General features: G+C 66.2%; 47 protein-coding genes (1 of these 47 running past the window's edge). 29 read left to right on the top strand and 18 right to left on the bottom strand.

The window, feature by feature from the left end; translation table 11 throughout:
* The first annotated feature begins 44 nt into the window (after positions 1-44).
* The 5 genes from AC5O77_RS05830 to AC5O77_RS05810 all read left to right on the top strand — a co-directional run bounded on the left by AC5O77_RS05830 (position 45) and on the right by AC5O77_RS05810 (position 8,593).
* On the top strand, positions 45-1,136 hold the full coding sequence (locus AC5O77_RS05830) for a PA0069 family radical SAM protein (protein ID WP_414577308.1): 1,092 nt from the start codon (positions 45-47) through the stop codon (positions 1,134-1,136).
* A gap of 192 nt (positions 1,137-1,328) precedes the next feature.
* Positions 1,329-4,547 carry a DUF6531 domain-containing protein gene (locus AC5O77_RS05825; RefSeq protein ID WP_478057847.1) on the top strand — a complete coding sequence of 1,073 codons (3,219 nt, stop codon included), beginning with the start codon at positions 1,329-1,331 and terminating at the stop codon, positions 4,545-4,547.
* Positions 4,548-4,563: 16 nt separating this feature from the next.
* Positions 4,564-6,795: an RHS repeat-associated core domain-containing protein gene (locus tag AC5O77_RS05820; RefSeq protein ID WP_478057846.1), complete on the top strand. Its 2,232-nt coding sequence runs from the start codon at positions 4,564-4,566 to the stop codon at positions 6,793-6,795.
* Positions 6,796-7,835: 1,040 nt separating this feature from the next.
* A complete protein-coding gene (locus AC5O77_RS05815) occupies positions 7,836-8,126 on the top strand; it encodes a hypothetical protein (protein ID WP_478057845.1) in 291 nt (96 codons plus the stop codon).
* Positions 8,123-8,593, top strand: coding sequence for a hypothetical protein (locus AC5O77_RS05810; protein ID WP_478057844.1), 471 nt, complete (start codon positions 8,123-8,125; stop codon positions 8,591-8,593). Before AC5O77_RS05815 ends, AC5O77_RS05810 begins: the two co-directional genes overlap by 4 nt.
* Before the next feature lie 62 nt (positions 8,594-8,655).
* On the opposite strand, the gene AC5O77_RS05805 is transcribed toward AC5O77_RS05810, so the two are convergent.
* From AC5O77_RS05805 to AC5O77_RS05795, 3 genes are all read right to left on the bottom strand, one after another.
* Complete coding sequence (locus AC5O77_RS05805) at positions 8,656-9,366, bottom strand: 2OG-Fe(II) oxygenase (RefSeq protein ID WP_478057843.1); 711 nt, start codon at positions 9,364-9,366, stop codon at positions 8,656-8,658.
* A 108-nt stretch (positions 9,367-9,474) separates the two neighbouring features.
* Entirely contained in the window at positions 9,475-10,491 is a 1,017-nt protein-coding gene (locus tag AC5O77_RS05800) for a class 1 fructose-bisphosphatase (protein ID WP_014035428.1), read from the bottom strand.
* Between the two features lie 425 nt (positions 10,492-10,916).
* Positions 10,917-12,119, bottom strand: coding sequence for an amino acid aminotransferase (locus AC5O77_RS05795; protein WP_088022996.1), 1,203 nt, complete (start codon positions 12,117-12,119; stop codon positions 10,917-10,919).
* A 171-nt stretch (positions 12,120-12,290) separates the two neighbouring features.
* Here AC5O77_RS05795 and AC5O77_RS05790 point away from each other — a divergent pair, with 171 nt between their 5' ends.
* Positions 12,291-14,381, top strand: a complete 2,091-nt coding sequence (locus tag AC5O77_RS05790; protein ID WP_494506563.1) for a TonB-dependent receptor family protein — start codon at positions 12,291-12,293, stop codon at positions 14,379-14,381.
* 78 nt (positions 14,382-14,459) lie between these two features.
* Here AC5O77_RS05790 and AC5O77_RS05785 read toward each other — a convergent pair whose 3' ends face one another.
* Positions 14,460-14,804 carry a hypothetical protein gene (locus AC5O77_RS05785; protein WP_494506562.1) on the bottom strand — a complete coding sequence of 115 codons (345 nt, stop codon included), beginning with the start codon at positions 14,802-14,804 and terminating at the stop codon, positions 14,460-14,462.
* 146 nt (positions 14,805-14,950) lie between these two features.
* Between AC5O77_RS05785 and AC5O77_RS05780 the strand changes: the two genes are divergently transcribed.
* The 3 genes from AC5O77_RS05780 to ligD all read left to right on the top strand — a co-directional run bounded on the left by AC5O77_RS05780 (position 14,951) and on the right by ligD (position 18,909).
* Positions 14,951-15,349 carry a hypothetical protein gene (locus AC5O77_RS05780; protein WP_010487387.1) on the top strand — a complete coding sequence of 133 codons (399 nt, stop codon included), beginning with the start codon at positions 14,951-14,953 and terminating at the stop codon, positions 15,347-15,349.
* A gap of 164 nt (positions 15,350-15,513) precedes the next feature.
* Positions 15,514-16,419, top strand: a complete 906-nt coding sequence (gene ku / locus AC5O77_RS05775; RefSeq protein WP_049422360.1) for a non-homologous end joining protein Ku — start codon at positions 15,514-15,516, stop codon at positions 16,417-16,419.
* A gap of 3 nt (positions 16,420-16,422) precedes the next feature.
* Positions 16,423-18,909: a DNA ligase D gene (gene ligD, locus AC5O77_RS05770; protein WP_494506561.1), complete on the top strand. Its 2,487-nt coding sequence runs from the start codon at positions 16,423-16,425 to the stop codon at positions 18,907-18,909.
* 71 nt (positions 18,910-18,980) lie between these two features.
* Here the strand turns inward: ligD and AC5O77_RS05765 are convergent, their stop codons facing one another.
* The 4 genes from AC5O77_RS05765 to AC5O77_RS05750 all read right to left on the bottom strand — a co-directional run bounded on the left by AC5O77_RS05765 (position 18,981) and on the right by AC5O77_RS05750 (position 21,971).
* Positions 18,981-19,373, bottom strand: a complete 393-nt coding sequence (locus AC5O77_RS05765) for a hypothetical protein (protein WP_494506565.1) — start codon at positions 19,371-19,373, stop codon at positions 18,981-18,983.
* A 127-nt stretch (positions 19,374-19,500) separates the two neighbouring features.
* Entirely contained in the window at positions 19,501-20,529 is a 1,029-nt protein-coding gene (adhP, locus tag AC5O77_RS05760; RefSeq protein ID WP_197587404.1) for an alcohol dehydrogenase AdhP, read from the bottom strand.
* A gap of 96 nt (positions 20,530-20,625) precedes the next feature.
* The gene (gene eda, locus AC5O77_RS05755; protein ID WP_180837733.1) at positions 20,626-21,264 is read right to left on the bottom strand and encodes a bifunctional 4-hydroxy-2-oxoglutarate aldolase/2-dehydro-3-deoxy-phosphogluconate aldolase; all 639 of its coding nucleotides are present in this window, start codon (positions 21,262-21,264) and stop codon (positions 20,626-20,628) included.
* A 116-nt stretch (positions 21,265-21,380) separates the two neighbouring features.
* A complete protein-coding gene (locus AC5O77_RS05750; RefSeq protein ID WP_049399007.1) occupies positions 21,381-21,971 on the bottom strand; it encodes a cysteine dioxygenase family protein in 591 nt (196 codons plus the stop codon).
* Positions 21,972-22,210: 239 nt separating this feature from the next.
* Between AC5O77_RS05750 and AC5O77_RS05745 the strand changes: the two genes are divergently transcribed.
* Positions 22,211-23,266: a LacI family DNA-binding transcriptional regulator gene (locus AC5O77_RS05745; protein ID WP_494506560.1), complete on the top strand. Its 1,056-nt coding sequence runs from the start codon at positions 22,211-22,213 to the stop codon at positions 23,264-23,266.
* Between the two features lie 105 nt (positions 23,267-23,371).
* Here AC5O77_RS05745 and phhA read toward each other — a convergent pair whose 3' ends face one another.
* Positions 23,372-24,265 (bottom strand): phenylalanine 4-monooxygenase, encoded by an 894-nt coding sequence (gene phhA, locus AC5O77_RS05740; protein ID WP_032129265.1) that lies wholly within the window; start codon positions 24,263-24,265, stop codon positions 23,372-23,374.
* A gap of 125 nt (positions 24,266-24,390) precedes the next feature.
* On the opposite strand from phhA, the gene AC5O77_RS05735 reads away from it, so the two are divergent.
* Both AC5O77_RS05735 and AC5O77_RS05730 read left to right on the top strand, forming a co-directional pair.
* Entirely contained in the window at positions 24,391-24,873 is a 483-nt protein-coding gene (locus AC5O77_RS05735) for an Lrp/AsnC family transcriptional regulator (protein ID WP_004153377.1), read from the top strand.
* An 87-nt stretch (positions 24,874-24,960) separates the two neighbouring features.
* Complete coding sequence (locus tag AC5O77_RS05730) at positions 24,961-26,961, top strand: hypothetical protein (RefSeq protein WP_494506559.1); 2,001 nt, start codon at positions 24,961-24,963, stop codon at positions 26,959-26,961.
* Positions 26,962-27,000: 39 nt separating this feature from the next.
* Here AC5O77_RS05730 and AC5O77_RS05725 read toward each other — a convergent pair whose 3' ends face one another.
* Both AC5O77_RS05725 and AC5O77_RS05720 read right to left on the bottom strand, forming a co-directional pair.
* Positions 27,001-27,993 (bottom strand): patatin-like phospholipase family protein, encoded by a 993-nt coding sequence (locus AC5O77_RS05725; protein ID WP_049399033.1) that lies wholly within the window; start codon positions 27,991-27,993, stop codon positions 27,001-27,003.
* 184 nt (positions 27,994-28,177) lie between these two features.
* Complete coding sequence (locus AC5O77_RS05720) at positions 28,178-29,194, bottom strand: TIGR00266 family protein (RefSeq protein WP_032129262.1); 1,017 nt, start codon at positions 29,192-29,194, stop codon at positions 28,178-28,180.
* 159 nt (positions 29,195-29,353) lie between these two features.
* Between AC5O77_RS05720 and AC5O77_RS05715 the strand changes: the two genes are divergently transcribed.
* Positions 29,354-31,627: a TonB-dependent receptor gene (locus AC5O77_RS05715; protein WP_478057834.1), complete on the top strand. Its 2,274-nt coding sequence runs from the start codon at positions 29,354-29,356 to the stop codon at positions 31,625-31,627.
* Positions 31,628-31,739: 112 nt separating this feature from the next.
* On the opposite strand, the gene AC5O77_RS05710 is transcribed toward AC5O77_RS05715, so the two are convergent.
* Positions 31,740-32,579: an acid phosphatase gene (locus AC5O77_RS05710; RefSeq protein ID WP_049399001.1), complete on the bottom strand. Its 840-nt coding sequence runs from the start codon at positions 32,577-32,579 to the stop codon at positions 31,740-31,742.
* A gap of 262 nt (positions 32,580-32,841) precedes the next feature.
* Between AC5O77_RS05710 and AC5O77_RS05705 the strand changes: the two genes are divergently transcribed.
* Together AC5O77_RS05705 and AC5O77_RS05700 are read left to right on the top strand one after the other, a co-directional pair.
* Entirely contained in the window at positions 32,842-33,720 is an 879-nt protein-coding gene (locus tag AC5O77_RS05705; protein WP_032128674.1) for a hypothetical protein, read from the top strand.
* An 11-nt stretch (positions 33,721-33,731) separates the two neighbouring features.
* Positions 33,732-34,934, top strand: a complete 1,203-nt coding sequence (locus tag AC5O77_RS05700; RefSeq protein WP_478057833.1) for a DUF4785 domain-containing protein — start codon at positions 33,732-33,734, stop codon at positions 34,932-34,934.
* A gap of 143 nt (positions 34,935-35,077) precedes the next feature.
* Here the strand turns inward: AC5O77_RS05700 and AC5O77_RS05695 are convergent, their stop codons facing one another.
* The gene (locus AC5O77_RS05695) at positions 35,078-35,929 is read right to left on the bottom strand and encodes an ABC transporter ATP-binding protein (protein ID WP_478057832.1); all 852 of its coding nucleotides are present in this window, start codon (positions 35,927-35,929) and stop codon (positions 35,078-35,080) included.
* 121 nt (positions 35,930-36,050) lie between these two features.
* Here AC5O77_RS05695 and AC5O77_RS05690 point away from each other — a divergent pair, with 121 nt between their 5' ends.
* From AC5O77_RS05690 to AC5O77_RS05675, 4 genes are all read left to right on the top strand, one after another.
* Positions 36,051-37,253 carry a DesA family fatty acid desaturase gene (locus AC5O77_RS05690; RefSeq protein ID WP_478057831.1) on the top strand — a complete coding sequence of 401 codons (1,203 nt, stop codon included), beginning with the start codon at positions 36,051-36,053 and terminating at the stop codon, positions 37,251-37,253.
* On the top strand, positions 37,250-37,582 hold the full coding sequence (locus AC5O77_RS05685) for an EF-hand domain-containing protein (RefSeq protein WP_478057830.1): 333 nt from the start codon (positions 37,250-37,252) through the stop codon (positions 37,580-37,582). Before AC5O77_RS05690 ends, AC5O77_RS05685 begins: the two co-directional genes overlap by 4 nt.
* A gap of 19 nt (positions 37,583-37,601) precedes the next feature.
* Positions 37,602-38,414, top strand: a complete 813-nt coding sequence (mutM, locus tag AC5O77_RS05680; protein WP_049422377.1) for a bifunctional DNA-formamidopyrimidine glycosylase/DNA-(apurinic or apyrimidinic site) lyase — start codon at positions 37,602-37,604, stop codon at positions 38,412-38,414.
* Positions 38,415-38,519: 105 nt separating this feature from the next.
* Positions 38,520-40,124 (top strand): OpgD/OpgG family glucan biosynthesis protein, encoded by a 1,605-nt coding sequence (locus AC5O77_RS05675; protein ID WP_012509627.1) that lies wholly within the window; start codon positions 38,520-38,522, stop codon positions 40,122-40,124.
* Between the two features lie 42 nt (positions 40,125-40,166).
* On the opposite strand, the gene AC5O77_RS05670 is transcribed toward AC5O77_RS05675, so the two are convergent.
* Together AC5O77_RS05670 and AC5O77_RS05665 are read right to left on the bottom strand one after the other, a co-directional pair.
* Positions 40,167-40,871, bottom strand: coding sequence for an SEL1-like repeat protein (locus AC5O77_RS05670; protein WP_032128680.1), 705 nt, complete (start codon positions 40,869-40,871; stop codon positions 40,167-40,169).
* Positions 40,872-40,966: 95 nt separating this feature from the next.
* The gene (locus tag AC5O77_RS05665; RefSeq protein WP_478057829.1) at positions 40,967-41,587 is read right to left on the bottom strand and encodes a thymidine kinase; all 621 of its coding nucleotides are present in this window, start codon (positions 41,585-41,587) and stop codon (positions 40,967-40,969) included.
* Positions 41,588-41,688: 101 nt separating this feature from the next.
* Here AC5O77_RS05665 and AC5O77_RS05660 point away from each other — a divergent pair, with 101 nt between their 5' ends.
* Together AC5O77_RS05660 and AC5O77_RS05655 are read left to right on the top strand one after the other, a co-directional pair.
* Positions 41,689-43,665, top strand: coding sequence for a UvrD-helicase domain-containing protein (locus AC5O77_RS05660; protein WP_285303533.1), 1,977 nt, complete (start codon positions 41,689-41,691; stop codon positions 43,663-43,665).
* A 262-nt stretch (positions 43,666-43,927) separates the two neighbouring features.
* A complete protein-coding gene (locus AC5O77_RS05655; RefSeq protein ID WP_478057828.1) occupies positions 43,928-44,455 on the top strand; it encodes a GNAT family N-acetyltransferase in 528 nt (175 codons plus the stop codon).
* 98 nt (positions 44,456-44,553) lie between these two features.
* Here AC5O77_RS05655 and AC5O77_RS05650 read toward each other — a convergent pair whose 3' ends face one another.
* Positions 44,554-45,204 (bottom strand): YceH family protein, encoded by a 651-nt coding sequence (locus AC5O77_RS05650; RefSeq protein ID WP_032128686.1) that lies wholly within the window; start codon positions 45,202-45,204, stop codon positions 44,554-44,556.
* 101 nt (positions 45,205-45,305) lie between these two features.
* Between AC5O77_RS05650 and AC5O77_RS05645 the strand changes: the two genes are divergently transcribed.
* The 4 genes from AC5O77_RS05645 (at position 45,306) to plsB (ending at position 50,962) form a co-directional block, all read left to right on the top strand.
* Positions 45,306-46,226, top strand: a complete 921-nt coding sequence (locus tag AC5O77_RS05645; protein ID WP_478057827.1) for a 5'-nucleotidase, lipoprotein e(P4) family — start codon at positions 45,306-45,308, stop codon at positions 46,224-46,226.
* Positions 46,223-46,948, top strand: a complete 726-nt coding sequence (gene pyrF, locus AC5O77_RS05640) for an orotidine-5'-phosphate decarboxylase (protein WP_478057826.1) — start codon at positions 46,223-46,225, stop codon at positions 46,946-46,948. The genes AC5O77_RS05645 and pyrF overlap by 4 nt, the downstream gene beginning before the upstream one ends.
* 424 nt (positions 46,949-47,372) lie before the next feature.
* Complete coding sequence (locus AC5O77_RS05635; RefSeq protein WP_071228638.1) at positions 47,373-48,326, top strand: hypothetical protein; 954 nt, start codon at positions 47,373-47,375, stop codon at positions 48,324-48,326.
* Positions 48,326-50,962, top strand: a complete 2,637-nt coding sequence (gene plsB / locus AC5O77_RS05630; protein ID WP_032128690.1) for a glycerol-3-phosphate 1-O-acyltransferase PlsB — start codon at positions 48,326-48,328, stop codon at positions 50,960-50,962. Before AC5O77_RS05635 ends, plsB begins: the two co-directional genes overlap by 1 nt.
* 100 nt (positions 50,963-51,062) lie before the next feature.
* On the opposite strand, the gene AC5O77_RS05625 is transcribed toward plsB, so the two are convergent.
* Entirely contained in the window at positions 51,063-51,266 is a 204-nt protein-coding gene (locus AC5O77_RS05625) for a YdcH family protein (RefSeq protein ID WP_049461553.1), read from the bottom strand.
* Positions 51,267-51,357: 91 nt separating this feature from the next.
* On the opposite strand from AC5O77_RS05625, the gene ttcA reads away from it, so the two are divergent.
* The 3 genes from ttcA to AC5O77_RS05610 are packed head-to-tail and all read left to right on the top strand — an operon-like array spanning position 51,358 to position 54,059.
* On the top strand, positions 51,358-52,278 hold the full coding sequence (ttcA, locus tag AC5O77_RS05620; protein ID WP_180843176.1) for a tRNA 2-thiocytidine(32) synthetase TtcA: 921 nt from the start codon (positions 51,358-51,360) through the stop codon (positions 52,276-52,278).
* A gap of 36 nt (positions 52,279-52,314) precedes the next feature.
* On the top strand, positions 52,315-53,220 hold the full coding sequence (locus AC5O77_RS05615) for a recombination-associated protein RdgC (protein ID WP_005411825.1): 906 nt from the start codon (positions 52,315-52,317) through the stop codon (positions 53,218-53,220).
* A 59-nt stretch (positions 53,221-53,279) separates the two neighbouring features.
* Positions 53,280-54,059: a M48 family metallopeptidase gene (locus tag AC5O77_RS05610; protein WP_201117758.1), complete on the top strand. Its 780-nt coding sequence runs from the start codon at positions 53,280-53,282 to the stop codon at positions 54,057-54,059.
* A 451-nt stretch (positions 54,060-54,510) separates the two neighbouring features.
* On the opposite strand, the gene AC5O77_RS05605 is transcribed toward AC5O77_RS05610, so the two are convergent.
* The gene (locus AC5O77_RS05605) at positions 54,511-55,377 is read right to left on the bottom strand and encodes a methylglyoxal synthase (protein WP_478057825.1); all 867 of its coding nucleotides are present in this window, start codon (positions 55,375-55,377) and stop codon (positions 54,511-54,513) included.
* A 167-nt stretch (positions 55,378-55,544) separates the two neighbouring features.
* Here AC5O77_RS05605 and AC5O77_RS05600 point away from each other — a divergent pair, with 167 nt between their 5' ends.
* Positions 55,545-57,352: the 5' portion of an ATP-binding protein gene (locus AC5O77_RS05600; protein ID WP_478057862.1), read on the top strand. The gene runs 601 nt beyond the window's last position; only the first 1,808 of its 2,409 coding nucleotides appear in the window; it begins with the start codon at positions 55,545-55,547; its stop codon lies off the right edge, out of view.

The raw sequence follows: 57,352 nt of genomic DNA, 5'->3' as shown, positions 1-57,352 counted from the left end.
CGGCCGTCGCAGCCATTGAGACAACCACGACGTACCCTGCCGCAATGGGTATTGCGATCAAGGGCCGAGGTTCCACGTCCCACCTTGCCGGGCGCTTTGAAAGCACCGTCAGCGAAGCGGTGGACGACGGCTGGGCGGTCGACGAGAGCGAGGAGTTCCTTGCCCCGCGCCTGCGTACCGAGGTGCGTGCCGAAACCGCGCGCAGCATCATCACCCGCAACACCTCGCCGGACGTCGGCTTCAGCCAGTCGGTCAATCCGTATCGCGGATGCGAGCATGGATGCTCATACTGCTTTGCACGCCCCTCGCATGCCTATCTGAACCTGTCGCCGGGCCTGGATTTCGAAACCAAGCTGTTCGCCAAGACCAATGCGCCCCAGCTGCTGCGCAAGGAACTGTCGAAACCGGGCTACGTGCCGCAACCGATCGCGCTGGGCATCAACACCGACGCGTATCAGCCGATCGAGCGCAAGTTCAAACTCACCCGCCAGCTGATTGAAGTGATGCTGGAAACCAAGCATCCGTTTTCGCTGATCACCAAGAACGCGCTGGTCGAGCGCGATATCGACCTGCTTGCACCGCTGGCGGCGGAGAACCTGGTCAGCGTGCATTTCTCGGTGACCTCGCTGGACCCGCACCTCTCCGCGAAGCTGGAACCGCGCGCATCGGCGCCGCACGCACGGCTGCGCGCGATGAAGCGCCTCCATGACGCTGGCATTCCGGTGGGCGTGATGGTGGCGCCGGTGATTCCGTGGATCAACGACAGCGAACTGGAAGCGGTGCTGGAGGCCGCACACGACGCAGGTGCGAGCACCGCCGGTTATGTGCTGCTGCGCCTGCCGCTGGAAGTGGCACCGCTGTTCCGCGAGTGGCTGGACACCCATCATCCAGATCGCGCCGCACATGTGATGAGTACCATCCAGCAGCTGCGCGGCGGCAAGGACTACGACAGCCAGTTCGGCACGCGCATGCGGGGCCAGGGCGTGTATGCCGATCTGTTGAACAACCGCTTCAAGCTGGCGCGCAAACGTCTGGGCTTCAATGCGCAGAACAGCCATTGGCCGAAGCTGGATTGCAGCCGGTTCCAGAAGCCGCTGCCGCCGAAGAAGGATTCGCCGCAGGGCTCACTCTTCTGAAACGTGTACATCTGCTGGTTTATGCACCAGCGATTCGTCGCGCTGTGCTGTGCCCAGCTCATTGATGGGCAATGCACGAAAAACATTAGGTGCCTCCATTGCACCGTTACAGCGTGCTGTCATAGACTCTTTACAAAAATGAATTCCCGATGACTGAATGAGTCGGTCTCGGATGAGGAGCTAGGCAAGCGCATGACGCACGTTGCAACGCGGAACACCCTGCAGTCCCGTCTTCTTCTTCTGCCGCTGCTTTCCCTGCCGATGGCATTGGCAACCGCGGCAAACACCCTCGAAACCGTTCAGGTCACCGCCAAACGCCCTGCTGGAGGTAGCGGTGTAGGTGGTTTTGGATTTGGCGGCGGCAGTGGTGTCAACCTGTCCGAGTCTCAAATGGACAATGGCGGCGGCGGCGGTGCAATTCCGACCGAAACCGCGAAGGAGCAGCCGACCGATGACAAAGAGAAGGATTGCAACGGCCGCAAGGGCAATCCTGTCGTTCTCTACAGCGGCAACAAGGTCGAACCAGAACTTGATTTCGCCAGCCAGGGCGAAATGGGCCTGTTCCTGCAGCGCAACTACAATCACTACTGGAGCGCGACCGGGCTGTTCGGCAATCACTGGCTGAGCAACTTCGACTATTCGCTCGCATTCACCGATGCAAATCAGCTGGCGTGGGTGCAACGGCCCGACGGTCGTCGCATCAAGTACCTCAAGGATCCGGCCAGCGGTCGCTGGTATGAGGACAAGGCCCAGCCCATCGCGTACCTGTCCGCGAACGGCAATGGCACGTTTACGCTTCGAAACGAAAACAACGGTACGGAGACCTACAACGCCGAGGGCTATATCACCCGACTCAGCAATGAGCAGGGCGTGAGCTGGACGTTCTCCTATGCTGACCGTTACTTGCAGAAGGTGACGCACTCCTCTGGACGCAGCGTCAGCTTTGGCTGGGCCAACGGACAGGTCAGTCAGGTGACCGATCCGGCCGGCAACATCTATCGCTACACCTATACCCCCAATGTGTTCGGGAACGGACGTGGGCGGCTCGCCAGCACGACGCTGCCTGGCACACCTGCAACGAAGATCAGTTACCACTACGAAGATGCCCGCTTCCCGGGTGCCCTGACTGGCAAGTCTTTTAATGACGTGCGCTATTCCACGTTTGCGTACGACGCGGAGCGCCGCGCCATCAGCACAGAGCACAACGGTGGCATTGAGCGGTTCCGCTTCAGCTACGCCGTACGCAGCACCGAACCGGTGCTTCCGCCCCCCGCTCCGACTCGACCCGGCGGTATCCGTGCCGATGAAGAGCGTGGATGGTGCGAACAGCGCACCGGAGGCTCACGGATCTGCTATCAACCGCGCTCGCTGCCTGTTGACTCGCTGCCGATGGAGAGCGCTCTCGGTATGACGGCCGCCGCTGCGCCGAGCCTTACGCGGCCCGTCGATATTGATGTCACTGTGATCAACCCTCTTGGTCGTAGCACCACTTACACGTTCAAGGACGGAAAGATGGTATCGACCAAGGGTGATCCGTCGCCGAACTGCCCTGCCAGCTACAAGGAGCAGAGTTATGACGCCAACGGATATCCGGATCTGGTCCATGATTTCCAGGACAATCTGACCAACTTCGACTACAGCGCACAGGGTTACCTGCTGAAGCGGGTGGAAGCGGTCGGGAGCTCGGCCGAACGTACAACGTTGCAGGAGTGGGATACCACGCGCAACCGACTCCTCAAGACAACGGTGGTGGGTGATCTTGAAGTTGCCTATTCCTATGACGATCACGGAAACGTGGCCAGCGCAACCGAGCGCAATCTGACGGCACGTGGAGTGCCCAGCCAGACGCGAGTGACCCGAAGCACGTATACCTATCACCCAAACGGATTGAAGGCCTCGATCAAAGTCGATGGACCGCTTGCGCAGGACGACGTCATCTCCGTTTTCAACAGTCAGGGCGATCTGACCAGTGTCACCAACGCGCTTGGTCATACGATCAGCTATTCCAACTACAACGGACTGGGGCTGCCGGGGCGCATCGTCAACGCGAACGGTGGTGTGCGAGAGTTGACGTATGACGGCCGTGGCCGCGTTGTGTCCGACAGAACCAGTTCGGGAACAGGCTGGGCGACGACCGCCATTGGCTACACCGCTGCAGGTGACATCGCCTCGCTTACCCAGCCCGATGGCGTGACAGTCCGCTACGGCTACGATGCAGGGCGCCGCCTGACGCAGGAAGTCCGTTCAATGGGGGACGGCAAGTGGGCGTGGACCCGTCATAGCTACAACAACGCTTCCAATCGCACGCGCATTGAGGTTTCACAAACCGACTATCCGATGGATTCAATGGTGAGCGGCGTGATTGACGAAATCACTCATGATGCGCAGTGGAACTGGTTCGTGCGTGGCTGGGCCTGTTCCACTGGCTCGGCTGGGTCAATCCAGGTGGACGGTTACGCCGACGGCAACGTCTACCTGGGTAGCACACAAGCAAACCTTGCCAGCGAGCCAGGAGTTGCAGCGGCTTGCCAAGCATCAGGGAGTGCCTATAGGTATCAGTTGCCGATATCGCTAGCCCAGAGGCAGCAGTTCGGCGGCCGCAAGTTCTCCGTCTACGGCCAATCTCCGCAGGGCCGCGGCCAAGACCGACCGCTCGCGAACTCAGGCGTGTTTGCGATTCCAACGGCAAACATCGTTGGTGACATCGGCGGCGTGACCCAGGACGGCAACTGGAACTTCTTCATTGAAGGCTGGGCCTGCTCAGTTGGCGTGGACGCCTCGATCGACGTACACGTCTATGCCGGTGGCGCAGCTGGTGGCGGCACATTCGTCGCTTCGGGCCGCGCCAACTTGGCGACCGACGGAAACGTTGCCAATGCGTGCCAGGCACGCGGAAGTGCCTATTGGTTCAAGATCCCTCTTGACGGCAACGTAAGATCGAATCACGGGGGCAAAGCACTATACGTGCACGGTATCTCGCCTGTTGGCGGTCCGAACCTGACCATCAATCGCTCAGGTGCTTTCACCGTACCTGCTGTGGTGCGTAGCGCCGAGCTGGTTTCCGCTTCAACCTCGGCGCCTCATATCTTCAATGGCCAGTCATCCAGCGTGACATTCCAGTTCCGGAACACTGGCAATGTCATCTGGAATCCAAGCGATACCTATATGGTCCTGAGGACGTTGCGGACCACCGAGGCCATCGGGCTTTCGTCTCCGGTCGCACCAGGCGCTGTAGCCACATTCACCGTGATCGTCTCGCCCGTGAACACCGGCAGTGGGGTTGCGCAATTCGGATATATGGGCCAGTTGGCATCTGGGCCCACCGCTTGGGGGCCGCAGGCACAGGTGACGGTAAGGGCGGAAAACGACAAGGGTAGCTGCAACCCGAAATTCTGCGAAGAGCCACGCTAAGGAAGGCCCAAAAGACATGTCCGCAATTGCCTTGGCCATGATGGGGCTAAATACCATCGTCTCTTCCGTGAACTATCAGTACGACGAGTTGGGGCGTGTGATATCCGAGAGCACTGAGCAGGGAAGAAGCATAAGGTACGTCTACGACGCAGAGGGGAGAGTTACCCAAGTGACCGATTCGCAGAATCGCGTCACCCGTATGAGTTACGATCCGCGTGGACGCCTGATCAAATCAATCGACGCCGCCGGGGGCACGACCCAGATTGCCTACGATCTGGCAGATCGCCCGATCCGTGTGAGCGATCCCCGCAATCTCGTTACCACCTACGAATTCGATGGTTTCGGCCAGCTTTGGAAACAGGTAAGTCCGGACACGGGAACGACACAGCACCAGTACGATGCTGCAGGTCTGCGGACATCGACGGCGCGGGCCGATGGCGGCGTCGTCTCCTTCGGCTACGACGGTCTGGGACGAATGACTTCTGCGAGCGCAGAAGGCCGAACAATGGGTTACAGCTACGATTGGTGCGGCAATGGTAAAGGCCAACTGTGCGGCACTTCAGGGCCCGGAACCGCCACCCATTTTGCCTATACACCGAACGGTCAGCTGCAGATACGCCGCGACTTCACCGATCTGTCTGGTCAGAAGACGGACTACAGCACCACCTATGGATACGACGGCATCAATCGCCTGAGCCAGATCACCTATCCCAACGGTGACAAGGCGACCTACACATATGGCTCCCAAGGAAAACCAAGTGCGTTGATGGCGACGGTCGACGGGACTCAGCGCTCAATCATTTCCCAGGCAAACTGGAAGGTCACGGGAGCGCATGAGTGGCTGGCCTACGGCAACGGGCTTGCCCGGGGCTACAACCACGATCAGGAGGGGCGGCTGACCGCAATGTCGGTCTGGGGACCCAATGGCAGCAAGGTCAGCTATTGGGACTATCAGTACAGCGGCGATGGCGAAATCACCGCCATTGTCGACGCTGTCGACCCGAACATGACCCAGTTGATCGGCTACGACGCGTTGAGTCGTATGACCAAGCTGACCCGCTTCGGTGTCATCAACAATCTTTCCTACGATGCCGGCGGCAATCACGACCGCTACCAGGCAGGAAATCAGCTGACCCAATACAGCATCGACCCGGGGAGCAACCGGGTGCTGAACTACACCAACCAGGACGGCAGCCGTCAGTACCAGTACGACGCATTGGGAAACCGCATCAGCGAGACCGCAGGCAGCCGGATCAGCACTTACGAGTATGACGCCTTCAATCGCATGAGCCGCAGCAACATCGGTGGCATTGCGACTGACTACGTGCTCAATGCGCAGGGGCAGCGCGTTGCAAAGATCAACCAGACCACCAACAGCCGCTACTTCTACGCCGGCCAGAACCAGCTCATGACTGAGCTGAACAACGGGGTGTGGACCAATTACTTCTGGTTTGAAGGTGAACTGGTTGGGCTTGCTCGCAGCGGGCAGCACAATTACGTGCATACCGATCATTTGGGACGCCCGGAGTTCGTCACCAGCCCAAGCCAGCAGACCGTCTGGAAGGCGTACAACTACGCCTACGGACGTAGCGTCCAGAAGGATGAGATTGGCGGGTTGAACATTGGCTTCCCGGGCCAGTACTACGACGCGGAAAGCGGACTCTGGTACAACGGCTTCCGCGACTATGACGCGAGCATTGGCCGGTATGTGCAGAGTGATCCGATTGGATTGGCAGGGGGAACCAACACCTACGCATATGTTGGTGGCAATCCCATGAGCAATGTCGATCCTCTGGGGCTTATCGCATATGCATGTACCAAATCAGGAAATAATGTTGGCATCGCTTTGCCAATCAATTTCCAGAATGGAAGCAATGCTCAGGCGGCTGCGATGGCCAGTGCAATCGAAAAGGCATGGACTGGGAGATTCGGGAAATACCAGGTCACGACGGTTGTCATGCAAATGGACAAGTACGATCCTGTCAGAACCAATGCCGTGTCGATTCGCCAGGGCGATCATGAGTCTTGGGTAAATCGGGTGTGGATGAATGAGGGCGTATGGTACCTGCCTGGACAGTGGGGCGCAGCCACCTTCGCTCATGAAGCAGGGCATCTGATGGGATTGCCTGACTACGGAACCGGAATCATGGGCAGAGTGATTAACATGAACTCCGTCAATGAAAAAAACATAGAAGACGTATTGAAGGCGGGCAATGAGGCAATTATCAAAGGGTGTGGGTGCAAATAGGACCGCCATACTGTGCTGTTTAGTCGCTTACATGATGCTGGGCTGCCACGCTAAGGAGCTGGCCCCCATAAGTAAGCGATTCAACGTATGCGCAGAGGTTCAATCTGGCATGCGCTTTCAATCCGACGCTCCTGGGCCTGACTTTGAAACCGGGGTGTTCGTAGACGGGAAGCGCCGTATTGACGTACTGATTGGTGGACATCCCGGCTTCACAATCGGCGAGCGCCGCCGTGGAGAGTACGCCAAAGGCGAGTTTACGCTGATTGCAGTGCACGATGGACCAGAAGGTCAGAGTGCGCTGTTCGCGATGGCAACTGGACAGCCCCAGGGGCCACTTTTTGTTCGCCTAACGGCGAATGGCAGTGCTCAAAGGCCCAACGAGTTCAGAGATGGATTTATTAGGAAGTGCCGGTCAGACGGGAACAATCAACATTAGACGCTGCCAATTCCCATATTTCTATACAGAGTGGAGCACAGCATCAGGCTACTGAGGGAGTGGCCATGCAGTGCCGGAGACGAATGCGGGCTGGGACGATGTGTCCTCGATTCGAAAGGCTGCTTCGAATCGAGGACACATCATTCGATCTACAGTGCACATGTCGATGCAAGGAAATCTTTGTCGAGAAGGCCAAGTGTATGGCAAGGCTGGGTCTCCAATCCCAGGCTATCCCTTGTCCCTCCCAATAGTCGGGTGAATCAGTCTACGCCCAGCAAATTTTCCGTGCTCTGGACATGTTGAGGTTGGAAATCAAATTCCTGAGGTCTCATTTACGGCGGCTGGACGAAGATGAATTTTTCTCCAGAGGTGAGGGCGCAAGGTGTAGCTCCCGTCCAAGGATCTCTCAGCAGGAGCATTGTTTCCATGGGTCGGTCGGCTGTGGATGAGGCCAGCGTAAGAGAGCTGATTTCGATGTTTCGACACCATGGAATAGACATGCGCAAGTTGCGCGAGCTAGAGACGAAAGAGTTCAGCATCATGGATGCGAAGCATATCCGCCTACTGGTTCAAGTCGATGTTTCCGGATCCATGAGCGCATGAAATGAAGATCATCTACTGGCTGGGCATCGCGTTCCTGTGGATGCTCCCATTGAACTTTCTTCTACTGACGGTGGCCAAATTGCTGTCAGCGGATCCGCTAGGCAGCGAAGAGCTCGTCGGCCTCGGCACGGCCGTATTTGGTGGGGCAGCGGGAGGGATCCTGTATCGACGTCGTCCTCGCAAGCGCCCCGGTCCGTCGAGATTCAATGATCCGGTGCTCGGTGCAAAGACGACTGAAGCCTTGCGGGATTCAAGTAGCGGCGAACAACGGCAGTCGGAGAATGGGCAATGAAAAAGGTACCGTTGCGCCATCTGCTCCTGTGCGCTGTCATTGCGGCCCTGATAGGCGGTACCTATCTTTCAATGTTCGGATCCATCGGAGGTGGCGATTGGACCGGAAAGCCAACAGAAGCAGAACTGCGCGCTGCTACCGAGACCTTTGAACTCCCTTCAGGGATCCATCCCACGAACGTGAAGTTCTTACCGAAGGTCACGTTCATGGGGGCCGTCTTCGACGCCGAACTCGAATCTGATCCAGAGCAGATCGCTGCCTTCTTCATCAAACAAGCCGCAGAGAAGCGGTGGCGACTGCAGAAAGACAAACGGCAGCGCCATTACCGATTGATGGTCTTCTGCGAGGAACGCCTGGCGCGCTCGGTAGAGCTGACGACAAGAGGCCGTACGTTGAAGCTCTATGGAGGAACCTACTGGGATTCGGACAGGGACGGCGACTACTATTGCTCTACTGACGCCCGGTAATCCACCGACGGCATAGCGAACTCAACTGGATACTGGCTCCAATCGGGAGGAGTACGATGACCTCACCCTCCCCCAAACAACTTCTGCGCACTCTGGAACAGAATCCAGCTGGTCGCGATGAACTTGTCCCCACCCTGCGGCCGATTGCCACGATGGGTGTGGGTGAACGCCGTCGGCGCAATCAGCAGGCTGCCGGTGCGCGGCGCGATCTTCCGCCCCTGGAACAGGAACTCGGTTTCGCCTTCCTCGAATCCGTCGTTGAGGTACAGCGTCCACAACACATGCCGGTGCAGGGTCTCGGCCTGCGCATCCTTCGGGTACAACTCGCAGTGCCAGTACGGGTAGCCGCCCTCGCCTGCCGCATACCACTGCAGGTTGATCGCGCCCGGGCGCAGGCAGGTGCGGGCCAGATCGGCCAGCTGCTGCTGCGGCATGTCAGGGAAGTCCTCGGCAGACAGGCGTCGCGATTGGCCGTTGCTGTCCTGGATCTGCAACATCAGCGGCGCAATCAACGCCTGTGGATAACGGCGTAGATAAGTCAGCAGGCCGTTGAACACCGCGATCTGCAGCTGCTGATCGACATCCTGCCAGCCGTCCAGGCCACTGATGCGCAGATCCTTGCTGTGCTTGAGTTCCGGGAACACGCCACTGCCCACCGCACCGGGCTGCAGGCCACGCGTAGCGCGCAGGCGCTCAACGATGGCCGCGCAGACCTCGCTGGGGACGGCGTTGTGGATGACTTCGATGAAATCGACCGGGCCCTGCTCGTGCATGCGTGCATTCCTTAGGCGGCAACGGCTTGATGGTGCCGTTTGCCGCCCTCGGTGTCACCCCACGGTCATGTCATCGAACTGCCATGACCGCTGTCAGGCGATAGGCCGTCAGCCCTGCGCGTCGTCGTGTGCGTGGTGGTAGCGCACGGCTTCAGCCACTTCCTCGCGCGAACCCAGGAACACCGGCACGCGCTGGTGCAGCTGGTCGGGCTGGATGTCGAGGATGCGCTCGCGGCCGGTCCAGGCAGCGCCACCGGCCTGTTCGACCAGCAGGCCCATCGGGTTGGCTTCGTACATCAGGCGCAGCTTGCCGGCCTTGGACGGATCCTTCTTGTCCCACGGGTAGATGAAGATGCCGCCGCGGGTCAGGATGCGATGCACGTCGGCGACCATGCTGGCGATCCAGCGCATGTTGAAGTTCTTGCCGCGCGCGCCTTCCTTGCCCGCCAGCAGATCACCGACATAGGCCTGCATCGGCGCTTCCCAGTGACGCTGGTTGGACATGTTGATGGCGAATTCCTGGGTGGCCGCCGGAATCTGCATGTTCTCGGTGGTCAGCACGAACTCGCCCTTCTCGCGGTCCAGGGTGAAGGCATGGGTACCGTGGCCGACGGTCAGCACCAGCTGGGTGCTGGGCCCGTAGATGCAGTAGCCGGCGGCGATCTGCTTGCTGCCCGGCTGCAGGAAGGCATCATCGCCCGGTAGTTCGACGTTGGTCGGGCAGCGCAGCACCGAGAAGATGGTGCCGACGGAGACGTTGACGTCGATGTTGGAGCTGCCATCGAGGGGATCGAACAGCAGCAGGAAATCACCGCGCGGATAAATGTCCGGCACCGGCTGGCTGTGGTCCATTTCTTCGGAGGCGCAGGCGGCGAGATGGCCGCCCCAGGCGTTGGCTTCGAGCAGGATCTCGTTGCTGATCACATCCAGCTTCTTCTGCGCTTCGCCCTGCACGTTGCCGGTACCGGCGTCGCCGAGCACGCCACCGAGGGCGCCCTTGCTGACGGCGATGGAGATGCTGGTGCAGGCGCGGGCGACGACCGCGATCAGCTGGCGCAGGTCGGCGTTGATGCGGCCGGCGTGCTGTTCCTGGATCAGGAAGCGGGTCAACGAAGTACGGGACATGAGCGGGCAGGTCTCGGCAGCGGGAAAACGCCTATTGTCGCCCGTATGGCGGGGCCGTGCGTGAGCGCGGGAAGGCGTAATCGTTTCCAGATGCGTTGCGCTCGTGGCGCCTTCCTTCATGGAGGCACAGGGCGAGGTACACCGTGGCCAGGACACGCCGTAAACCCCCCTCCGGGGTCCGGCCCAGCCGCTGGCGGCAGGCCGTTCGGGCGCTTGCGAAGCAGTGCTTCGCAGGCAAAGCGCCCTCACCCATGGGGGCTCGGTCGGCGCATCCATGCGCCTCACGGTCCTGTCCACGGTGTACCTCGCCCTGCGCTTCAGGGTTCGCCGCGAGCGCGGAGGGTGTGGCAAAGGCAGAGGCAAAGCAAGAGCAAAAACAAAGGCGCCTTTCGGCGCCTTTGTCTTCAAACCACTGGAGCGCTGTTTCAGCCCTTGGCAACGGTGGCCACGGCCTTGGCGACGTATTCCAGGTTGTTCTGGTTCAGTGCGGCCACGCAGATGCGGCCGGTGCCGACGGCGTAGATGCCGAACTCGTCGCGCAGACGCTCTACCTGCTCACGGCTCAGGCCGGAGTAGGAGAACATGCCGGCCTGTTCGTTGATGAAGCCGAACTGTGGGGCACCGGCAGCGGCCAGCTTCTCGACCAAGCCCTGGCGCAGTGCGTGGATGCGCTCGCGCATCTCGGTCAGCTCCTGCTCCCACATCGCGCGCAGTTCCGGGTTGGTCAGCACGCCGGCCACCAGCGCGGCACCGTGGGTGGACGGGCTGGAGTAGATGGTGCGGATCACGCGCTTGACCTGCGACTGCACGGCCTTGGCGTCAGCGGCGGTCGGCGCCACCATCGACAGCGCACCCACGCGCTCGCCGTACAGCGAGAACGACTTGGAGTACGAATTGGCGACGATGAAGCTGTCGATGCCGGCTTCGGCGATGATGCGCACGGCGGCGCCGTCCTGCTCGATGCCCTTGTCGAAGCCCTGGTAGGCCATGTCGATGAAGGGGAACAGCTGCTTCTCCTTCAGCAGCTGCGCGACCTGCTTCCACTGGGTGACCGTGAGGTCAGCGCCGGTCGGGTTGTGGCAGCAGGCATGCAGCAGCACCACGGTGCCGGCGTCCAGCTTGCCCAGGTCGGCCAGCAGGCCGTCGAAGTTGACGCCGTGGGTGGTTGGGTCGAAGTAGGTGTAATCCACCACCTCGAAGCCGGCCGCGCTGAACACGGCGCGGTGGTTTTCCCAGCTCGGGTTGCTCAGCGCAACGGTGGCGTGCGGCAGCAGCTTCTTCAGCACGTCGGCGCCGACGCGCAGCGCACCGCTGCCACCGACGGTCTGTGCGGTGGTGACGCGGCCGGCGGCCAGCAGCGGCGAGTCCTTGCCGAACACCAGCTCGCGCGTGGCCTGCGTGTACGCCGGCAGGCCATCGATCGGCAGGTAGCCGCGCGGTTTGGCTTCAGCGGCGAGCTGCTGCTCGATCTGCTTGACGGCGCGCAGGAGCGGAATGCGGCCGCTCTCGTCGTAGTAGATGCCCACACCCAGGTTGACCTTGGTCGGGCGGCTGTCGGCGTTGTACGCCTCGGTCAGGCCCAGGATCGGGTCGCCTGGGACCAGTTCCACGTTTGCAAAGAAGGACACGGCGGTACTCGTTCGGTAGACGGAAAGGGGGAGGAATTGCGCCACGCGGTCTGCGGCTTTTCGGCCGGAAACAGCCCATCGTAACAAAGCCTGCCGGGGCTGGCCGCCGCCATCGTCATCCGCGGCCCCGTACCATGGCGTGCGTTGCCGCCCGATCCATCAACCTGAATCATGAATCCTGCCGCACGACGCCGTTGCCGGCCGCTGTCCGTTCTGCTGCTGTCGCCACTGGCGGCCATGGCCGAGCCTGCGCCCACCGCCCTGCCCGCGGTGCAGGTGCAGGTGGCGCGGGTGCCGGGTATCGACCCGTTTGCGCTGCCGGCCAGCCTGGACACGGTCTGGATCGACGCCAGCCGCGCGGGCACCGGCGCGCAGCTGTCCGAGGCGCTGGCCGGGGTACCGGGGCTGCTGGCACGCGACCGGCAGAACTTCGCCCAGGATACGCAGCTGTCGATCCGTGGCTTCGGCGCGCGCTCGACCTTTGGGGTGCGCGGGGTGCGGGTGTTGATCGACGGGGTGCCGGCGACCATGCCCGATGGCCAGGGCCAGCTGTCGCACGCCAGCTTGTTGGGCGCCGAACGCATCGAGGTGCTGCGCGGGCCGTTCTCGGCGCTGCACGGCAATTCCTCCGGCGGCGTGCTGCAGGTCTGGAGCGCGCAGGGCCAGGCCGGCGACCCGTGGCGGCTGCGCGTGAACGCCGGCGCCGACAGCACGCTCAGTGTCGGCGCGCAGCTGAAGGGTGCCGGCCAAGCGCTGGACTACAACATCGCCGCCAATCACTTCCGCACCGATGGCTGGCGGGACCATAGCCGCGCGCGCCGTGAATCGCTCAACGCACGTATTGGTGGTGATCTGGGCGGTGGACGGCTCGAGCTGCTGCTCAACGCGCTCGATGCCCCCGATGCGCAGGATCCGCTGGGCCTGAGCCGTTCCCAGGTGGCGGCCGATCCGCGCCAGGCCACGGCAGTGGCTCACCAGTACAACACCCGCAAATCGGTGCGCCAGCAGCAGGCTGGGTTGCGTTGGACCCGGGAAACCGACACCCAGCGCTGGCAGCTGATGGGCTATGCCGGGCAGCGTGAGGTCACCCAATACCTGCCGATTCCGCCGACCGCACAGGCCAACCCGTTGCATGCGGGCGGCGTGATCGATCTGGACGCGGGCTACGGCGGACTGGACGCGCGCTGGGGCTGGCATGGCGACCTCGCCGGCCGACCGTTGGACCTGGTGGCCGGGCTCAGTGCGGACCGCCAGCGCCAGCACCGCACCGGCTACGAGAACTTCATCGGCAGCACCCTGGGCGTGCGTGGGCGCCTGCGTCGTGACCAGATCGACGTCGTGCAGAACGTGGACCAGTTCGCCCAGGCCTGGTGGCAGTGGAGCCCGCGCTGGTCGTTGCTGGCTGGGCTGCGCCACAGCGCCGTGCGATTCGAATCGAATGACCGCTACATCACCGGGCGCAATCCGGACGACAGCGGCCACCGTCGCTATCAGGCAACCACGCCGGTGGCAGGTGTCAGCTTCGAGGCCAGCCCGCAGTGGCGGCTGCACGCGGCCGTGGGCCGGGGCTTCGAGACGCCTACCTTCAATGAGCTGGGTTATCGCGCCGACGGCCAGGCGGGATTGGCACTGGATCTGGCGGCCGCGCGCAGCCGCAATCTGGAGATAGGCAGCAAATGGCACGCACAGGACGGAACCCAGCTTGATATCAGCCTGTTCCGCGCAGATACCGACGATGAGCTGGCAGTTGCGAGCAACTCTGGTGGGCGCAGCACCTATCGCAACATCGGCCGCACCCGCCGCCAGGGTGTGGAACTTCAGTACCGAAAGCCGCTGGCCGAGCAGCTGGAACTGCAGCTGGCATGGACATGGCTGCAGGCGCAGGTGCGCTCGCCGTACCTGACCTCGAACAGCGTGGTCGCTGCGGGCAGCCGCCTGCCTGGTGTGCCGCAGCAGCAGGCCTTCGCCAGGCTGCAGTGGACCCCCGCCGACTGGCAATGGGCGCTGGAGGCCTCCGCCAGCAGCGATACCGTGGTCAACGACGTGGCCACCGAGCGTGCGCCCGGCTTTGCCCTGCTGCATCTGGAAGCCGGCCGTCGCTGGACGCTGCCGGGTGGCGAGCTGCGCGCCTTCGCCCGGCTGGAAAATGTGCTGGACCAGGCCTACATCGGCTCGGTGATCGTCAACGATGGCAATGGCCGCTTCTACGAGCCGGGACCGGGACGGCGGGCCAACGTCGGCCTGCAGTGGTCGTGGCGTTGAAGGGGTAGTGCCGGCCGCTGGCCGGCATCGCGCGGTGCAGGACGTCAGGAGGTTGCCTGCCAGCGGCCGGCGCTACCGTCAGTCGGGGGCCTTGGCCGGCACGAACGGCGAGGTCGGGTCGCTGGCCGGGAAGGTCTCCTCCAGCGCCTCATCCTGGTTGTCGCTGGCGCGCTGCTTGCGCTCACGCCGCTTGAGCGGGCTTTCCTGGCCGCCACGATGGCGGTCGCCGCCGTCCTTGCGGTCCAGCGCGGCCTGTTCAGACTCGCGCTTCACCGGCAGATGCTCTCCGGCATGCTCGGCATCGAAGAACGGTGCACCGGTGCCGCGGTAGTCGGCATTGTCGGCATCGCGCTTGCCGCGCTGCTCGCCGGGAATGGGCGGGTGGTTTTCGCGCAGCGGGTCTCGTGAGGTCTCTCGGCTCATGGTCTGGTACCTGCACTCGGGGGCTCCCACTACACCGCCCTGCAGGTAAAGCCGCCGCGAACCTGGCGTCATGAACATCTCGCTCACCCCCCGGTAACGGCACCGCGCGTATTCCTGCCCACCCGCCCCCGCTGCAGGAGCCGGCCATGCCCCGTCTTGAACGACCCGCACCGTCCGTGTTCAACGCCCTGCTCGATCCGCTCGGCCAGCGCACCGCGCAGCGCCGCACGCGCCGCCAGGAAGATCCGCAGGCGGTGGCGCAGGACTACCTGCAGTACATGCTCAGTGACTACGAAGAGCGCCGAGGCCAGAGCCACCGCAACTGGCGCGATCTGTGCCCGGTGTATGCCTTCGCGCTGACCACCCATGCCGCGGATTGGCCACGCGGTGACGCCGCCGATACCTGCGAGGAACTGGCCGAGCACTGGGAGCAGATGCGCGGGCAGTCGCGGTTGAGCTGGTCGCAGGCGAGGCCGGTGGTGGAGGACGCCTGGCGCGCACTGGACCATATTCCGGCGGCGGCGGTGAGGCCGTTGCTGCAGTAGTGCCGGCCGCTGGCCGGCAACCCCAGGAAACTTCAGTCCGCGAGCCTCAGCCGGCCAGCGGCCGGCACTACCGCTTTCCGTAGAACCCACGTGCACGGCACGGACACGGCTGGTTTACGCCCTCCGGCCCACGCTGGGCACCCTGCCCCGCCAAAGGTGCGCCCATGGCCCGCCCGATCTGGACCGGCACGTTGTCGTTTGGCCTGCTCAACGTGCCGGTGTCACTGATGTCCGGCGAACGCAAGGTCGATCTGCAGTTCCGCATGCTCGACTCCCGCGATCGCAAGCCGATCCGTTTCGAACGGGTCAACGCCGACACCGGTGAGGAAGTGCCCTGGAAGGACATCGTCAAAGCCTATGAGTACGACAAGGGCAGTTATGTCGTGCTGGAGGAAGGTGATATCCGTTCGGCGGCGCCGGAAAGCCACGAAGCGGTGGAGGTGGAATCGTTCGTGGATGCGGCGCAGATCGACCCACGCTACTACGAGAAACCGTATCTGCTGGTGCCCGGCAAGAAGGCCGAAAAGGGCTATGTGCTGCTGCGCGAAACGCTGCGCAGTACCGGCAAGGTGGGCATCGCGCGGGTGGTGGTGCGCACGCGCGAATACCTGTGCGCGGTGATGCCGCATGAGGACGCGCTGGTGTTGATGATCCTGCGCTATCCGCAGGAGCTGGTGGATCCCGAGGACTACAAGCTGCCCACCGGAAAACTGTCCGACTATCGCATCACCAGCAAGGAAACGGCGATGGCCGAACAGCTGATCGAGTCAATGGCCGGTGACTGGGATCCTTCGGATTATCACGATGAGTTCCGCGAGCGTCTGCAGCTGGTATTGAACAAGCGCATCAAATCCAAGGGCGGCACTACCCGGGTGGAAGACGAGCCCGCACCGCGTGAAGATGCCACCACCAATGTGGTGGATTTCATGGCGTTGCTTCAGAAGAGCCTGGACGCCAACAAGCGCACGCCGGCGAAGAAGACGGCAATGCGCAAGGCACCGGCGAAGAAGGCTGCGAAGAAGGCCGCCAAAAAGGCCGTAAAGAAGACCACGCGGCGCAAGGCAGGTTGAACCATGTCGCTGCACCAGTACCGGCGCAAGCGCAGACTGGGTGGTGGCGCCGGGCAGACGCCGGAGCCTGACGACACGCCCGCACGCGGCGATCCGAAGCGGCGGCCGACCTTCGTCATCCAGCTGCATCACGCAAGCTCGCGTCACTATGACTTCCGCTTGGAAATGGACGGCGTACTGAAGAGCTGGGCCGTGCCCAAGGGGCCTTCGCTGCGCGTCGGTGAGAAGCGGCTGGCCGTGGAGGTGGAAGATCACCCGTTGTCCTACGCCGGTTTCGAAGGAGACATTCCTGAAGGCCACTATGGCGCTGGCCACGTGGATGTCTTCGATCACGGCACCTGGGCCTGTGAAGGTGATCCACTGCAGGCGCTGGCGGCTGGAAAGATCGACTTCGTGCTGCACGGGCAACGCCTGGCCGGTGGCTGGAAGCTGGTGCGGACCGCGATGAAAGGACGCCAGGTGCAGTGGCTGTTGATCAAGCGCGGCGACGGGGAAGCGCGCGACGCGGAGGCGGATGACCTGCTGACGGCACCGATGCCGAAACGAACACCTGCGGCGAAGAAGCGTTCCGCAGCGAAGGCGGCGCATGCTGCACCCGTGACACGCACGACCACGCGCAAGGCCGATGCGCGTTGGCATGCACGCGCGCTGCAACTGCACGGCGCACGTGATACGCCCTATCCCCTTGGGTTCAAACCGCAGTTGACCGATCATCGCGACAGTGCCCCCGACGGCGAGCGCTGGCTGCATGAGATCAAGTGGGACGGCTATCGTCTGCTGGCCGATCTGCACGATGGCGAGGTGAAACTCCGCTCGCGCAACGACCTGGACTGGACGGTGGATTTTCCCGAGGTGGTACAGGCTGTGCAGGCGCTACCGGTGCGCGATGCGCGCCTGGATGGCGAGCTGGTGGTGCTGGACAAGGAAGGACGCAGTGACTTCGCAGCGTTGCAGCGCGTGATCGACGGCAGTTCAAAACAACCGCTGCGCTACATCGTGTTCGATCTTCCGGGCGTGGCCGGCGTGGACATCAGTCGTGCGCCGTTGCTGGAACGCAAGGCGCTGCTGAAGGATCTCATCGGGCCGGCGCCCGGCACACTGGCCTTCAGCGAACACGTGGTCGACCATGGGCCGCAGGTGTTCGACGCCAGCGGCAAGGCGGGATTCGAGGGCATCGTCAGCAAGCAGGTGGATGCTCCGTATGTGAACACCCGCGCGCGCAGCTGGGTGAAGGTGAAGCACGAAGACACCGACGAGTTCGTGATCGTCGGCCACACGGCACCCAAGGGTTCCCGCGTGGGGTTCGGCTCCCTGCTGCTGGCCACGCCGGACAAGGGCGGCTTGCGCTATGTGGGCCGGGTCGGCACCGGCTTCGACGACGAGCGCCTGCGCGCGCTGCTCAGGGCACTGCACCCTTTGGCAGTGAATACGCCCGTGCTGCAGCTGCCGGCGCATGTACCGTTCCGCGCCGCCAGCGTGCGCTGGGTGAAACCTGTGACGGTAGCGGAGGTGGCGTTCCGTGGCTGGGGCAAGGAAGGCCTGCTGCGCCAGGCCAGTTTCAAGCGGCTGCGCAGCGACAAGCAGAAGGAGGACCTGGGAATGAGCACCGCAGATGCCGAAACCGGAGGTGAGGTCCAGATCACCCATCCTGAGCGGGTGGTGTTTCCAAAGCAGAAACTGAGCAAGGGCGACGTGGCCGACTACTACCAGCGCATGGCGCGCTGGATCCTGCCCGAACTTGGCGGACGTCCGCTGTCATTGCTGCGCTGCCCGGACGGCGTGGGCAAGGCCTGCTTCTTCCAGAAGCATCATGGCCCCGGCCTGGGCGATGCGGTACATGCGGTGCCCCTTCAGCAGAAGAGCGGCCGCGAGGATTACGTCTACATCGACGATGCGCGGGGCCTGCTGCAACTGGTGCAGATGAACACGCTGGAGCTGCATCCCTGGGGGGCGACCGTGGCCGACCCGGAGCATCCGGATCGACTGGTATTCGATCTCGACCCTGGTGACGGCGTCAGCTGGGCACAGGTGAAAGCCGGTGCGCGCGACGTGCGTGACCGCCTGCAGCAGGTGGGTCTGGAGAGCTTCGTACGCCTGTCTGGCGGCAAGGGGGTGCACGTGGTGGTGCCACTGCAGCCCAAGGCTGGCTGGGACGAAGCCAAGGCATTCTGCGAGGCGTTCGCACAGGCGATGGCGGAGCAGGCGCCGGACCGCTACGTGGCGACGATGAGCAAGGCCAAGCGCAGTGGCGTCATCTTCATCGACTGGCTGCGCAACACGCGAGGCGCCACCAGCGTGTGCTCGTGGTCGCTGCGTGCACGCGACAGCGCCGGCGTGGCGGTGCCGCTGCGCTGGGAAGAACTGGCTCGGGTGAGCGCGGCCGACGCGTTTCCGATGGCCAAAGCGATGGCGCGCGCGAAGCGGCTGAAGGGTGACCCATGGCAGGGCATCGCGCGATTGAAGCAGACGCTGCCGTCGCTGAAGCGTTAGTGCCGGCCGCTGGCCGGCACCTGTAGGATGGGCGAGGTTGCCGGCCAGCGGCCGGCACTACCTGGATGCGCTCAGCGCGGATCGCGTGACGCGCGGCGACCGAACCACCAGCCGGCCAGCAGCTGCAGCGGCAGTGACGCCAGCAGCGAAATGACGAACCAGAGCGGGAAATCCGCGCCTGCGCTCCACATTGCGTAGGCGCAGCCGAGCGCGATCAGCGACCAGATCGAGAACCCATGCGAACGCGGCCAGCACGGCGCGTAGTAGGTGGCGAAGGAAATGCCGGCGATGCCGCCCAGTACGCTGAAGGCCAGGTCCCACCCCAGCTGCACGCTGTTGTTGTCCGGCGACATGCCCACCAGCGGGGGCAGCCAGCTGGCGACGCTGCTGACCAGCGCAAGCGACAGCACGCCGCCGATCAGGGCGACGAGGGACAGGAACAGGGTCTTGAGCAGGTCGGGCATGCGCGCATTGTACGGCTGCCACAGAGTGCCCGGGTTGCCGGCCAGCGGCCGGCACCACCGGGGGATAGGCATGGCCGCCGCGTCCGTGGGAGAGGGGGACGGAGCGACGGCGGCCATGCACAGGCGGTCAGGCGGCGAAGTCGAGCACCACGCGGCCTTCGATCGTGCCCGCATGCATGCGCGCGAACACGTCGTTGATGTTTTCCAGGCGGTCGGTGCTGACCGTGGCCGCGACCTTGCCTTCGGCAGCGAACTGCAGCGACTCCTGCAGGTCCAGCCGGGTGCCGACGATCGAGCCACGCACGGTGATGCCGTTGAGCACCATGCCGAAGATGTCCAGCGGGAAGTTGCCCGGCGGCAGGCCGTTGAGCGAGACGGTGCCGCCACGGCGGACCATGCCCAGCGCCTGCTCGAACGCCTTCGGCGACACCGCGGTGACCAGCGCGCCGTGCGCGCCGCCGATTTCCTTCTTCAGGAAGGCGGCCGGATCGGTGGTACGCGCGTTCACGGTGATCTGCGCGCCGAGCTGCCGGGCCAATGCCAGCTTGTTGTCGTCCACATCCACCGCAGCCACGTTCAGCCCCATCGCGCGGGCGTACTGCACCGCCATGTGGCCCAGGCCACCGATGCCGGAAATCGCCACCCAGTCACCGGGTTTGGTGTCGGTGACCTTCAGGCCCTTGTAGACGGTCACGCCGGCGCACAGCACCGGCGCGATCTCGACGAAGCCCACGTCCTTCGGAAGCAGGCCGACATAGTTGGCATCGGCCAGTGCGTACTCGGCGAAGCCGCCGTTGACCGAGTAACCGGTGTTGCGCTGTGTCTCGCACAGCGTTTCCCAGCCACCCAGGCAGTGTTCGCAATGGCCACACGCCGAGTACAACCAGGGGATGCCGACCCTGTCGCCTTCCTTGACGTGCCCTACCCCGCCTCCCACGGCCACGACGTGCCCCACGCCCTCGTGGCCGGGGATGAACGGCGGGTTCGGTTTCACCGGCCAGTCGCCCTCGGCGGCGTGCAGGTCGGTGTGGCAGACGCCACAGGCCTCGATCTTGACCAGCACCTCGCCCGCCCCCGGGCGCGGTACCGAGACTTCCTCGATCACCAGTGGCTTGCCGAACTCACGCACGACAGCGGCCTTCATGGTCGAATTCATGTTCGGATCTCCGTAGTGCGCTTGCCCACAGAATGACGCCGGCACGAGGCCGGCGCTTTGATCACGATCAAACCTTTGACGATTCGTGCAGCAGGTTCAGCTGGCCAGCACCGAGGCCTCGCGGGCCAGGCGCTCGATCGCATCCCAGTCGCGGGTCTGCAGCAGCGCCGGGGTGGTCAGCCACGAGCCGCCCACGCACAGCACGTTGGGCAGGTGCAGGAACTGCGGCGCAGTCTGCGCGCTGATGCCGCCGGTCGGGCAGAAGCGCATATCGGCGAACGGGCCGTGCCAGGCCGCCAGCAACGCAGCGCCACCGGCCTGCACCGCCGGGAAGAACTTGAAGGTGTCGTGGCCGTGCTCCAGGCCCAGGATCAGATCGGAGGCAGTGGCGGCACCAGGCAGGTACGGCAGGTCGGCATCACGCGCGGCGGCATACAGCGTCGGCGTGGCACCGGGGGACACCGCGAAACGCGCACCGGCCTCCTTGGCTGCCTGCATCTGCGCGGCGTTGAGCACGGTGCCGGCACCGATTACCGCATCGGGCACGGCCTCGACCATCGCCTTGATCGCATCCAGCGCCTGCGGCGTGCGCAGCGTCACTTCGATCACCGGCAGGCCGCCGCGGAACAGCGCCTGGGCCACTTCGACCGCTTCATTCACATCTTCGGGGGTGTACACCGGAATCACCGGTGCCAGCTTCAACAGCGCGCGCAGGCGCGGATCAGCGCTGGACATCGTCTTGCTCCTTGCCCGACCGGGCATCGCGGATCGCCGCCGGGTCCGGCAGCGCAGCGGCGCATGATGCCACGTGGCTCACGACGGTGCTGGTGGTGCCCCGCCCTGCCCCCGGCTCAGGCCGGGTCGGCCTGTAATGCCTGGATGCGGCGTTGGTACCAGTCACCACCGAGCGGATCGAACACCGCAGAGCGCTCCATCTGCGCCTCGTACACGTGTACCGAGATCGCCAGCGCTTCGTTGCTGGCGTTGCGCAGGGTGTGGTACTCGTGCGGCGGAATCAGGCTGCCGGCACTGCCGCAGCCCCCGCGCAGCACGGCGTGGCGGCGGAAGCGGCAGCGCTCACCGTTGCGCTCCAGCAGTTCATAGCGGGTGATCTCCAGCTCGCCTGACCACACTCCCTCCACACACCACATGGCATCGTGGTCGTGCAGCGGCGTGCCCTGCCCTGGGCCCCAGCTCATGGCAATCACGCTGTAGCCGTGTTCGCGGCTGTGGTACAGCGGGCGTCGCGCGTAATGATCACTGACCGGACGGTGTACGCACTCGGGCAATTCGATGCGGCTGTCCGCGATGGCTTCCTGCAGCGCCAGCTGCAGGTCGGCGGTGATGCGCTCGGCATCACCGGAGGTCATCGCCGCGTCGACCGCAGCGATCAACCTGTCGCGGCCACGGAACACCGGAAACGGAGAAGTCTGCAGGTCCATGCCCCGACTGTAGCGGAGCCTGGTTAAGGGAATGTTGGCGTTCGCGCGCGTCGCGCCCGCATTCAAGGTGAACACGCGCGGAAGAACGGTTCAGATGGACATCAAGTAGAGCGATCACAATGGAACCTCGCGCAGCAGAAGCGGTCGAACACGACGCGATCCATCTTCGCTGCGACATTCCGCAACTTCGCGCCCCACGGGCGCAAGGCTAGAATTCTCCGACTTACCTGGTTCTATACATGTCAGTGCGAATTATTAGCGATGCCGCGTTGCCGGCATCGAAGGGCAAGGCTGCCACGATCAACGACATCGCACGACTGTCGGGAGTTTCCAAGAAAACGGTTTCAAGAATCATCAACAACTCGCCGCTGGTGCGCAAAGATACCCGCGACAAGGTCGAGGCGTTGATGCGCGAGGTCGGTTACGTGCCCGACCCCCTGGCGCGCGGCCTCGCGTTCCGCCGCTCCTTCCTGATCGGCCTGGTGTATGACGACCCGGGCGCCCAATGCATCGTCGACCTGCAGCACGGCGCGCTGGAAGCGCTGCGCGGCACCGGCTATGAACTGGTCGTGCATCCCTGCGACAGCCAGTCTCCGGACTGCGCGCACGGCGTGCGGCGCTTCGTGCAGCAGCAGAAGCTGCACGGCGTGATCCTGGGCCCGCGTGCCTCCGAGTCGGCCGCATTGACGGAGATGCTCGACGGCATCGAATGCCGCTACGTCCGCATCAACGCGCATGTGTCGGATGACGAGGCACAGGCCGTGGTCACCCATGATCGCGACGGTGCAGCCGCGGCAGCGGGCTACCTGCTCTCGCTCGGCCACCGCGACATCGCGGTGATTGCCGGTCCGGGTGACCGCCGTACCGCACGCGAGCGCACCCATGGCTTCCTCGACCGGCTGGCGCAGGTGGGCCTGACGCTGCCGGGTGAACGCGTGCTGGAAGCGGGCGATACGTTCGAGTCGGGCGTGCATGCCGCCGAACGGCTGCTGATGGGCGGACAACGGCCCAGTGCGATCTTTGCCGGCAACGACGAAATGGCTGCCGGCGTGTACCAGGTGGCGTTGCGTGCGGGCATCGCGGTGCCGCAGCAGTTGTCGATCGTCAGCTACGACGACAGCCCGCTGGCGTCGCGGCTGTGGCCACCGCTGACCTCGGTGCGCCGCCATGTGTCCGATATCGGGCGCTTGGCGGCGGCGATGCTGGTGCAGGCCGACGTGCCGGATGCGCCGACCGCAACCAGCGTGCATCCGCAGCTGATGGTGCGCGGTTCCTGCCGGGCCGTGGACGCCTGATCGCCCTGCCCTCGCCTGCACTGCCGTGACGGTGCAGGCAGGCAGCAACGAAAACGGCGCATCCAGGTGCGCCGTTTTCAGTGCGAAGCGGTGTGTGCCGTTCGCCTACACATCGCCGCCGTCGGCCCAGCCTTCGCCGGTGCCCTTCTGGAACACGCGGTCATCGCCCTGCACATCGCCCGCCGGCAGATGCGCCTGATCAGACAGCGCCGCGTAGATCGGGGTGAAGTCCGGCGAGGTCGCCTGCATCAGCTGTTCGAAACTGTCGATGACGAAGTAGGTCTTCTGGAAGGTGTCGATGCGGTACTTGGTACGCATGATCCGCTGCAGGTCGAAGCCGATGCGGTTGGGCGCGGCCGATTCCAGCGAGTACAGCGATTCGCCCTTCGACGACACGATGCCGGCGCCGTAGATGCGCAGGCCGTCGGGCGTATCGATCAGGCCGAACTCCACCGTGTACCAGTACAGGCGGGTCAGGTTCTGCAGTGCATCCGGGCCGATCGCGTGGGCTTTGACGCCGCCACGGCCGTACGCCTCCATGTAGTCGGCGAACACCGGGTTCATCAGCAGCGGCACATGGCCGAACAGATCGTGGAACAGGTCCGGTTCGGCGATGTAATCGATCTGGTCCGGGCGACGGATCCACCAGGTCACCGGGAAACGACGGTTTGCCAGGTGGTCGAAGAAATCCAGTTCCGGCAACAGGCCTTCCACACCCACCAGCGTCCAGCCGGTGGCGGCGCCGAGCACTTCATTGAGTTGATCGAAGCGCGGAATCATGTGCGCGCTCATGCCCATTTCGTCCTGCGCATCCAGGAATTCCTGGCAGGCACGGCCGACCAGCAGCTCGCGCTGGCGCTGGTACAGCGTGCTCCAGGTGGCGTGGTCGTCGGCGCTGTAGGTGTCCCACGGCTGCTCGACGAGCGCGGTGGTATACACCGGCACGTAGCCCTTGTCGGTCTGCTGGTGTTCGACGCGGCGGGGCTGGGCGAGGTCCATGGGGCACTCCTTGACGGGATACCCACGATGCTAGGGCAGGGCGCGCGCAACAGGGTTGCAAAAGTTGCGCCGATTGGCCTTGTTGGCGCAATATCCTTGCGTACTCACCATGTTGCGGGGCAACAATGGCCGGAGAAGTCCAGTTCGATCGCACGGATATACGTCTGCTGGCTGAAATCCAGCGGGATGGGCGCGCCACCAACGCCGAGCTGGCGACACGGGTGAATCTCTCGCCCTCGGCCTGCCTGCGGCGCCTGCAGCGGCTGGAAAGCGAGGGCGTGATCGTCGGCTATGGCGCGCGGCTGGAACCGCGCCAGCTGCGCCTGGGCCTTCAGGCCTTCGTGCGCGTGCAGCTGGAAAAGCACGACCAGGCCGCCATAGGCCACTTCGTCGACAGCGTGCAGGGCTGGGATGAAGTGGTGGCCTGCCATGCACTGACCGGCGACATGGACTACCTGCTGCACGTCTACGTGCGCGACCTGGAGCACTTCTCGCACTTCCTGCTGGACCGGCTGCTCAATGCCGGCGGCGTGGCCGATGCCAATTCCAGCTTCGTGCTGCGCACGGTGAAGGGCTTCCAGGCATTGCCGCTGTCGCAGCTGGAATGAACGCGCCGCTGCGATTTGACGGCGCCGGGCGGGTAGCCGAGCATCTCCGCCCTGCGCGCGTCGCAGCGTTCCTTTCCGGTTCCACGCATGCCCGAACTCCAGCACCCGGTGCTTACCACCACGTTCCTGCCGCTGCAGCGCAAGTCGCTGGCGCGCTACGTTGCCCATGGCACGCCACCGCAGACCGCAGTGGAGCAGGCCGGCCTGATGGCCGCGCAGCTGTGCCGGACGCGCCTGCATCCGGCGGCCGAGATCGAGCGCCTGCTGCATGATGCCTGCGCGTTGTTTGCCGGCAACGAAGGCGCGGCTGCACAGCTGGCCGGGCCCGGTGGCGGTGGCCAACCGGAACTGGATGCCTGGCTGAGCGCATTGGCCGGCCACGGCGTGCTGCTGGCACCGGCGGAGATCCTGCAGGACGTCATCGCGCAGTCGCCACGGGAGTACCCGGGTCTGGCCCTGCAGCAGGCCTGCCAGGAAACCCTGGTCGAACATGAGATCCGCTTTCCCGCCACCTTTTCCAGTGACGACGACGAGGCCACGCTGGATGACGTCGCCGCCGCGGATGCGCGGTCGGTCGAGCACCATGGCCTGTACACCTCCGAGCAGGCCCGCGTGCTGCGCGCCATCGCCGCGAATCCCGATGAGCTGATCGACCTCGATGGCTATGCCGGCACCGGCAAGGGCCACCTGGTGCTGGCGCTGATGGAGGCGCGGCCGGGCCGCTACACCTACGTGGCGCCCTCGCGTGGGCAGGTGGAAGCCTTCCGCGCCCGCGTGCCGGCCAGCACTGCGGTGCGCCTGCTGACCCAGATCGAGTTCGCCAACCGCTTGGCCCAGCACGCCGCGCGCAGCGGCCAGACCGGTGGCTTCGTTGCCAGCTACCGGCGCAGCACCCGTACGCCGCGCGAGATTGCCGGCCGCATCGGCCTGCAGGGCATCGGTGGGCGCAGCCCGGAGCAGGTGCTGCTGACCGCGTTCGAGGCCATCAACCGTTGGTGCGCGTCGTCGGCAACGGGCTTGGCGTTCCAGCATTTCGACCGTTCGGTGCCCGCTGCGATGCTCGATGTGTCGCCGTACATGGCTGCCGCCGAGCACGTCTGGCGCTGCATGTTCGACGCCGAGCTGCAGCGGGGCACGCTGCTGAGTCTCAGCCCGGCGCACATCGGCAAGTGGCTGGCGCTGCGCGGCGTCACCCCCCCGCAGGACATGGGCGTGCTGCTGGTGGACGAGGCGCACGACCTGAGCCCATCGTGGAAGCAGGTGCTGGCCACGCATGCGCCGGGCGTGGTCAGCCTGGGTGACCCACACCAGTGCCTGACCGGTACGGTGCCGCGCTGGGCCGCGTCGAAGGTGCTGGAAATGCACCAGTCGGTGCGCCAGGGCAACCAGGTCGAGGGCCTGGTCAACCAGACCCTGGCACTGGATGGACTGGGCCAGGACAGTGGGCCGTTCGTCGGTGCCACCGACCGCGCCACCGGTGTGCTGCATTACCGCGACTGGGCGCAGGTGCCGAGCGAGGGCCTGCGCATCCATGGCAGCGTCGCCGATCTGGCCCTGGACGCGGCACAGCTGCACGCACTCGGGCTGCGGCCCTACCTGCATCCGGCATCGCTGCGCGCGCTGCGCAGCGTGCTGCAGCGGCCGCTGGATGCGTGGCGCCGGCGCCGCGACAGTGCATCGGACCAGGAATGGGAGCGCTTCCTGGCCACGCAGGCCGACGAAGGGCAGGGCGCGCTGGTCGAACTGTTTGCGTCTGCCGATCGGGTGCAGTCACTGCTGCTGGCGCTTGATGACCAGGACACGCCCGCTGAAGGGCGGGTGGCGCTGTGCCTGGCCGAACACGCGAAGAACCTGCAGTTCGACGTGGTCTCGCTGTCGCCCGGTTGCTTCAGTGCGGGGCAGGGCGGGCGCATCTGGCACAACCCGGTGCGCGCGGTCTATCTGGCGCTGACCCGTGCGCGACGCCAGCTGCACGTACCGGGCGATGGCGTGGAACAGCTGCAGCACACGGCGACACTGCAGGAGCAGGCCCGCCAGATGCGCAGGCGCGAGCGGCAGCAGGCCAGCGGTTACCGGCCCGCGCGCTAGCACGCGCGTCGCTGTCTGGCAGCGACACGCTGGCTCAGGTCAGCACTTGTCCTTGCGGCCCATCAGCTTGCCCAGGCGCGAGGCTTCCTCGCACTTCGGCGCGGCCACCGGTGCCGGTGCGGCCGCCGCGGCACGTGCGCGCTGCAGCTGCTGGATCTTCGCGCGGATCTGCGGCATGGCTGCCATCGCGGCCTTTTCGCCTTCCAGGATGGCGGTGCCACGCTGGCTGAAATCGGCGGCGCCGATGTCCAGCACCTTCGGGCGGATGACGATGTCGGCGCGCGCCAGTTCCTGCTCGCCCAGGCGCTGGCCCATGATCGAGATGGACTGGTTGACGATGCCCAGCATGTCGGTCGGCGCCTTGCCGCTGGCCTTGCTGGAGATGTCCACGGCGATCACGAAGTCGGCGCCGAGCTGGCGCGCGGCATCCACCGGCACCGGGCTGACCACGCCGCCATCGATGTAGTTGCGGCCGCCGATCTTCACCGGTTCGAACACACCGGGAATGCTGCTGGACGCGCGCACCGCCTGGCCGACGTTGCCGCGCACGAAGATCGAGCGCTCGCCGGTTTCGAGCTGGGTGGCGACGGCGGCGAACGGCTTCTTCAGGCGCTCGGCAGGACGGTTGGCAACCTGCTCGTTGACGTAGTCCTGCAGCTTCTGGCCCTGCACCAGGCCGCCGGAGAACAGGCGCACGTCGCGGATGCTGGCTTCGTCCAGTGCCACCGCCTTGCTCTGCATCTGGAACGCGTCCATGCCGCTGGCGTACAGCGCACCGACCACGCTGCCGGCGCTGGTGCCGGACACCACGGCCGGTTCGAAGCCGTTGGCCTCCAGCATCTTGATCACGCCGATGTGCGCGAAGCCCTTGGCTGCGCCGCCACCGAGGGCGATGCCGATCTTCACCGGCTTGGCCTGCGGCACCACGGTCGGCGCCGGCGGCGGTGTGGGGCGGACCGGGTCGCCACCGCAGCCGGCCAGCAGGCCGATCAGGGCGACGGACAGCAGCATGCGGGGGCGGAACAGGCTCATCGGCAGTGCGCTCGCGGCGCCGGATTCAGGAAAGGGCGCCAGCATACCGAAGCCGTGGCGGGGCGGGCAGGGTAGGAAACATCGCCCATTCATAAAGGTAGTGCCGGCCGCTGGCCGGCAATCATTGGGAACCTGGCAACGGTTCATGAGGCTGCCGGCCAGCGGCCGGCACGACCGGGGGCGGTCAGAACCGGTTGTCGCCGTCCAGCATCCGGCCCAGGCCGCCCAGCACCGAGCCTTCGCCGCGGTTCTGGCCACCGCCCTGCGGCGCGGCCATCCACATGCGGCCGGCCAGACGCGAGAACGGCAGCGACTGCAGCCAGACCTTGCCCGGGCCAGTCAGCGTGGCCAGGAACACGCCTTCGCCACCGAACAGCATGCTCTTGATGCCGGCCACCCGGCGCACATCCATGTCTACGGTCGGGTGGTAGGCCACCACGCAGCCGGTATCCACGTCCAGCCGCTCGCCGGCCGCCAGCTCGCGCTCCACCACGCAACCGCCGGCATGAATGAACACCCAGCCGTCGCCTTCCAGCTTCTGCATGATGAAACCTTCGCCGCCGAACAGGCCGGTCATGATCTTGCGCTGGAACTGCACGCCGATCTGCACGCCGCGCGCGCCGGCCAGGAAGCTGTCCTTCTGGCAGATCAGGCGGCCGCCATGCTGGTCCAGCTTCATTGCCAGCACGGTGCCGGGGTAGGGCGCGGCGAAGGCGACCTTGCCCTTGCCGTGGCCGCTCTGGGTGTAGACGGTGGCGAACAGGCTCTCGCCGGTCAGCACGCGCTTGCCGGCGGCCATCACCTTGCCCATGAAGCCGCCGCCCTGGTCGCCGTTGGCGGCGCCGAACACCGTGTCCATCTGCACGGTGGCATCCTTGAACATCAATGCGCCGGCCTCGGCAATGGCGCTCTCGCCGGGATCAAGCTCGATCTCCACGAACTGCATTTCATGGCCGACGATGCGGAACTCGATGTCGTCGGCGCGGCCGCTGGCCGCGGCGGGGACCGGCGGCGGGGTGTTCGGCATGCCCGGGGCCGCGGACTGCAGTTCGGGCACCTCGGCAATCGAGGTCCACCCGCTCATGCCCTGGCACCAGGCCAGGGCGCGCGGGTTGGCCTGCGCATAACGGCGCGCGGCCTCGTCATCAAGCGGGCCGATACGCTCGGCCTGGGCGGAGGCATGGAAGTACCACTGGGTCATCGCGGCGGCTCTGCAGGGCTGGAAAACCCCGAGTCTAGCGAGGGCGCGGGGGCCGGGGCGACGCGGCCATGAACGGCAGGCATTTGCGGGGCAGGTGCTGTATTGCAACAATTATCTGGTAGCGCCGTTTTACCACCCCTCCAAACACAGCCTACCGCCATGTCTCCGACCCGCACTTCCCGTGGCCGCCTTCCGGTCGCGCGCCCCCTCGTTGCCGCTCTTTCCGCCCTGTTGCCGCTGGTAGCAGCCGCCCAGGAAACTCCCGCTGCCAAGGATCCGGTTGCCCTTGATGCCCTGCAGGTGACCGCGCAGCGCCGCGTCGAGAACGCCAAGGACGTGCCGGTCGCGATCAGCGCGATCCAGGGCGAGAAGCTCGATGTGCTGGGTTCGGCGGGCGATGACATCCGCTTCCTGGCCGCGCGCGTGCCCAGCCTCAACATCGAGTCGTCCTACGGCCGTGCCTTCCCGCGCTTCTACATCCGTGGCCTGGGCAACACCGACTTCGACCTCAATGCGTCGCAGCCGGTGTCGCTGGTGTACGACGACGTGGTGCAGGAAAGCCCGCTGCTGAAGGGCTTCCCGCTGTTCGACCTGGCCAATGTGGAAGTGCTGCGTGGCCCGCAGGGCACGCTGTTCGGCCGCAACACCCCGGCCGGCGTGGTCAAGTTCGATTCGGCGCGCCCGTCGCAGGATGCCGACGGCTACGTGCGCGTGGGCTATGGCAGCTACAACAGCTGGAACGTGCAGGGCGCCTATGGCGGCCCGCTGACCGACCGCTGGTCGGCACGCGTCTCGGCCATCTACCAGCGCCGTGACGACTGGGTCGACAACACCCGCGCCGGTGCGCCCAACAGCGGTTTCGAAGGTTATGACGAAGCCGCCGGCCGCGTGCAGTTCCTGTACGAAGGCGACGACTTCGAAGCGCTGTTCAACCTGCACAAGCGCAAGCTCAACGGTACCGCGCGCCTGTTCCGCGCCAACATCATCCAGAAGGGTGGCAACGGCCTGGTCGAGAACTTCGATCGCGACAAGGTTGCCAACGATGGCGTCAACTTCTCCGACCTGGAGACCTGGGGCGGCAGTGCGCGCCTGCAGTGGAACCTCGGTTCGGTGACCCTGCACTCGATCACCGGTTATGAAACCGCCGAATCGCTCAATCGTGGTGACATCGACGGTGGCTACGGCGACGCATCGCTGGGCGCTGGCAACTATGGGCCGGGCTTCATCCCGTTCTCGTCGGAGTCGGCCGACGGCCTGCCGCACCATCGCCAGTGGACGCAGGAGTTCCGCGTCGAATCCAACGAATGGGGCCGCTTCGACTGGCAGGCCGGCGTCTTCTATTTCGACGAAGACGTGACCATCAACAACTTCAACTACAACTCGTTGAAGCCGGGCAACCCGCAGACCGGCCATGTGGTGCAGAACCAGCGCAACAAGGCATGGGCGGTGTTCGCCTCGGGTGACTTCGATGTCACCGACCGCTTCAAGCTGCGCGCCGGCGTGCGCTACACCCAGGACAAGAAGGACTTCAACGCCAGCGTGCTGCAGGCCGTCCTTCCGTTCGGCACCCCGGTCAGTGGCCCGTACCTGGCCAACACCGACGTCAACGACGTCAGCTGGGATGTCAGCGGCGTGTACAAGCTGACCGACAACGTGAATGCCTACGCCCGCGTGGCCAAGGGCTTCCGTGCGCCGTCGATCCAGGGCCGCCTGGCCTTCGCGCCGGGCCTGTCGCAGGCCGATTCGGAGAAGGTGATCTCGTACGAAGCCGGCATCAAGGCCGACCTGTTCGAGCGCCGCGCGCGCCTGGGCCTGAGCGTGTTCCGCTACAACGTTGACGGCCAGCAGTTGATCGCGGTGGGCGGCACCAACAACACCGCCACCCTGCTCAACGCTGACAAGACCATTGGCCAGGGCGTGGAGCTGGACCTGGAAGCCTATCTGGCTGACAACGTGCTGCTGACCTTCGGCAGCAGCTACAACGACACCGAGATCAAGGACAAGGATCTGGCGGTAGCGATCTGCGGCGGTGGCTGCACCATCAACGACCCGACCACCGTCATCAACGGTGGCACCTATGCGCTGGTGAACGGCAACCCGCTGCCGCAGGCGCCGAAGTGGATCCACAACGCGACCCTGCGCGTCGGCTTCCCGCTCAGCGATGGCAGCGAGCTGTATGCCTACACCGACTGGGCCTACCGCAGCGCGGTGAACTTCTTCATCTACGATTCGCCGGAATTCCGCGGCCGTAGTTCGCTGGAAGGCGGCCTGCGCCTGGGCTACAACTGGGATTACGGCCAGTACGATGTGGCGGTGTTCGGCCGCAACCTGACCAACCAGACCCGCGTGGTCGGCGCGATCGACTTCAACAACCTGACCGGCTTCCTCAACGAGCCGCGTACCTGGGGCGTGGAGTTCACCGCGAAGTTCTGATGCGGTGGCTGCGTTGATGCAATGAAGAAGGGCCGGCGCAATGCCGGCCCTTCTGCTTTACACCCATCGGTAGTGCCGGCCGCTGGCCGGCAACAATTGAACCGTCAGGCGCTTACAGCGCGCTCTGCGGGCGCACCTTCAGCACCGCTTCCTCGGCCGCGCAGTCGCGGCTGGAGTGCAGGCCGGCCTTGCGCGCGGCAGCGATCTCCTTGCGTGCGGCCAGCAGGTCCTTGTTGAACGCGGCGTTGTCATGCAGGCGGGCCACGGCGGCGGCGCCCATGAAGCGGCCTTCGAGGATGTCGCTCTGCCAGTGCACGTTGCACACCAGGCGGCTCTCGCCGTAGTTGCGGCCGCGCGCCTGGATGGCATCGGCGCGATCCGGTGCGATCTCCGACAGGATAAGGGCCCAGGCCCAGCCGATCGAGGTGTGGCCGGACGGGTACGAGCCGTTCTTGCGCAGGCCTTCTTCGTCCTTCGGCGAGCAGGTCGGTTCACCATTGACCATGAACGGGCGTGGGCGCTGGTAGTGGTTCTTGGCGGCCTTGGTGGCGGCGCTGGCGTCGATCCGGCTGCGCTCCAGCAGGCGGTACAGCGCCGGGGTCTTCACCGCATCGACGTCGATGTCGGCGGCGCAGGAGAAGTGGTTGGCGCCTTCGGGGAAGCCGAGTTCCGCATCGACACCGGCCTGGGCGAAGCGCGGGCTGCCACGCAGCGCGCGGGCTTCACGGCTGACCTGTTCGTCGAGGGCGAGGGCGGCCGAACCGGCCACCGGCGGTGCTGGCACCAGGTCGAGGCTGGCCGGTACCGCGCTCTTGTCCAGATAGCCCACCGCCTTGGTGGTGATGTTGGCTTCGACGGCGGTCGGCTTGGCGGCGGTGGCGGCACAACCGGCCAGGGCCGCGATGACGGCAAGGCCGAGCAGCGGGCGGGCAGGGTGGGAAATCAGCGACATGGACAGGCTCCGGAGGAAAAACATCGCGCCATGATCGCAGCCCGTATACGACACCGCAGTGGCCATCGGTCATACGGCCAGACCCGGCATGGTCATCCCGGCGATATGAAAAGCGTCATCGAGTGACGTCAGTCTCCTGAATCCGGGCGCAGCGCACGGACTTTCACGCGGCCTCGCCGCGAGCATCGGCACAACGGCAAGCACCAGGGGCCGTCCAGTTCCAGCCGGGTCGGGGGGATCCGTTGACAGAGGGAGAGAAGCGATGCGCAGCACCGCAACAGGAAGTACCGTCCTGGCCCTGCTCCTCGGGCTGGCAACCGCGCCGGCACAGGCGGCCGACGTGGTCGGTGTGGCCTTTGTGCATGGCACCGGCGCACAGACCAACGCCACCCAGGACTACTGGCAGCCGGCGATCATCGACACCGTGCGCCAGGGCCTGCCGAACAGCAGCAACTACGTCGTCATCAACTGTGACTTCACCCAGTACATGTGGAAGCCGGAAGCGGCCGGCTGCCTGGCCAATCAGCTGACCGGCTTCATCGACAGCCGTGGCATCACCCAGCTGGTGGTGATCACCCACTCCAACGGCGGCAACGTGATGCGCTGGATCCTGTCCAACCCGACCTATGACAGCCGCTATCCGAAGATCATCCGCACGGTGCGCAAGGTCAACGCGCTGGCACCGTCTTCGGCCGGCACGCCGTTGGCCGATGCGGTGCTCAACGGCAACACCTTTGAAACCTCGCTGGGCTGGCTGCTGGGCTACAAGAACGACGCCGTGCGCCAGCAGCAGGTGGCGAGCATGGCCACCTACAACGCGCAGAACCTGTACGGCACCGCTGGTCGCCCGGCGCTGCCCAAACCGTTCCGTGCGGTGGTGGGCAGCGATGTGGAATCGGCGGTGTGGGACAGCAACAGTTACTGCGGTGGCTATGCCGCCAACGTCGGCCTGGAGTTCACCCAGAACTGGCTGTCGTCCTGCTCCGATGGCTTCCTGGAGTGCAGCAGCCAGAAGGCCGCCGGCACCACCTGGTTCACCGACAAGGCGCGTACCCAGGGTGCAGAACCGCTCAGCCACAACCAGAGCCGCCGCGAGTGCTTCGGCCTCGGCACCCTGCTGCGCAACGACCTGACCCAGTGAGGGAGACGACCATGACGATTCAATCCACCCTGCTGGCCGGCGCCACCCTGGCAGTGCTGTCCCTTTCCGTAGCGCAGGCCGCGCAGCCGCTGCAGGCCGCCCGTGCGGGCGATCAGGTGCCTACCGCCCTGGTAGCCGCGCCGCTTCCCGCCGATGAGAGCGAACACGCGCCACTGGCCTTTGCCTGGGCGCTGGACCCCGCACAACCGCTGCAGGCGGCCACGCCGTATGCCTCGGTCAGCCGCAGCTACTGGCAGCAGGTTGATGGCACGCAGCTGCAACGCGGCCTGGACCTGCCACTGACGGCGCCGGATGCGGTGATCCAGCTGAGCCCGGCCGACGGTGCCCGCGCGCTGCCGGCCAACACGCTACAGGTGCGCGACCCGGCCGGCCGCAGCAGCGTGGCGCGCAGTGTCGATGCGCGCGCGCTGCAGGACGCCGGCATGCCGGTCAGCGATGGCAGCAGCATGCTGCGTACCGGCGCGACCAGTGCCGTCGGTGCCTACACGCTGCAGAGCGCGCAGGCCCAGGGCCGCTACGTGGTGCAGGTGCTGGAGCCGAACAGCCCGCTGCGGCTGGAAGTGCAGGCCAACCAGGCGCAGGTGCTGGCCGGTGGCAACGTGCAGCTGCAGGCACGCCTGCTGGAAGACGGCGCCACCACCGCGCAGCTGGCATCGCGCCGTGGCGGCCTCGGCGGAGAAGCCCTACTGGTCGCGCCGGATGGCCGCAGCTGGCCGCAGCGGTTGCTGCGCACCACCGATGGCAGCCTGCGCGCGCAGGTGCGGATCCCCGCCGATGTCGGCAGCGTGCAGGGTCTATGGGAATTGCAGGTGTTCGCCCAGGCCGACGGTGTGCTGCGCGATGGCAAGGTCGCCTTTGCGGTGGCACGGCCGACTGCCCGCTTCAGTGGACAGGCCGCGCCGGACCCGGCCAGTCGTCAGGTGGCACTGCCGCTGCAGGTGGCCGCGGCCGGACGCTATGAGGCGCGGGGCACGCTGTATGCCACCGCCCGCGATGGCCAGTTGAAGCCGGTCGCACAGGCACATGCGGCCGCGTGGTTCGATGGCCCGGGCGCAGGCCAGCTGGTGCTGCCGTTCGACCAGGCGGCGTTGCCGGCCGGATTCGGTGCGCCGTACGAGCTGCGCGACCTGCAGCTGCAGGACCAGAGCCGGATGGCACCGATCGAGTCGCGCGCACTGGCGTTGCGGTTCTGAGCAAAGCGGTGGCGGGCCGGAACATCCGGCCCGCTGCCCCGCCTTCTGTAGAGCCGAGCCATGCTCGGCTGCTTCTGCTCGCGGCGAACGGCAGTCGAGCATGGCTCGACTCTACAGACGGTTACGGAGAGCGATGCATCTGTCTATCCCGCGTACGCGGTCAGTCGGCCTTCCTGCTCGACCACCGTGATCGCGCCGCCGAACACCGCCGACAGCGGTTCATTGCGCAGCAGTTCGGCACGGGTGCCATCGGCCAGTACGCGGCCGTCGCGCAGCAGCACCACCCGCTCGATCTCGGGAATGATCTCTTCGATGTGGTGGGTCACCAGCACCAGAGTGATGCCCTGCTGCGCCAGTACCCGCATGGTCGCCACCAGCTGCTCGCGGGCGACCAGATCCAAGCCGGTGGAGGGCTCATCCAGCAGCAGTGCCTGCGGCCGGTTGACCAGCGCGCGGGCGATCAGCACGCGGCGGGTCTCGCCGGCCGACAGCTCGGCGTAGGCGCGCTCACGCAGCGACAGCGCGCCGGTCATCGCCAGTGTCTCGCCGACGCGTGCACGCATGTCGGCGGTCACCTCGCGGAAGGCCGGCACCACGTAGCTGGCGAAGAAGCCGGACAGCACCGCCTGTTCCACGGTCAGCCCCGGCATGTCGGCCAGGTTGCTGCTGAGGTCGCCGGTGACGATGCCCAGCTGCGAGCGCAGGCGATCCACCTGCCAGCGGTTCTGGCCCAGCACCTTCACCGCCACCGCGCCGTCGCCCTGGGCCAGCGGGTACAGCTCGCGGGTGATCAGCTTGATGAAGGTCGACTTGCCACAGCCGTTGGGGCCGAGCAGGGCGGTGTGCTGGCCCTGCGCGATGCGCAGGCTGAGCCCGTGCAGCACCTTCACCTGGCCGCGCACCACGGTGGCGCGGTCCAGTTCGATCAACGGCGGCAGTTCCCCGGCGGACGGGGCAACGGTAACGGCGCAGGCGCGCGGATCAAGGCTCGACAACTCAGCTCCCCAACTGTGAACGGTGCCACGGAAGGCAGTGGAAATCACCGCCGCAGGGATGCAGTTTGCAACGCAAGCGCCCATGATGTCTGCCATCCCCGCGTCGATCCGGAGAGCCGTCATGCCAGATGCCCTGATGTCCCTGTTGACCGGTGGTGTGCTCGGCCTGGGCTGGTGGGCCATGCTGGTCGTGCTGCTGGTCTTCACCCAGATCACCATCTTCTCGGTGACGCTGTACCTGCACCGCAGCCAGGCTCATCGCGGGGTCGATTTCCACCCGGCGCTGGCCCATGTGTTCCGCTTCTGGCTGTGGCTGACCACCTCGATGATTACCCGCGAGTGGGTGGCCATCCACCGCAAGCACCATGCGAAGGTGGAAACCGAGGACGACCCGCACAGCCCGGTCACCCGTGGCATCGGCAAGGTGTTCTGGCACGGCGTGGAGCTGTACCGCGAAGCCCGCGGCCAGCGCGCGGACATCGAGCAGTACGGGCGCGGCACCCCGGATGATGCGATCGAGCGCCGCCTGTATACCCCGCATGCCACGTTGGGGCCGGTGCTGTTGTTCGCGATCAATACCGTGTTGTTTGGCCTGCCGGGCGTGGCCCTGTGGGCGATCCAGATGGCATGGATCCCGTTCTGGGCGGCAGGCGTGGTCAACGGCCTAGGCCACTGGTGGGGCTACCGCAACTACGAATCGGCCGATACCTCCACCAACCTTACGCCGTGGGGCGTCTGGATTGGTGGCGAGGAGCTGCACAACAATCACCACGCCTTCCCCAGCTCGGCGCGCTTCGCGATGCGGCGCTGGGAGTTCGATATCGGCTGGAGTGCGATCCGCCTGCTGCAGGCGCTGCGCCTGGCCAGGGTGCTGCGGGTGGCGCCGGCCATGGACGTGCGCCCGAACATTGCCGTGCCCGATGCCGAAACCCTGAAGGCGCTGCTGTCGCACCGCTTCCAGGCGATGACCGATTACCAGCGCAATGTGTTCATGCCGGCCCTGCGCGAGGAAGCCGTGCAGGCCGGGGCCAAGCTGCGCCGCCTGCTGCCACGCCGGCTGCGCCGTGGCCTGGTCAACGATGGCCGCTGGCTGAAGCCGGACAGTCGTGCCCAGCTCAGCGAATGGGTGGCACAGCGCCCGCGCATCCGCACCCTGGTCGAGTACCGCGCGCGGCTGGCGGCGCTGCTCGAGGCCCGCGGCCACGATGCCGCCGAGCGCCTGCATCAGTTGCAGGCGTGGTGCCGTGAGGCCGAGGAAAGCGGGATCGCCGCGCTGCAGGCCTATGCCGCACGGTTGAAGGGCTACAGCCTGGTGGGCGCGTGAGGACTGGGTATGGGCTTGCGTTGACGATGCTGCTGCCGGGCGCGGCGCTGGCCCAGGTCACCGACACCACCAGCTACCTGCAGCGGATGGACAACGATGGCGACGGCCGGGTGAGTGAATCCGAATACGTGCAGTGGATGCTGTATGCCTTCGACCGCATGGACCGCAATGGCGATGGCGTGCTGAGCGCAGACGAGCTGCCCGGCGGCAAGGGCAGGGCGATCAGCCGCGAGCAGCAGCGGCAGGTGATCGTGCAGCGTTTCCACAAGCAGGATGCCAACGGTGATGGCGTCCTGGATGCCCGTGAACTGGCGGCACCGCCACGCTGAGCGGGCGTAGAATCGGTTCATGCCTGAACTGCCCGAAGTCGAAACCACCCGCCGCGGCCTGGCGCCGCACCTGCAGGGCCGCCGCGTGCATGGCGTGATCCTGCGCCGCGCCGACCTGCGCTGGCCGATTCCGCCGGAAGTGGCCGAGCTGCTGCCGGGGCAGCGCATCGAGGAGATCCGCCGTCGCGCCAAGTACCTGCTGCTGGATACCGCCATCGGCAGCGCGGTGCTGCACCTGGGCATGTCCGGCAGCCTGCGTGTGCTGCCCGGTGATACGCCGGTACGCGCCCACGACCACGTCGACATCAGCCTGGACAACGGCCGCCTGCTGCGCTTCAACGACCCGCGCCGCTTCGGCAGCCTGCTCTGGCAGCCCGCCGGTGAGATCCATCCGCTGCTGCAGGGGCTGGGCCCGGAGCCGCTGGACGACGCGTTCGACGGCGACTACCTGTTCGCCCGCAGCCGTGGCCGCAGCGCGCCGGTGAAGACCTTCCTGATGGACCAGGCGGTGGTGGTGGGCGTGGGCAACATCTACGCCGCCGAGAGCCTGTTCAAGGCCGGCATCAGCCCGCTGCGCGAGGCCGGCAAGATCTCGCGCGGGCGCTATCAGCGGCTGGCCGACGCGGTGAAGGAAATCCTCGGCTACGCCATCACCCGTGGCGGCACCACGCTGCGCGATTTCATCAGCCCTGACGGCGCACCGGGCTATTTCGAACAGGAACTGCTGGTGTACGGCCGCGACGGGCTGCCCTGCCCGAACTGTGGTCGCGCGCTGAAGCACGCCACCATCGGCCAGCGCGCCAGCGTCTGGTGCAGCCATTGCCAGCGCTGAGCCGGGCGGCCAGCGGCAGCTGAACGGGCAGGGTACGTCTCCGCTGCCCGTTAACGTTTGTCTGCCTATGATGGCCGACCTTCCCTCTGTGCCTGACGCGCCTGCATGCAACGACGCGACTTCATCCGCAATGCCTCCCTCGCCCTGGCTGCATTCGGCCTGCCGTCCCTGCCCGCGTGCGCGGCCAGCAAGAGCGGCCAGATGGGCCTGCGCCGCCTCGGCCAGCCGCAGCCGTTCGACTTCGCCACCCTGAAGGGCCAGGCGCGCGCGCTGGCACAGGCACCCTACAAGAGCCACAAGCGGGTGCTGCCGGGCCGCCTGGAAGGCCTGGACTGGGACCAGTACCAGTCGATCGGCTACCGCCAGGACCATGCGCTGTGGGCTGACCAGCCGGGCAAGTTCCAGGCCAAGTTCTTCCACCTGGGCCTGTACTTCCACTCGCCAGTGCGCATGTTCGACGTGGTCGACGGCAAGGCGCAGGAGCTGGCCTATGACGGCGCGGCGTTCAACTACGGCAAGAGCGGCATCAAGGACGGCGAGCTGCCGGCCGATCTGGGCTTCGCCGGCTTCCGCCTGAACACCCGCAAGGACACCGACCGCGACTTCGCCGCCTTCCTCGGCGCCAGCTACTTCCGCGCGGTCGGCAAGGAAGGCCAGTACGGCCAGTCCGCGCGCGGCCTGGCGATCGACACCGGCATGGGCAAGCCGGAGGAATTCCCGGACTTCATCGCCTACTACCTGGAGCAGCCGTCGGCCGATTCGGAGACGATCGTGGTCTACGGCCTGCTGGATTCGCCCAGCGTGGCCGGTGCCTACCGCTTCGCCATCACCAATGGTGATGTGCTGCTGATGGACATCGACAGCGCGCTGTACCCGCGCAAGGCGATCGAGCGGCTGGGCATCGCCCCGTGCACCAGCATGTACCAGGTGGGCGAGAACGACCGCCGCATGGCATGGGACTGGCGCCCGGAGATCCACGACACCGACGGCCTGTCGCTGTGGACCGGTGCCGGCGAATGGATCTGGCGACCGCTGCTGAATCCGCGCAACCTGCGCTTCAACATGTTCGTCGACCGCAACCCGCGTGGTTTCGGCCTGCTGCAGCGCGACCGCAACTTCGACCACTACCAGGACGACGGCGTGTTCTACGAGAAGCGCCCCTGCCTGTGGGTGGAGCCGAAGGGCGAATGGGGCGAGGGCTCGGTGCAGCTGGTGGAGATTCCCACCGTGGACGAGACCTTCGACAACATCGTGGCGTTCTGGAACCCGAAGGAAAAGCCGCAGCCGGGCCAGGAGCTGCTGGTCGGCTACCGCCTGTACTGGGGCGCCGAGCCGCCGGCACGGCCGCCGCTGGCGCACTGCGTGGCCAGCCGCACCGGCCTGGGCGGCGTGGTCGGCAAGAAGCGCGAGTATTTCAGCTGGCGCTTCGCGGTGGACTTCGAAGGCGGCGAACTGGCCAGGCTGATCGACAAGGGTGAGGTCGAGGCCGTGGTGGAAGCCAGCCGTGGCCGGGTCGAGATCGTGTCGGCGCGCCCGCTGCGCGAGATCAACGGCTACCGCGCGATGTTCGACCTGGTGCCGCCGGAAGGCAGCACCGAGCAGATCGACATCCGCCTGTTCCTGCGCAGTGGCGGCAAGACCCTCACCGAGACCTGGCTGTACCAGTACACCCCGCCGCCGGCAGGTGCGCCGGAGCGCACGCTGTACTGAATGGATGCGGCCCGGTGCCGGCTACATGCCGGCACCGTTGTTTCAAGGCTTGCTGTCGGTGGCGTGCGACTGGGTCGGCACACCCACTTCCACCGTGCCCCGGCGGATCTTCATCCAGGTTTCGTCCTGCCAGCGTTCGTACTGCTTCGGGTCCCAGTACTTCGGGTCGTAGAGGCGATCGGCCTTGATGGTGCGGGAGATTCCGCCGTCCATGTACACGATGTCGACGTTGTTGGACATCGAGCCGACGCGGCTGCCGGTCATCTCGCGGCGCCCCTTTCTGAGCACTTCGGCCATGCGTGGGCGCGCGACTTCGTCACCATACTCGGCGCGCAGCGCGCTTGCCTGCGCGCGCGCCGCATCATGCTGCTCCAGCGGCAGCGTGGCCCAGTACTCGTTGCGCAGCTCGACGAACAACGGATAGCCACGTTCGGCCGCCACCTCCATCCAGGCATAGGCCATGACCGGATTGCGCGGCTGCTCTACCCCGTACCAGTACATCTCGCCGAGGTAGCCCTGGGCAGGCTTGTCCGCATACCGCGCGGCCAGCCGGAAGTTGTCCATCGCGCCGTTGACATCGTTGCGACGCAGCGCGTTGACGCCCCATTGCCGGTACATCATGTCCGGGTGGCTGTCCATGAAACCGGCGCCGATCACCGCCGCATCGTCTTCACCTGACGGGCGCTCGGCCGCGGTGGCCAGCAGGGGCAGCAACAGCAGCGGCAGCAGCAGGAGGGCAGAGCGCATGTCGGACGTCCAGTTCGGCAGCAGGGGAGCCGCAGCCTAGGCGCGACAGCGCGTGCTTGTAAACCGCTGGAGGTCATGGCGCACCGGCGCGCCTGCTACAGCGGCAGCGGCGCCTGCGCCGGATCGATCCGCCCTTCGCCGCGGGTGATCTTCTTGAACTCGGCGCGGCTGACCGACACGTAGCGGTCGTTGCCGCCGATCTCCACCTGCGGGCCGTCCTGCACCGCGTGGCCATGCTCGTCCACACGCACCGTCATCGTCGCCTTCTTGCCGCTGTGGCAGATGGTCTTGATCTCCTGCATCTCATCGGCCCAGGCCAGCAGGTACTGGCTGCCCTCGAACAGCTCGCCGCGGAAGTCGGTGCGCAGACCGTAGCACAGCACCGGAATGCGCAGCTGGTCGACCACTTCGCTGAGCTGCCAGACCTGGGCGCGGGTCAGGAACTGCGCCTCGTCCACCAGCACGCAGCCCATCGGGCCGTTGGCTGCCAGATCCAGCTCGACCCAGCGCTGCAGGTCGGTATCGCGGTCGAAGGCCATGCCGTCCGCGCGCAGGCCGATCCGCGAGGCGACCACGCCGGCGCCGGCACGATCGTCCAGGCGCGGGGTCAGGATCGCCACCCGCATGCCGCGCTCGCGGTAGTTGTGGGCGCTCTGCAGCAGGGTGGTGGTCTTGCCGGCGTTCATCGCCGAATAGTAGAAGTAGAGCTTGGCCATCGACGGATTGTACGCCGCAGCCCCGCTTCGCCGAAGCCGTTCAGCAACCCCACCGGCGGCCCGCTGTGGTCGTCACCCGGCCCCGCTACAATCCCCATCCCATGCACGGTCTCAATCCCCCCCAAGCCGCCGCCGTCCTGCACATCGAAGGTCCATTGCTGGTGCTCGCCGGCGCGGGCAGCGGCAAGACGCGTGTGATCGTGGAAAAGATCGCCCACCTGATCGGTTGCGGCCGCTATCCGGCGCGCCGCATCGCGGCGATCACCTTCACCAACAAGTCGGCCAAGGAAATGCGCGAGCGCGTGGCCAAGCGCCTGCGCGAGCAGGACGCCGACGAGGTGACCATCTGCACCTTCCATGCGCTGGGCCTGAAGTTCCTGCAGATCGAGCACGCGGCCGTTGGCCTGAAGCGCGGCTTCTCGATCTTCGATGCCGACGATGCCGCTGCGCAGATCAAGGACCTGATGTACGGAGCCAAGCCTGATGACATCGAGGACATGAAGAACCTGGTGTCGCGCGCGAAGAACGCCGGCCTGTCGCCCGAACAGGCGATGGCCGCCGCGCGCAGCAATCGCGAGAAGGAAGCGGCCAGCGTCTACGAGCGCTACCAGCTGCGCCTGACCGCGTTCAATGCGGTCGACTTCGATGACCTGATCCGTCTGCCGGTGCAGATCCTGGAAGAAAATCCGGAGATCGCGCTGGCCTGGCGCGAGCGCATCGGCTACCTGCTGGTGGACGAATGCCAGGACACCAACGACGCGCAGTACCGGCTGCTCAAGCAGCTGGCCGGTGACAAGGGCAACTTCACCTGCGTGGGTGACGATGACCAGTCGATCTATGCATGGCGCGGCGCCAATCCGGAAAACCTGCAGCAGATGGGGCGCGACTATCCCAAGCTGGAGATCATCAAGCTGGAGCAGAACTACCGCTGCTCCAACCGCGTGCTGCGCGCGGCCAATGCCCTGATCGCCAACAATCCGCACGAGCACCTGAAGAAGCTGTGGAGTGACCAGGCCGACGGCGAACGCATCCGCGTGTGGGAGTGCCGCAACAGCGAACATGAGGCGGAAAAGGTTGCCGCCGAGATCGCCTTCGTGGCGCAGTCGCGCAATGTGCCGTGGAGTGATTTCTGCATCCTGTTCCGCGGCAACTTCCAGTCGCGTCCGCTGGAAAAGGCGATGCAGCTGCTGCGCATTCCCTACCACCTGACCGGCGGCACCATGTTCCTGGAACGCCAGGAAGTGAAGGACACGCTGGCCTGGCTGCGCCTGCTGGTGAACCCGGACGACGACACCGCGTTCATGCGTGCGGTGCAGTCACCCAAGCGCGACGTCGGTGCCGGCACGCTGGCCAAGCTGGCCGAGCTGGCGCAGGAGAAGGACATGCCGATGGCGCAGGCTGCCGAGGCGATCGGTGCCCTGCAGCAACTGCCCCCGCGCGCGGCCAACAGCCTGGCGCGCTTCACCGACATCCTGCGTGACCTGCGTGCACAGACCCAACAGGTCACTTCCGGCGACATGATCCGCAAGGTCGCCAAGGAATCCGGCCTGCTCAGCGAACTGCGCCAGCAGGCCAAGGAAGAGGCGAGTTACCAGCGCCGTGCCAACAACATCGAGGAACTGGCGCAGTGGTTCGAGGGGGGCCCGCGCGGTGCCACTGCCGCCGACCTGGCCGGCCAGCTGGCGCTGCTGTCGCGCAGCGACAAGGACGAGGGCGGCAACCAGGTGCGCATGATGACCATGCATGCTTCCAAGGGCCTGGAATTCCCGTACGTGTTCATCGTCGGCTGCGAGGATGGCGTGCTGCCGCACCAGGTCAGCCTGGACGAAGGCAATCTGCAGGAAGAGCGCCGCCTGCTGTACGTAGGCATCACCCGCGCCAAGATCCAGCTGTGGATGAGTTACAGCAAGCTGACGCGCAAGTTCGGCGAGCACGTGCGGTTGAAGCCGAGCCGGTTCTTCGAGGAGATTCCGGCCGAGGAGATCCAGCGCGATGGTGCGGATCCGGTGGCCGATGCGGTGCGCAAGAAGGAACGGGCGAGTGCGGGGTTGGCGGCGATCGAGGCGCTGTTCGATTGACCGGCGAACGGCGCAGCCCCTCGTGGCTGGCGTCGTTCGCAGCGCATTCGTGGTGGGCCGGGCGGGTGGGCTGGTCGGGACACGCCGTAAACCCGTCCATGGGGGCTCGGCCGCGGCATCCATGCCGCGGACGGTCCCGACCAGCCCACCCGCCCGGCCTCTGACAGGTTCCGTGCGCGCCAGCCACGGAAAAGAAAAAAGAAAATCAAAAGCAACAGCCGGGGGTTGAGGCAGAATCGGGGTTTCGGCTGGAGGTCTGCGCGTGCATCCAATTGAAAGTGAACGCCTGCGCCTGCGCGCGATTGAACCTGATCGCGATGCGGCGCAGATGCTGGCGCTGTTGAATGATCCGGGCTTCGTGCGCTTCATCGGTGACCGCAACGTGCGCAGTGAAGAACAGGCGCGTGAGTACATCGCGCTGCGGGTGCTGCACAGCTATGCGTTGAATGGGTTCGGCATGTATGCCATCGAGCGGTTGTCCGATGGGGCGTGGCTGGGCAATGCCGGGCTGGTGCGCCGCGATGGCCTGCCGGGGCCGGACATCGGCTACGCGGTGCTGTCTGAATTCGCCGGGCAGGGTTATGCCGGTGAGGCGGCGCGGGCGGTGTTCGCGCATGCGCGCGCTGAGCTGGGCCTGCAGGATCTGTACGGCATCACCGATCTGGACAACGTGGTGTCCGGGAAGATCCTGCTGGGCCTGGGCATGCAGGAGCGCGGGGTGATCCATTTGCCGGGCATCGAAACGCCCAGCCGGCTGTACGCCACCTTGGGTGCGGCTGACGTCGGGTAGTGCCGGCCGATGGCCGGCACAGTAGTAGCTGACGGTGGGTGCCGACCGTTGGTCGGCACGATTCAGATGCAGTGCCGACCAACGGTCGGCACCCACCATCAACCGCGCAGTTCGGCCAGCTGCGCCTGCAGCTCGGCCACGGCCGCTTCCAGCTGGGCCACGCGCTCGGCCAGGCCCGGATCGGCCGCGTCGCTGCCACCGCCGCTGCTGGCGTATTTGGCCGCAAGCGCCGCGCCGTCCACTTCACCGCACAGCAGGTGCATGTAGCGGTCTTCGCGCTGGCCGCTGGCGCGCGGCAGTACTACCAGCAGCGCGCGCTGCTGCAGGCGCTCGATGGCGTGGCGGGCTTCGTCGGCGTCGGCGAAGCGGTGCAGGCGCTCGCTGCGCGTGACCAGTTCGCCCAGGGTCTGCGGCCCACGCAGCAGCAGCATCGCCAGCAGAACGGTCTGCTGCCGGGTCAGGTCCAGCGCGGCCTGCAGGCGGTGCTCGTAACGGTCTGCACGGGAGGAGAAGTGCTGGCGGGCCAGGCCCAGTGTTTCCAGCTGGCGCAGCGCGTGCTGCACGCTGCCGGCATCGACGTTCATCACCGGCTCGCGGGCGGTCTTCTGGTTGGCGGCCGATTGGGCGGCGTTGACCGTCAGCGGATAGGTGTCCGGGGTGGTTGCCTCCTTCTCCACCAGGCAGCCCAGCAGGCGGGCCTGCACGGCGTCGAGCAGGGGGACGTCGGGGGTCTGGGTGGAATCGGTCATGGCGGCCTCCGGAAGGGCAACGGGTCAACCGCCAAGCATAGCCGTCCCGGGACCGCCTTTGCCGGTAAAATGCGCCGGTATATCTGATTGCCGGTGAATCCATGCGTCGTCCCGTTTCCCTGTCCCTGACCCTGCTCGCCACCGCGGCGCTGGGCCTGTCCGCCTGCAAGCGCGTGGATGCGCCTGCCGCTGAAGCCGCTGCCGCACAGGCCCCGGCCGCCGCCAAGGCCGATGGCGGACTTGATGCCACCGCCAACGACAACCTCAACGCGGTGCTGTGGATGCAGCGCGCGCAGGAGTACAAGGCGATCACCGAGCAGACCTACCGTGCTGCCGCCGACCACCTGGATGCGGCGCTGAAGGAAGCCCACTGGGACGCGCTGGTGCCGGAAGAACGCGGCAACGAGGCCAAGGGCCTGAAGCCGGCCGTGGTGCTGGACGTGGACGAGACCGTGCTGGACAACTCGCCCTACCAGGCGCGCCTGGTGCGCGATGGCAAGGAATACGACGAGCTGACCTGGGACCAGTGGGTGGCCGAAAAGAAGGCCAAGGCCATTCCGGGCGTGGTTGATTTCGCCAAGGCCGCCAACGCCAAGGGCGTGACCCTGCTGTACATCTCCAACCGTGCCGTGCACCTGAAGGACGCAACCCTGGCCAACCTGCGCGAGCAGGGCCTGCCGGTGGCCGATGACAGCGTGTTCCTGGGCCTGGGCACCGTGGTCGAAGGCTGCGAGCAGGCCGGCAGCGAGAAGAACTGCCGCCGCCGCCTGGCCGGGCAGAAGTACCGCGTGCTGATGCAGTTCGGCGACCAGCTGGGCGATTTCGTCGAAGTGACCGCCAACACCAACGACGGTCGTGACGCGCTGCTGCAGCAGTACCACGACTGGTTCGGCGAGCGCTGGTGGATGCTGCCGAACCCGACCTACGGCGGCTTCGAGCCGGCGCAGTTCAACAACGACTACAGCCAGTCGCGCCAGGCCCGTCACGACGCCAAGCGCGCTGCGCTGGACTACGCACCGTGAGCCGCGCGCCGCTGCCGCTGCGCGATGACGAGCGCCTGATCTTCGCGCTGGACGTGCCTGACCGCGTGCAGGCGCTGGAGTGGGTCGACCGCCTCGGCGACAGCGTGGCGTTCTACAAGATCGGCATGGAACTGCTCGCCTCCGGCGAGTACTTCCAGGTGTTGGACGAGCTGGCCCGCCGCGACAAGCGCGTGTTCGTCGACCTGAAGTTCTTCGACATCCCGGCCACCGCCGCGGCGGTGATCAAGCGCCTGTCGCAGTGGCCGGTCAGCTACGCCACCATCCACGGCTGGCACCCGGCGATGATGGAAGCCTGCGCCGCCGCCAACAGCAGCGACATGCGCCTGCTGGCGGTGACCGTGCTGACCTCGATGGGCCGCCCGGACCTGGCGCAGATGGGCATCGACCGTGAGCCGGTGGACGTGGTGGTCGAGCGCGCGCTGGCCGCGCAGGCGGCCGGTATCGATGGCGTGATCGCCTCGGGCCAGGAAGCCGGCCCGATCCGCGCCGCTACCGGCGCCGGGTTCTCGATCGTCTGCCCGGGCATCCGCCCCGGTGGCCCGGTCGGCGATGACCAGAAGCGTACCGTTGGCGTGGCCCAGGCCTTTGCCGATGGCGCCGATGCCATCGTGGTCGGTCGCCCGATCCGCCTGGCCGCCGATCCGCAGGCCGCGGCCCGGGCCATCCAGCAGGAAATCGCGTCGGCGTTGGCTATGCGCTGAGATTCCGCTGCGCAGTCTGCAGGCCCGAACGCCATCCCGACCCGCCCGGGATGGCGTTTTTGCATCCGCCGAAGGACCGGTTGTGCCCGAATCGCCGCAAAACCTGCCGTAGATTTCATGGCCCCGGCGCTAGGCATCAGTCTAATCAATAAAATCAATGATTTATATGACACTACGTGAAGTGTTGCCTTAACTTGAGCGGCAGCGTAGGATCGCCGCCATCCGGTCCTCGGACCGGACATGTGCCACAACACTGTCCACCGGCCCTGCGCCGGCTTGAAGAGCCTGTGATCCTCGTGATCCCGGCTCTTTTTTTATTCCGATCAGTGACTTGCACAAGCAACCGCGGAAACCGTGACGTCCCGGCTTGCCGCTGTCACCTCGCAGGCCGCAAGATGCGGACCGGTCCGGGGAGTCCGAGTGCATGAGCGTGGCAGTGCGAGGAAGGTCTGCGCGTGGATGGGGGCTGGCAGTCATGCTGCTGCTGGCCGTGACCGCGTGCCGTGAACCGGCCAACGATCCGGCCAGGCCGGCAGCCGAACCAGTTGCGGCGGTGCAGGCGATGGCCCTGCGCCTGGCCGAGGACGATCTGGTCGGCTATGCAAAGCTGTCGGTTCCACCCAGCCAGTATCAGCGCCTGCAGCAGGCCTGGGCCGAGGGCCACAGCCAGTGGCCGCTGACTGAACTGCCACTGGGTGACCAGCTGCTGCCGATGCTGGCCGCACTGCGCACGCCCAATGCCGGTGCCGAACTGCAACGCAGCTTCGACCGCCAGCTGGCCGGCCAGGCCGGTGCCGTGCGCCAGGCCGCGCAGTCGATGGGCAACTTCGGCGTGCAGTACCTGCGCCACCAGAAGGGCTATACGCCCGGCCAGCAGGCCCATTACATCGCCCTGGTGGAAACCCTCGCCAGCTGGGCGCAGGGCGCGCCGATCAGTGATCGTGCGCGTGCACGCAGCACGATCGCCGCGCTGGTGGGGGCCGCTGGCAAGGTTGGCTTCGACGATGAGGCCGGCCTGCAGGCCGCGGGCATGGAAGGCAGCCTGCAGCAGCTGGCGCCGTTCATCCATACCCTCAAGGCGGTGCTGGGCAGCTACGGGTTGGGCGTGGATGACGCACTGCGCAGCGTGCGCGGTGAACTGCTCTCGGTGGAAGGCGACAATGCGCTGGTACGCCTGCACTACGACCTGGCGGGGCGTGAGATGACCCTGCAGCTGCCGCTGAGCCGCCGCGAGGGCCATTGGTACCTGACCCGCACCCTGGCCGACACCGATGCCCTGCTGCGCAAGGCCGACGCGGCCCGTGCCGCAGCGGCGCCGGCACCGGCCGAGACCCCGCCCGAGGGTGGGGAAGCGGCAACACTGCCGCCTAAGCCATAATGGCGCCGATGTCGAAACAGAACCCGCTGCCGTTCCCCGGCGAAGAATCCCAGTCGACGCCCGCCGATACGGTGCCGGCGTCCCCCTCGACCGGTACCGGCCCGAACCCGGTACCGCCGCCCGCGCACGCGCGTCCGGCTGGCCGCCGCCCGCTGTGGGCTCGCCTGCTCGGCCGTCTGGTCGAACCGTGGCTGTCGCTGAAGATCGAACCGGAAGACCCGGGCCAGTACAACGATGGCCGCCCGGTCATGTACGTGCTGGAGGACTACGGCCTGTCCAATGCGCTGATCCTGGACAAGGCCTGCCGCCAGGCTGGCCTGCCGTCGCCGCTGGTGCCGCTGGCCGGTGACCCGACCGGCCGCAAGCGCGCCTACCTGGCGCTGTCGCGGCGCAGCTCCAGCAACTCGCTGATTCCCGAACAGCGCGGCGCCAAGACCCACTCCGATTCGCTGGCCAAGGTGCTGCAGGCCCATCGCGTGCGCGATGACCTGGACGTGCACCTGGTGCCGGTGTCGATCTTCGTCGGCCGCGCGCCGGACAAGCAGAGCGGCTGGTTCGCCGTGTTGTTCTCGGAAAACTGGGCGCTGGTCGGCCGCTTCCGCCGCTTGCTGGCGGTGCTGCTCAACGGCCGCAGCACCATCGTCCGCTTTGCCCCGCCGATCTCGCTGCGCAGCACCGTGGACGAAGGCCTTGAGCCGGAGCGCACGGTGCGCAAGCTGCAGCGCGTGCTGCGTACCCATTTCCGCCGCATCCGTGAATCGGTGATCGGCCCCGACCTGTCGACGCGGCGCCTGCTGGTCGACCAGGTGCTGGCGGCCGAACCGGTGCGCGAAGCGATCGCCGCACAGGCCAAGCGCGACAATTCGAAGCCGGCCGATGCCTGGAAGAAGGCGCACGCCTACGCCTGGGAAATCGCCGCGGACTATTCCAGCCCGGTGGTGCGCTCGGCCAGCTTCATGCTCAGCCACGTGTGGAACCGCATCTATGCGGGCGTGCTGGTGCACCACCTGGACAAGTTCAAGGCCGCCGCGCCGGGCCACGAAGTGGTCTACGTGCCCAGCCACCGCAGCCACATGGACTACCTGCTGCTGTCCTACCTGCTGTACGACCGTGGCATCGTGCCGCCGCACATCGTGGCCGGCATCAACCTGAACCTGCCGGTGGTCGGCACCCTGCTGCGCAAGGGCGGTGCGTTCTTCATCCGCCGCTCGATCCGTGGCAACGCGCTGTACTCGGCGGTGCTCAGCGAATACGTCGCGCAGCTGGTGGCCGGTGGCTACTCGCTGGAGTACTTCGTCGAAGGCGGCCGCTCGCGTACCGGCCGACTGCTGCAGCCCAAGGGCGGCATGATCTCGATGACGCTGCGCGCGTTCCTGCGCCAGCCGCGCAAGCCGGTGCTGTTCCAGCCCATCTACATTGGCTACGAGAAGCTGATGGAGGGCGGCAGCTACCTGGACGAACTGTCCGGCCGGCCGAAGGAAAAGGAATCGATCTGGTCGCTGCTGTGGGGCATCCCCAAGGTGCTCAAGCAGAACTACGGCCAGGTGGTGGTGAACTTCGGCGAACCTATCGCACTGAACGACGTGCTCGCCGAGAAGGCGCCGGAGTGGAAGGGCGAGGCGGTCTCCGAGGACGAGAAGCCGGCGTGGCTGTCGACCACGGTGGATACGCTGGCCGAACGCATCCAGGTGCGCATCAACGGTGCCGCCGACGTCAACCCGATCAACCTGCTGGCGCTGGCCCTGCTGTCCACGCCGAAGCATGCGATGGGCGAGGCCGACCTGATCGCGCAGATCGAGCTGTGCAAGACCCTGCTGGTCGAGATGCCGTACTCGGACCGGGTGACGGTGACCCCGCACTCGCCGGAGCGGATCATCGCCCATGCCGAGGAAATCAACGTCCTCACCCGCATCAAGCACCCGCTGGGCGACGTGCTCAGCGTCAGCGGCGATACCGCGGTGCTGCTCAGTTACTTCCGCAACAACGTGGTGCACCTGTTCACCGCCTCGTCGTGGGTGGCCTGCTGCTTCCAGAACAACCGCCGCATGAGCCGCACCGGCCTGGTCCAGCTGGGGCGTACGGTATATCCGTTCCTGCAGGCCGAGCTGTTCCTGCCGTGGAGCGAGGACGAGTTCGCCCAGCGCATCGACCGGACCATCGACGTGTTCGTGCGCGAAGGCCTGCTGCAGAACGTCAACGATGACGATGGCGGCATCCTGGCGCGCAACACCGGGCAGACCGACGAGGTGTTCCGCCTGCGTGCGATCGGCCATTCGCTGCAGCAGGCGTTCGAGCGCTATTACATCGCCATCTCGGTGCTGGTGAAGAACGGCCCGGGCGTGCTCGGCGCGGCCGAGCTGGAAAGCCTGTGCCAGCAGGCCGCGCAGCGGCTGAGCCTGCTCTACGCACCGGCGGCACCGGAGTTCTTCGACAAGTCCCTGTTCCGTGGTTTCATCCAGAAGCTGCGCGAGCTGCGCCTGGTGTGGCCGGACGAGAACAGCAAGCTGTTGTTCGACGAACGCCTGGATGCCTGGGCCAAGGATGCCAAGTTCATCCTCGGCCGCGAGCTGCGCCACACCATCGAAAGGGTCAGCCCGGAAGCGGCCCGCCCGGACGAGCCTGCGCCGCAGGATTGAAGGCAGCGCCGGGCGATGCCCGGCGAACGGCATGCCAACCAAGGTTGGCATCTACCGGGGCGAAGCAGTAGATCCACGCCATGCGTGGATGGGCCACCGCTCAGGCCGGTTCGTCGGGAATCTGCAGGCTTTCCAGCTTGGCGATGCAGTCCTTCAGCTGAAGCTTGCGCCGCTTCAGGCGCTTGGCTTCCAGCTCGTCCTCGCCATTGGCGGCCATGCGGGTGATCTGTTCATCCAGCAGGCGGTGCTCGGCGCGCAGGGCGGCGAGGTGCTCGACGATCTCGGCGGGGCTGTAGGTGTCCACAGCCTCCGAGCATACACAGCGATGATGACTGCCGGGAGAGGGGAATTCCGACCCCCGGCCGTGGCCGCTCCGAGCCGTTAGAATGGAACCCATGAGTGCCGTGATTTCCCTTCCCGATCCCCAGCCGCGCGCCGCCCGTGATCCGCGCGTGGCCGAGCGCGAGCAGCACAAGCTGGCCAAGCGCCTGCGCCGCCAGGTCGGCGAGGCGATTGCCGACTTCGGCATGATCGAGGCCGGCGACAAGGTCATGGTCTGCCTGTCCGGCGGCAAGGACAGCTACACCCTGCTGGACGTGCTGCTGCAGCTGCAGAAGAAGGCGCCGGTGCCGTTCGAGCTGGTGGCGGTGAACCTGGACCAGAAGCAGCCGGACTTCCCCGAGCACGTATTGCCGGAATACCTGGCAGGCCTGGGCGTGCCGTACCACATCATCGAGCAGGACACCTATTCGGTGGTCAGCCGGGTCATTCCGGAAGGCAAGACCATGTGTTCGCTGTGCTCGCGGTTGCGTCGTGGCGCGCTGTATAACTACGCCGAGACCCACGGTTTCACCAAGATCGCGCTGGGCCATCACCGTGACGACATGGTGGCCACGTTCTTCATGAACCTGTTCCACCACGCCAAGCTGTCGGGCATGCCGCCGAAGCTGCGCAGCGATGACGGCAAGCACGTGGTGATCCGGCCGCTGGCCTATGTGCGCGAAAGCGACATCGTCGAGTACGCACAGGCACGCCAGTTCCCGATCATTCCCTGCAACCTGTGTGGCAGCCAGGAGAACCTGCAGCGCCGCCAGGTCGGCCTGATGCTGAAGCAGTGGGAAAAGGACCACCCGGGCCGCATCGAGCAGATCGCGCGTGCCATGGGCGAAGTCCGGCCCTCGCAGCTGGCCGACACCACCCTGTTCGACTTCATGGCGCTGGGCCGTCGCGACGACGCGCCGCTGCCCGACGCCCATGCCTGGCTGGCCGGCTCCCCGGCCGACGCCGACGCAGATCCCGAGACGCCCACCGTTTAAGGTCGGTCGCCCTTCCTCTTTGCCATCCGGAATTCCATGTTCTTTCGCAACCTGACGTTCTTCCGTTTCCCGACCACCACCGATTTTTCCGAAGTCGACACCCTGCTGCCGCACGCCCTGCTGAAGCCGGTCGGCGCACTGGAAATGAATTCGCGCGGCTTCATCTCGCCGTTCGGCCGCGAGGAGAAGGAACTGCTCTCCCACCGCATCGCCGAACACCTGTGGCTGACCGTGGGCGGCGAGGACAAGATCCTGCCGGCGGCGGTGGTCAACGACCTGCTCGAGCGCAAGCTGGAGGAGATCGAGGAGAAGGAAGGCCGCCGCCCGGGTGGCCGCGAGCGCAAGCGCATGAAGGACGACCTGCTGCATGAACTGCTGCCGCGCGCCTTCGTGAAGTCCTCGCGCAACGACGCCTTCATCGACCTGCAGCACGGCTACGTGGCGGTGGATACCTCCAGCCGCAAGACCGGTGAGTACTTCATGTCCGACATCCGCGGCCTGCTCGGCAGCTTCCCGGCGATGCCGCTGAATGCCGAAGTCGCACCGCGTTCGATCCTGACCGGCTGGATCGCCGGCGAGCCGCTGCCGACCGGGCTGAGCCTGGGCGAAGAGTGCGAGATGAAGGACCCGGTGGAAGGCGGCGCGGTGGTCAAGTGCCAGCACCAGGAACTGCGCTGCGACGAGATCGACAAGCACCTGGACGCCGGCAAGCAGGTGACCAAGCTGGCGCTGATCTTCGAAGACAACCTGTCCTTCGTCATCGGCGACGACCTGATCGTGCGCAAGCTGAAGTTCCTCGACGGCGCCCTGGACCAGCTGGAGCATGCCGACGAAGACGGCCGCCGCGCCGAGTTCGACGCCCGCTTCGCCCTGCAGAGCGCCGAGATCCGCCGCCTGTTCCTGTTGCTGGAAGAAGCCTTCAAGCTCAGCAAGGCTGACTGAACAGGCAGCCCGACGGCCGCCGGTCATCCGGCGGCCCGAAGCGGCGCTATGCTGGGCGCATGAGCCGTCTGCTGCGCCGCCTGATCAGCCCGACCCCGCCCGCCACCGTACAGCGCGACACCGTTCGCCTGCGCCTGGAGGATGCCGAGATCGAGGTGCTGCGCGTGCGCGATCCACGTGCGCGCCGCATCAAGCTGAGCGTGGACGAACGCGGCGCACGTTTGACCCTACCACCGCGCGCAAGCCTGGTGATGGGCGAACGCTTCCTGGAACAACACCGCGACTGGCTGGCATTGCAGCTGCGCCAGTACCAGGGCCAGGGCCTGCCGGCGCCGCTGCAGCCCGGCGAAGCCGGTGTGCTGCCACTGCGCGGCGAACTGCTGCCGCTGCGCTGGCAGGAAGGCCGCTACGCGCGGCTGGAGATCGACGCGCACGGCGCCTGCGTGCAGTGGCCGACCCGCGGCGGTGATGCCACCCTGCGCCGCCTGCTGCGCGAGTTCTACGAAGCCCAGACCCGCGCCGACGTCGGCCGCTGGCTGCCGAAGTACCTGCCCACCCTGCCGCGCGCACCCAGCCGCCTGCGTCTGAAGGTGATGTCCTCGCAATGGGGATCGTTGGCCCCGGACGGCAGCATGGCGCTGGACCTAGCGCTGGTGCTGGGCCGCTCGGACGCGTTCGAGTACGTGCTGGTGCACGAACTCTGCCACCTGATCCAGCCCAACCACTCGCCCGCGTTCTGGCACGAAGTGGAACAACGCTTCCCCGCCTGGCGCGAACAGCGCGACTACTTCCAGCTGGAAGGGCGACGCCTGAAGGCGATGCTTCGGCAACTGCTGTAGCGCCAGCGCTACAGCAGTTGCCCACGCATTCTTCCTCTACCCCCGCCTTCGGCGCGCCCCTTCAACAGAAGGGGCTTCACTCAAGACCGCGTGCTGAGCAGTCGAGCAAGCTCGACGCTACAGAAGCGCACACAGCGCGCGACCCGCTTCCGCTCTTGCTCTGCTTTCTCTCTTCCGTGGCTGGACACGCACGGAAACTGTCTGAGGCCGGGCGGGTGAGCCATGCAGGGGCGTTGGCGCCATGGATGGCGCCATCGAGCTTACAGGGGTGAAGGCGCTTTGCTTGCGAAGCACTGCTTCGCAAGCGCCTGAACGCACAGCCGCCAGCGGCTGGGTCGGGCCCCGGAGGGGGACTTGCAGCGACCCCTGCGCAATCCACCCCGCCCGGCCAAGCACGGCTTTACCTTCAGATACCGCCAGCCACGAGGGGCTCAGCCGTTGGCCGAAACCCTCACCCCGCCCGCAGCGCCGCCGCCGCCGCCCACCGCGCCGCCACCCGCGGCGCCGTAATGCACACCGCCTGATCGGTCACCGTCGTCACCGCGCGCTCCAGCAGCTGGATATCCGCCTCATGCTGGCGCGCCACATGCGGATCCTCGAAGAAGATCGCGCGCTGGCAACGCCCCTCCAGCACCCGGTCGGCAATCTGCGCATCACCGCCCATCGGGCCGCTCTGGTAGCGCGTCACCCACGGCGTATCACGCGGCCAGCCCCGGCTCCAGGCCAGCTCGTTCAAACGCTGGCCGGTGGTCCCGGTGGCCACCCGCTCACCGAACCGGGCCAGCACATCGAAGTGCTCATCGGCGAAGGCCAGCATCGCCGGCTTCATCGCATCGTGCGCGATCAGCGCCAGCGTCTGGCCTTCGAACGCATGCAGGTCGTCGGCGCCGGCATCGGCTGCCAGCCCGGCGTGGACGCGCTCCACCTCCACCCAGTCGCGTGCGGTGGCCACGGTCGAAATGAACGGCTTGCCGTGGATCACGCACTGCCGCTTGAGCGCGGTTGCTTCCGGAAACACCGAGGATGGATCGACCGGGTCGATCAGGTAGATCGCGCCATCCAGTGTCCGATCCGGACCCATGCCAACGACTTCGGCGACCAGCTTCATCAGGCCACCCTCGCGTCCGTAGGGATAACGGTGCAGGCCCGCGTACCCGGTCAGGACGCCCTGCCGTTCGATCGCGTCATGGGTACGGCCGACCGCATGCAGCGACACGCCCAGCTCGCGCAGGCCGGCCTCGCTGCTGCGCAGCCAACGGAACAGCGCAGCGCGCGCGTCGTGGTGATGAAGACGGTTGGCAGCCAGGCCGATGCGCATCGAACGCTCCGCAGGTACGGGTGAAGGCGGCAGTGTATGTCGGCATTCCCCCATCTGGATGCTTTTACAACTTTCTTCATTGCCGTCGGCCCGCGCGTCGATAGCGTGGCAGGCAGCGGTACCGCAGCGCGGCCGTTCCTTCCGCCCGCGAGATGAGGATGCCTACCGTGAATGTCGCCGGCTTCCCGGCAGCCATTGCTGTCATGGCCAGCCTGCTGCTGCCTGCCGCGGCCTCCGCCACGGGCTGCAGCACACCGCTGCGCATCGCCTGGCCGTCCGACCGTGCTCCTTTGTCGTCCAGCGAACAGGGCGAAGCCCGGGGGCTTGGCGCGGCGTACCTGAAGCTGCTGGGCGGGCAACGGCCACTGCAGCTGTTGCCCGTGCCGGCCACCAGCGTGGACCGGGACGAGCTGCCGGCCGGCACCCAGGCGCTGCTGGGATGGCCACGCTCGCAACTGCCTTCCGGATGGGTGGTCAGCACGCCCTACCTGCAACTGCCACAGGTGATCGTGCGCCGGGAGGATGCGCCGCCGGTGCTGGGCCTGGAAGATCTGCGTGGACGCACCGTGGCCAGCCCCAGCCGGGTGCCGCTGCAGGGGCTGCTGGCCGAGCAGGCAGCCGGTGCACAGCTGCTGCCACCGGCAGCGCTGGACGATGCACTCCCGCTGCTGGGTACCGGATTGATCGATGCGGTGGTCGCCAACCTCGGCGACGTCGAGGCGGCGTTGCGCCGCTACCAGGGCGATGCACTGCTGATCGCCGCGCCGGCCGGTTTCGATGATGCCCTGGTGCTGGCGACCACCCCCGCCTGCGCCGATGTCATCGCCGGCTTCGAACAGGCGCTGTCGCAGCTGACCGATACCGAACGCGATCAGATCCGCGCGGCCTGGCTGCCGGACCGGCCGCGCAATGCTCCGTCATCGTCGCCCCTGCGCTGGCTGGTGCCGGCCTCGCTGATCCTGCTCGCCCTGGCGCTGGTCCATGCCTTCGGCTACTGGCGGGTCCATCGCGAGAGCGTGCGCCGCCGAGGGGTGGAGCAGCGCCTGCAGGAGGTGACCGCGAACCTGCCGGCGGTGGTCTACCAGGCGCGTCGTTCGGCGGGCGGCCACTACAGCTTTCCGCAGATCGCCGGGGACGTGCAGGCCCTGTTCGGAATCAGCGTGGAGACCGCGCGGATCGATCACCAGCGATTGTTGGCCGCGGTCCACCCGGATGACCGCAACCAGGTGATGGCCTGCGTCGAGATGGCTGCATTGGCGCGTGGCCCGATCGACGTCACCTTCCGCACCCGCTCGCCACAGGGCTGGCGATGGGTGCGCTCGCATGGGCGGCCGTTGTCCTGCGACGACAGCGACGTCGAGTGGAGCGGCTACTGGATCGACGTCAGTGAGGTGCAGTCACGTACCCGCGCGTTGGCCGAAGCGCGCCGCGAGGCCGAGCAGGCGGCACAGGCCAAGGCGCACTTCCTGGCAACGATGAGCCACGAGATCCGCACCCCGATGAGCACGCTGCTGGGCATGCTTGAACGGCTGGCGGGCAGCAGGCTGGAGCCACGCCAGCAGCAGGTGCTGGCCACCGTCGATGATGCCGCGCGGATGCTGCGGCAGATCCTCGACGATGTACTGCACAGCCAACGCCTGGAGGGCGCACCACTGCAGCTGCGGCCCACCGACCTGGCGGCACTGGTGCGCGCGGTGCAGCAGCTGCTGATGCCGGTGGCCGCCAGCCGAGGCCTGCACCTGCAGGTGGTGCTTGATCCGGAGATGCAGCCGGGATCGCTGGCCGATGGCCTGCGCCTGCGCCAGATCCTGTTCAACCTGGCCGGCAACGCGTTGAAGTTCACCCGGCACGGCCACGTGGAACTGCAGGTGCAGGTACTGCAGCAACGTGACTGGGGCCAGCGGCTGCGCCTGAAGGTAAGCGACAGCGGCGTGGGCATCAGCGAAGAGCGCCAGCAGGCGGTGTTCGCTGCCTA

Source organism: Stenotrophomonas sp. INTA L402-1 (assembly GCF_059295135.1).
The sequence above is the reverse complement of the archived record's forward strand: the minus strand, read 5'-3'. Positions and strand labels throughout refer to the sequence as shown.

Excerpts from the sequence above, each read along its gene's own strand:
- adhP (WP_197587404.1), bottom strand. The coding sequence starts at position 20,529 with ATGAATTCGACCATGAAGGCCGCTGTCGTGCGTGAGTTCGGCAAGCCA.
- AC5O77_RS05635 (WP_071228638.1), top strand. The coding sequence starts at position 47,373 with ATGAGCGTGGCAGTGCGAGGAAGGTCTGCGCGTGGATGGGGGCTGGCA.
- AC5O77_RS05805 (WP_478057843.1), bottom strand. The coding sequence starts at position 9,366 with ATGCACGAGCAGGGCCCGGTCGATTTCATCGAAGTCATCCACAACGCC.
- AC5O77_RS05705 (WP_032128674.1), top strand. The coding sequence starts at position 32,842 with ATGCGCAGCACCGCAACAGGAAGTACCGTCCTGGCCCTGCTCCTCGGG.
- AC5O77_RS05790 (WP_494506563.1), top strand. The coding sequence starts at position 12,291 with ATGAATCCTGCCGCACGACGCCGTTGCCGGCCGCTGTCCGTTCTGCTG.
- AC5O77_RS05735 (WP_004153377.1), top strand. The coding sequence starts at position 24,391 with ATGGCCGGAGAAGTCCAGTTCGATCGCACGGATATACGTCTGCTGGCT.
- AC5O77_RS05810 (WP_478057844.1), top strand. The coding sequence starts at position 8,123 with ATGAAAAAGGTACCGTTGCGCCATCTGCTCCTGTGCGCTGTCATTGCG.
- AC5O77_RS05675 (WP_012509627.1), top strand. The coding sequence starts at position 38,520 with ATGCAACGACGCGACTTCATCCGCAATGCCTCCCTCGCCCTGGCTGCA.
- AC5O77_RS05825 (WP_478057847.1), top strand. The coding sequence starts at position 1,329 with ATGACGCACGTTGCAACGCGGAACACCCTGCAGTCCCGTCTTCTTCTT.
- AC5O77_RS05765 (WP_494506565.1), bottom strand. The coding sequence starts at position 19,373 with ATGCCCGACCTGCTCAAGACCCTGTTCCTGTCCCTCGTCGCCCTGATC.
- AC5O77_RS05720 (WP_032129262.1), bottom strand. The coding sequence starts at position 29,194 with ATGACCCAGTGGTACTTCCATGCCTCCGCCCAGGCCGAGCGTATCGGC.
- ku (WP_049422360.1), top strand. The coding sequence starts at position 15,514 with ATGGCCCGCCCGATCTGGACCGGCACGTTGTCGTTTGGCCTGCTCAAC.
- AC5O77_RS05615 (WP_005411825.1), top strand. The coding sequence starts at position 52,315 with ATGTTCTTTCGCAACCTGACGTTCTTCCGTTTCCCGACCACCACCGAT.
- phhA (WP_032129265.1), bottom strand. The coding sequence starts at position 24,265 with ATGGACCTCGCCCAGCCCCGCCGCGTCGAACACCAGCAGACCGACAAG.
- AC5O77_RS05645 (WP_478057827.1), top strand. The coding sequence starts at position 45,306 with ATGCGTCGTCCCGTTTCCCTGTCCCTGACCCTGCTCGCCACCGCGGCG.
- ligD (WP_494506561.1), top strand. The coding sequence starts at position 16,423 with ATGTCGCTGCACCAGTACCGGCGCAAGCGCAGACTGGGTGGTGGCGCC.
- AC5O77_RS05780 (WP_010487387.1), top strand. The coding sequence starts at position 14,951 with ATGCCCCGTCTTGAACGACCCGCACCGTCCGTGTTCAACGCCCTGCTC.
- AC5O77_RS05750 (WP_049399007.1), bottom strand. The coding sequence starts at position 21,971 with ATGGACCTGCAGACTTCTCCGTTTCCGGTGTTCCGTGGCCGCGACAGG.
- mutM (WP_049422377.1), top strand. The coding sequence starts at position 37,602 with ATGCCTGAACTGCCCGAAGTCGAAACCACCCGCCGCGGCCTGGCGCCG.
- AC5O77_RS05660 (WP_285303533.1), top strand. The coding sequence starts at position 41,689 with ATGCACGGTCTCAATCCCCCCCAAGCCGCCGCCGTCCTGCACATCGAA.
- AC5O77_RS05830 (WP_414577308.1), top strand. The coding sequence starts at position 45 with ATGGGTATTGCGATCAAGGGCCGAGGTTCCACGTCCCACCTTGCCGGG.
- AC5O77_RS05670 (WP_032128680.1), bottom strand. The coding sequence starts at position 40,871 with ATGCGCTCTGCCCTCCTGCTGCTGCCGCTGCTGTTGCTGCCCCTGCTG.
- AC5O77_RS05820 (WP_478057846.1), top strand. The coding sequence starts at position 4,564 with ATGTCCGCAATTGCCTTGGCCATGATGGGGCTAAATACCATCGTCTCT.
- AC5O77_RS05725 (WP_049399033.1), bottom strand. The coding sequence starts at position 27,993 with ATGAGCCTGTTCCGCCCCCGCATGCTGCTGTCCGTCGCCCTGATCGGC.
- AC5O77_RS05690 (WP_478057831.1), top strand. The coding sequence starts at position 36,051 with ATGCCAGATGCCCTGATGTCCCTGTTGACCGGTGGTGTGCTCGGCCTG.
- AC5O77_RS05715 (WP_478057834.1), top strand. The coding sequence starts at position 29,354 with ATGTCTCCGACCCGCACTTCCCGTGGCCGCCTTCCGGTCGCGCGCCCC.
- AC5O77_RS05730 (WP_494506559.1), top strand. The coding sequence starts at position 24,961 with ATGCCCGAACTCCAGCACCCGGTGCTTACCACCACGTTCCTGCCGCTG.
- AC5O77_RS05700 (WP_478057833.1), top strand. The coding sequence starts at position 33,732 with ATGACGATTCAATCCACCCTGCTGGCCGGCGCCACCCTGGCAGTGCTG.
- AC5O77_RS05710 (WP_049399001.1), bottom strand. The coding sequence starts at position 32,579 with ATGTCGCTGATTTCCCACCCTGCCCGCCCGCTGCTCGGCCTTGCCGTC.
- AC5O77_RS05815 (WP_478057845.1), top strand. The coding sequence starts at position 7,836 with ATGAAGATCATCTACTGGCTGGGCATCGCGTTCCTGTGGATGCTCCCA.
- eda (WP_180837733.1), bottom strand. The coding sequence starts at position 21,264 with ATGTCCAGCGCTGATCCGCGCCTGCGCGCGCTGTTGAAGCTGGCACCG.
- AC5O77_RS05785 (WP_494506562.1), bottom strand. The coding sequence starts at position 14,804 with ATGAGCCGAGAGACCTCACGAGACCCGCTGCGCGAAAACCACCCGCCC.
- plsB (WP_032128690.1), top strand. The coding sequence starts at position 48,326 with ATGGCGCCGATGTCGAAACAGAACCCGCTGCCGTTCCCCGGCGAAGAA.
- AC5O77_RS05605 (WP_478057825.1), bottom strand. The coding sequence starts at position 55,377 with ATGCGCATCGGCCTGGCTGCCAACCGTCTTCATCACCACGACGCGCGC.
- AC5O77_RS05650 (WP_032128686.1), bottom strand. The coding sequence starts at position 45,204 with ATGACCGATTCCACCCAGACCCCCGACGTCCCCCTGCTCGACGCCGTG.
- AC5O77_RS05610 (WP_201117758.1), top strand. The coding sequence starts at position 53,280 with ATGAGCCGTCTGCTGCGCCGCCTGATCAGCCCGACCCCGCCCGCCACC.
- AC5O77_RS05800 (WP_014035428.1), bottom strand. The coding sequence starts at position 10,491 with ATGTCCCGTACTTCGTTGACCCGCTTCCTGATCCAGGAACAGCACGCC.
- ttcA (WP_180843176.1), top strand. The coding sequence starts at position 51,358 with ATGAGTGCCGTGATTTCCCTTCCCGATCCCCAGCCGCGCGCCGCCCGT.
- AC5O77_RS05745 (WP_494506560.1), top strand. The coding sequence starts at position 22,211 with ATGTCAGTGCGAATTATTAGCGATGCCGCGTTGCCGGCATCGAAGGGC.
- AC5O77_RS05665 (WP_478057829.1), bottom strand. The coding sequence starts at position 41,587 with ATGGCCAAGCTCTACTTCTACTATTCGGCGATGAACGCCGGCAAGACC.